Below are 45,338 nucleotides of genomic sequence, written 5' to 3' on the forward strand. Positions count from 1 at the left end.
TCTTGTGCTTCATCCGCCAGGCGGTCTTGTAGTTGACGCCCAGGTGACGCATCAGCTCCAGCGCAGCCATGTTGGTCGTGGTCGAGGTCAACAGGTGCAGCGCCAGCATCCAGGTGCGCAGTGGCAGCTGGGTGCCCTGGAACATCGTGCCTGCGATCCGGCTGGTCTGATGCCGGCACGTGCTGCACGGGTAGTAGATGACGCCACCGCGCTTGAAGCGCGAGCGCGCTCGTCCCGCGCAGCACGGACAGCGAAATCCCTGGGGCCACCGCCATCTGTACAGAGCGCGGTAGCACTTGGCCTCGGTGCCGTAGGACACAAAGAACTCAGGCATCGACACTCCAGCCTGGAACTGCAAAGTGTTGATGCTCATCTCGCCACCTCGTTGACGTCAGGTGACGGCACCATCACCCCCGCCTGGCGCATATCCTCCGACTGCTGGCTGAAGGTCGGGGCTAATCAGGTACCAGCTTGAACAAACTGCGCTGCGGAACGTCGGCCAATGCATGCAGCATCGGGCGGAAGTTGCTGCGATAAACGCGTACCGCCCCGTTGTAACGCGCACGCGCCTGTTCTTCGGTCAGCCCGACATTGCCATTGCCAAGCGGCGGGTGCGAAAACACCACACTGGGCACGCCTTCGTAGTCCATCCGTGCATCCGTGCATCCGGCTCATTGCCGAACAAACGATCCATCAACTTGCGGCCCGCAGCGATTGCCACTGGCGTCAGCCCGACCTTGCCGCCTACATCGCCGATCGCATGGATATTCGGCACGTTGGTGGTCTGGCCGTCGTCCACGAGCACTTCGCCCTTGTCGCCGAGCGCAACACCCACCGTATCCAGGCCGAGCCCGGCGGTATTGGCGCGGCGGCCTGCCGCAAAGAACACCTTGTCGAAAACGTCGTTGCCCTGCTCGCGCGGATGCACGGAACGACCACGCACGCGCATCGCCCCCTGCGCATCGCGCTCCAACGCCGTGGTGGTGAAACCGAAATGCAGCCGCACGCCCAGATGACGCAGGTTGTCGGCCAACTGCAAAGTCAGTTCCGCATCGAAGCGCTCCAACAAGCGCTCGCCTTGCAAGAACAGATGCACACGACTCCCCAAGGCTTGCAGCAGACCTGCGATTTCTACGGCGATTAACCGCCGCCGATAATCGCAACCTGCTCAGGCGCATGACAGAGGTTGAAGGAATCGTCGGAGACTTCGCCATGCCCTGCGCCCTCCACGTCCGGACGCAGCGGATGTGCCCCGGTGGCGATCACGATGTGCTCGGCGGCACCGGCACGCCGTCGCTGCCCATGATGGTGTGGCGGTCCTGCAGCACGCCGCGCTGCGGGATCAACGCCACACCATCTTCATTGAGACGGCGTCGATAGCTGGCGTGGATGTAGGCGATATACCCCTGCCGATGCGTGACCAGCGCTTGCCACGCCAGCGTCGGGCGCAACACGGCAAATCCAAGCGCACCCGCCAGCTCGATCTTGCCAGCCAGATCGCCTTTTTCGGCACGCAGCCGAGATTGACGCAGGTGCCGCCCAATTCGTTGGGCTCCATGATCGCGACGCGCGCGCCATGTTTTGCTGCGCGAAATCCTGCAGCAAGGCCGCCGGAACCGCCGCCCAGAATCACCACGTCGTAGTCGTAACGCGCACTCATGCGAATCGCTCCGCCCGGTAAGGATGCGGGTCCAGCGCAGGTGCGCGGCCCGTGATCAGGTCGGCCATCAATTGTCCGCTTGCAGTGCTCATGCTGATGCCGAGCATGCCATGCCCGGCTGCGAGCCAGACGTGAGGATGGCCCGGCACTGCGCCCAACACCGGCACATCGTCCCAGGTCATCGGCCGCCATCCGTACCAGCGTTCGATCACTGCAGGACCGCAAGGCGCATGCAGGTACTCGGCCGCTGCACGTTCCAATGCAGCCAGACGCGTGGCATTGAGCTGCGTATCGCGCCCGGAAAATTCCATCGTGCTGCCGATGCGCAGGCGGTCGCGCCACGGCACCACGAACACCCAGCGATCCTTCAGCACCACTGGGCGATGCGGCATCACCTGTGGCGCGCTGTAGGTGATCGAATAGCCTTTGCCAGCCTGCACCGGCAAGCGCAGACCAAACTGCGCCGCCAGCACCGGCGACCATGGTCCGGTCGCAATGACCACCTCGCGCGCATAGCGCTTGCCGTGCTCGGTCTGCACGCAGGTTCCAGCTCCATCAGGTGTGAGTCCCTGCACACGGCAGTGCGCATCGATTTCCACGCCATGCGCGCGCAGCACTCTCACCAGCTCAGCGGTGTATTGCTCCGGGCGCAGATGCGCATCGCCAGGGAAATGGATCGCGCCGGCAATGCCATTGCGAAATGCCGGATCCTGGCGCACATAGTCCGCACCTTCGATCACCTCGGCCCGGATACCCCACTGCGCCAGCAGCGCGCACTCATCGCGGTATTGCGCAAAGCAGCGCGCATCGCCAAACACGTAATCCAGTCCGTCGTTACGAAATTCACAGTCCAGCGCATACCGCGCCACCCACTCGTCGAAGCGCTGCCGCGCATCGTGCAACAACGCCGCGCGCGCCTGCGCACTGGACTGCCAATCGCGCGCATTGCAACGCCGTGCGAAGCGCAGCAGCCAGCGCCATAAGCCGGGATCCAGACGTGGTGGGATATACAGCGGCGCATCCGGGGTGAACATCCATTTCACCGCCTGCGCAAGCATGCCGGGCGCCGCCAGCGGCGGTGCATGGCTCGGCGTGATGGTGCCGCAATTGCCGTAAGACGTCGCTGCACCCGGCGCACCGGCATCGAGCACATGCACTTGCCGGCCCGCTTGGACAAGTGCCAGCGCGGTGGCCAGGCCAATCGCGCCCGCACCAATCACCAGAACGTCGTCGCGAACGGCGCGCATGCAGGCGCTACCCGGCGCGCTTGGCGCCGCGCCACATCGGCGGCACATGCAGATAGGTCACGCTGCGCCACGGCCATTCCATCGGTCCGAAGCGGAACCAGTGCAGCCAGCACCGGCTCAGCAGCACCTGCAGCGCAAAGAGCCCCAGCGCGAACGGCAATTGCCACACACGCGGCAACTGCTCGAAATAACCCAGCCCATAGCCGTAGAAGATGCCGGTGCACACCAACGATTGCAGCAGGTAGTTGCTCAATGCCATCCGCCCCGCTGGCGCAACCCACGCCAGACGCGGTGCCAGGCGCACCACCCATGCGGCATAGCCCAGGCACATCAGCGGCCCGGCGATCAGCGACAGCGCGAAGGCGCCGGACAGACGCATGTCCAGCCGCGCCGGATCGATCCACGGTTCCAATGCATAACTTGCCAGCATCACGCACAGCCCGAGCGGCAACACGGCATAGCGCATCGTTGCAAACAAGCGCGGGAAGCGCTCGGGCGTGGCGATCGCGCCGCTACGTACGAACCAAGTACCTAGCAGGAACATGCCGAACATGGACGGGCCATTGATGCCGAGGCCGGTCATCGCCGCCTGAAAGTCATGCCACCGCTGCACCGTCGCCTGCAGATAGGTGCCGCTGCCGAATGCGGCGCGCTGCGCCTGCACATTCGCCAGTGCCTGCTGCGCGGCATCGGCCATATCCGCTTTCCACTGCATCGCGGCGGCAGGATCGGCCTGCGCCAATTCGCCGGCCACGCCATACAGCAGGGCCAACCCAGGTGCGCACAGGTACACCAACGCGGCGAACCATGGCAGCGTGACCGTTGGCACGTTGCGCGCGCTCAGCAGCAATAACGCCAGCAGTGCATAGATCACCAGAATGTCGCCGGACCACACCAGCAAGGCATGGCCAAGGCCGATTGCCAACAGCCCCAGGGTGCGACGTAGATACAGGCCGAAGAACGCGCGCCCAGCCTGCGCGGCGCGCTGCGCCATCACCGCAAAGCCCATCCCGAACAACAACGAAAACAGCGTGTAGAACTTCCCTTGCACGAACACGTAGACCAGCGCATCGGCGATACGATCGGCACCATGCCAATGCGGATCGACCCCGGTCGTGGCCAGATCGAGCGGCCCGACGAAGGCTTCCATGTTCATCAGCAGGATGCCCAGCAGCGCCACCCCGCGCAGGACGTCCAGCACGACGATGCGCTCGGTCGCAGCAATGGGGAACAGCATGTCGCGGGATGTCATCACGGCTCAGGCAACTAGATGCGGCGGCGCGCGCCGCAGAATGCAAACGGCCCACCGAGGGGGCGGGCCGTCAGGAACAGCAATCGCACACGCTCTGCCCCATACGCGGCGAGCAGACTGGCGCGTGGGGCGTTGGCAACATCGCAGCGCCCCAAGACCGGCATGCGACAGCTGCGCACGCGCGCACCGCTGACCCGAACACCGCGCAACCGGATGCCCGCCCGATCTTAGTAGTGATGACTGCCATCGCCGTGCACATGGCCATGGTCACGCTCTTCGGCGGTGGCTTCACGCACCTCGACGATTTCCACGTCGAAATGCAGATCCTTGCCGGCCATCGGGTGATTGAGGTCCACATCGACCACGCTCATGCCGACCTTCTGCACGGTGACCGCACGCGGGCCGAAGTTGGTCTGCAGTACCACCTGGGTGCCGGGCACCAGCTTGGTGGCGCCGAAATGCTTCTTGGGCACGCGCTGGCCCAGGCCTTCGCGGTATTCGCCATAGGCGTCGGTGGCCTTAACGTCCACGCCGAAGCTCTCGCCGGCTTCCTTGTCCATCATGGCCGCTTCCAGGCCCGGGATGATGTTGCCGTGGCCGATCATGATCGCCAACGGGTCACGCTCCTTGGAGCTCTCGATCGGCTCCTGGCCGATCTCGGAAACGGTGTAGTGGAAGCGGACGACGCTGTCTTTTTCGATCTTCATGCGTAGCTCTGAATGAGGCTGCCCGGTGGCAGAGGGTGGTGGACGGCTTGTCGGCCGCCGGGTGCGCCGCCATCATGGCGACCTTCCGAACCGGCCATTATCCCGGCTCCATGCATATGACGCCAGTTTTCGCCGCTCGCCCCCGACGCGTCGCGGCCAGCCTGTTGCTGGTCCTGCTGCTCCTGGGCGGTTGTTCGTCGCAAGCGCCGGTCCGGCGTCCAGCCGCACAGCCCCCGGCAGCGCGCGTGTGGCCGCAGGTCCCACCGGCCGACCCGGCCGCCGCCAACAACATCCTGATGCGCGCGTTGGGGCTGGTGGGCACGCCGTACCGCTTCGGCGGCAATACGCCAGAGACCGGCTTCGACTGCAGCGGGCTGGTGACCTATGTGTACAAGGATGTGCTGGCACTGCCACGCACCTCGCGCGAACTGGCCGCGATCCAGGGCCCACGCATCCCGCCAGAGCGGCTTGCCACCGGCGATCTGGTGTTTTTCGGCTCCGGCGGCAGCGTGACCCACGTCGGCATTTATGTCGGTGAAGGTCGCTTCGTCCATGCCCCCACCACCGGCGGTACGGTCCGCTTGGATTTTCTTGATGGAGCTTACTGGCGCGACCACTATTCAGGTTCAAAGCGGGTTTTGCACTGAAATGTCACTTTCATCATAAGTCATAAAACGGAAATTTAACTTTTTTTGAACGTAACGATTCTTTCACCAGGGCATTATCGCGCATCGACAGCAGAACTGTGATTCCCGCGTGACGAACGACGAACAGACCACAACTGGCGCCGCACCGCTTCCGCCCCGGAAACCGCTCCGCCTGCTATGCGCCACCGCTCTCTTGATTTCAGCACTTCCCGCATTCGCGCAGACCGCCAGCAGTACGCCATCCGCTCCGCAGACGACCACGCCTGACAGCACCGTCGCCGCCGAGAAAGCCGCAACCCGCAGCCGCGCCGATGCCGCTGCCACTGCAACGCTGGCCGCCCTGCTTCCGCACCTGGCTGCAAACGACGCCATTCCGCTGATGGACCGCTCGGCAATGTTCGCCGGCGATCTCAGCCGCCTGCTTGCCAATTACGACGTGTCGCAGAGCGCAGCCAATGCTGCACAGAACGCCGTGGCCGACAGCCGCGTGCAGGTGATCCTGCAGCGCGCCATGGCCCTGCTCGGCACTCCGTATGTCTGGGGCGGCGAGTCCACCGAAGGGTTCGATTGCAGCGGCTTGGTCGGCTATGTGTTCAAGACTGCGCTCGGCATTGATCTGCCGCGCGTCTCGCGCGACATCGCCCGCGACGAATCGGCCGAACTGATCAAGGACCCAAGCGCGCTGAAGGCTGGCGACCTGGTGTTCTTCGGCAAGCGCGGTCGTATCGACCATGTCGGCCTGGTGGTCGGCGACGGCAAGTTCCTGCACGCGCCCAGCCGCGGCAAGGACGTGCGCGTGGATTCGCTGGCGAGCGGCTACTGGAGCGAGAAGTTCATCCAAGCGCGTCGGGTGCTGTAACGCCCGGTTGCTTCGCCTCCGTCATGAAAGGCCGCGATGATCTCGCGGCCTTTTTTGTTGCGCGGTGCGGGGTGGCTACTTCAATGTGCACGCTGCGCGGCATGTGCTCGCGCATACCGGCTTGAGGGACAAGCGAGCCGGGCGCTACTCTGCCTTCAGCACATCGCCTGCCATCGGGCAGATGACCTACCTGCGCCGTGGCGCCGGTTACCCCGAGGTATCTGCCCTGTAATGGGCCATGGTGTCCTCGATGCCCTTGCTCAACTCCATCACCTTGAGCGCGTAGTCGGCCAGGCGTTGATCTTCCGGGGTGTCGGGCCGCCAGGACGGCACTTCGACCGGAGTGACGCCGTCCGGGTCCATCGCCACGAACACGATGATGCAATGCGTGCACAGGCGCGAATCGCCGCCCATCGGACTGCGCGCGCGTACGTCGATGGCCAAATGCATGCTGCTGCGGCCGGTGTAGACCAGCTTGGCCGACACCGCCACCAGATCGCCGATGCGCACCGGCGCCACGAACCGGATGCCGCCCACCGCCACGGTGACGCAGTAATGCCCGCTCCAACCGCTGGCCGCCGCAAAACCAACCTGGTCGATCCACTTCATCACCACGCCGCCATGCACCTTGCCGCCGAAGTTGACGTCGCTGGGCTCGGCCAGAAAACGGAATGTCAGATCACGCTGTTGGCCAATCACCGCCCGCCCTCGTCAATGGATGAGCTGGAAGTGTGCCATGTGGGTGGAGACTCGGCGTACCTGCAGCGCCCTCACCGTATCGGTCGAGGCGAGCGCGCTACGAACATCGGCAAGCGTCACCTCATACCTGTCCATCAGCCAAGATGCTGGATGCGTTGAAATGCATCGCGCGAGCCTGAGAAGCGTCGTCATCAGATCGCCTGACTCACGCTGCCCCGCATTATCAGACAACGCCAACACGCGCACTCAACTGCCAATCGCCCTGACATTGTCCCGCTTGCGCAGACGCAGCCACGGGAAATGCGGCTGCGGCAATCTGAGCGTCTTGCGCACGCGGGCGCTCCAGCGGCGCGGGTCGAACAACCACTGCACGGCAAAGCGATCGAACGTCGCGTAGGTGTGCTGGTGGTAATGCGCGGCCAGTTGCGGAACGCCCAGCTCGGTGAAATAGCGCAGGCTGCGCGCGGCACTTTCCTGGCAGCGTTGCGGCGTGGCGTAAAGCGGGCTGTCGAGAATATGCAGCTCGCCATCCTCGCGCAGTTGGGCGAGCAAGCGCACGATCAATGCGGCAGGGTCGGCGAAATACTGCACGCAGGCCGGCAGCAGGATGACGTCGAATACATCGCGTGGCAGCGCCAGGGTCTGGATGTCGGCAGCAACGAAACTCAGGCGCAGCTCGTGGCCGAAGACGCGTGCGGCCTGGACAAGTTCGGTGCGATTGACATCGATGCCGCAGACCTCGCGTTGCAGCGACTGCGCCAGCAAGTGCGATAGCCAGACATTACCGCAACCGAGTTAGAGGATGGCGCCTTCGCCGGCATGCGTGCCCAGGTGCTGCACCAGCAAACTGCTCAACAGCGCGCGCACGCGCCATTCCAGCGTTGCCCCAGTTTTCCGCCCGGACGCGGCAGGCTGCGCACCTGCGCATCGGTGTACAGCCGGCCCTCCTTGCGCCGGATCTCCAGGTAGTGCTGCTCGAACGGGTCGTCGGCCAAACCGCGCTGCACGAACACGCCATCGACGCTCTCTAGCCCGGGCAGTTGCTGCAGCCGTTCGCGCAGCATGGGAAATCCAGCACGCATCAAGCCGCCTCAGCGCATTGGCCTGGCGCTGTCAGCCGGCGATTCTTCCAGTCCCACATTTGGTGGAGGCGGAGTCGTAGATGCGCTTGTCGAGCAGTCCGGTTTCCTTGGCCACCAGCACCGGCACCAGCATTTGTCCGGTGACGTTGGTCATGGTGCGCATCATGTCCAGGATGCGATCGATCGCATACAGGTAGCCGATCACTTCCAGCGGCAGATTGGCGGCACTCAGCACCACCGTGGCCATGATCACCGCAGTGCCCGGCACGCCGGCCGTGCCGAAGCTGCCGAGCACCGAAGCGATCAGCACCACGAAATACTGATTGGCGGTCAATGGCACGCCGGTGTATTGCGCAATGAACACCGCGCACAAGGCGGGAAAGATTGCGCCGCAGCCATCCATCTTGATGCTGGCGCCCAGCGGTACCGCAAATGCGGCATAGTCCTTGCTGACACCCAGGTTATGCGTGATCGAACGCATCGCCACGGGCATTGCCGCGAAACTCGATGAGCTCACAAACGCCACCTGCATGCCGGGCGCGGCACCGCGGAAGAACTTCCACGGGTTGAGCCCATGTGCGAGCAACAGACTGCTATAGACGACCAGGATCTGGATCGCGCAGGCCACATACAGCGCCAGCACGAAATTGCCGAACGGCAGCAGTTTCGCAAAACCGTAGCTACCGACCAGGCTGGCAATCAGGCCGAACGTCCCGAGCGGGGTCATCTCCAGCACGAAGCGCGTGACCTGGATCATGATGTCGCTCATCTGCCCGGTGAGCTTGCGCGCCTCGGCCACACGCTCGCCGAGCTTGACCATCGCAAACCCCAGCAACCCGGCGAAGAAGATCACCGGCAGGATCGACCCACGCCCCGCCGCCAGCACCGTTTCGCCGGCCGCGTTGGTCTTGGTGCCGATGCCGGTCAATGCGTAGAACGGGTTGGACGGCACCACGTCCAGGAGTACCTGGATCGGGTTGGGCACATCGCGCGGCTTCCAGGCCGAATCCACACTCAAACTGAAATGACCGGCGCCCGGCTGCATGATCGTGCCGACAGCCAGGCCCACGCCCACCGCCAATGCCGCGGTGATGACGAACCATAAAAACGTGCGTCCACCGAGGGCGGCGACCGACTTTTGCCCGTGCAACGACGAGATCGCATTGATCACCGCGAAGAACACCAGCGGGATCGCGATCATCTTGATCAGGGTGACGTACAGATCGCCGAGTGGACCGAACCACACATCGGCTGCCGGGCCCATGGCCGCACCGATGATCGCACCCAGCGCAAAGCCGGCCACCACGCGCTGCCAGAACGGAATGCGCAACCAGGCCGCAACCAGTTTCATGTCGTCGAATCTTCCGGGGGGAGAGTGCATGCACCATAGCCCAGGCCCGCGCCGCCCGCGAGACCACAGCTGGAACAGCGCTGTGTCATCGGTGTGACACCATCCAGCGCGGCATAATGGGCATTGATTGAGCCACGAGTTCGATGCCGATGCGTTACCGCCTGCCTGCCCTCGCCGCCCTGACCACGCTGTGCGTCGCCGCCTGCGCCTCCACCGCCGGGAGCAGCGCCTGCGCACCGGCGTCGGTCCGCGTAGAGGTGCCGCAGGTGACGCACCCGGCCGGCGAAACCCCGCAGTGGTGGTACCGCTCCGGCGCCGCCCACGCGGCCGGCAATGGCGCCATGGCCGGCAAGGCACGCAACGTGATCCTGTTCCTGGGCGATGGCATGAGCCTGACCACGGTCGCCGCCGCGCGCATCCTGGACGGCCAGCGCAAGGGCGGGCCGGGCGAAGAAAACCTGCTATCGTGGGAGCAATTCCCCGCCACTGCCTTCAGCAAGACCTACAACACCGACTCGCAGACGCCGGATTCGGCCGGCACCATGACCGCGATCACCACTGGCGTGAAGTCGCATATGGGGGCGATCGGGGTCAGCAGCGGTCACCGCAGCGATTGCGCCGACAGCTTGAACAAGGGCCTGTTGAGCTGGCTGCAGCTGGCCGACAGCGCCGGCATGGCCACCGGCATCGTCACCACCACGCGCCTGACCCATGCCACGCCAGCGGCAACCTATGCGCATTCGCCGGACCGCAACTGGGAAAACGACACCGACCTTCCCGAATCGGCGCGTGCTGCCGGTTGCCAGGACATCGCCCAGCAAGTGCTCTCCACCGCCCGCTACGGCCGTGGCCCGCAGGTGGTGTTGGGGGGAGGACGCAGCCAGTTCCAGAGCGTGCAGGAACGCGACCCGGAATACGACGACAAGATGGGCTTGCGCTTGGATGGCCGCGATCTGGTCGCCGAGTGGAAACAGGCGCACCCGCAGGGCGCCTATGTCTGGAACGAACAGCGGTTAAAGGCCGCGGCCGGCGCGCCGGCGTTGCTGGGCTTGTTCGAACCTGACCACATGCAGTTCGATCACGACCGCAACCGCACCCCGCAGGGCGAGCCCAGCATGACCGAGATGACCCGCACCGCGATCCAGTCGCTGTCGCGCGACGCCAATTGCTTCGTGCTGATGGTCGAAGGCGGTCGTATCGATCACGCCAACCACGCCGGCAACGCCTACAGCGCGCTCGATGAAACGGTGTCGCTGTCCGATGCCGTACGCGTTGCCGTGCAGACCGCGCCGCCGGACACGCTGATCATCGTCACCGCCGACCATTCGCATACGCTCAACTTCGTCGGCTACCCGTTGCGCGGGAATCAGATCCTGGGCAAGGTGCACGGTACCGACGGCGAAGAAGGCGACCGTAGCCAGCTGGCTACAGATCTGGCCGGCCAGCCCTACACCACGCTCAGCGACGCCAACGGCCCCGGTTACACCGGTGCCAGCAACGCGCAGCCGGCCGGCCCCAAGAAGTATCCGCATGAACCCAGCAGCAGCGAGCCGGCGTCCGGCCGCCCCGACCTGACCCACGTCGACACCGAAGCGCCCAGCTACATGCAGGAAGCGCTGGTGCCGACCAAATCCGAAAGCCACGGCGGCGAAGATGTCGGCATCTGGGCCACCGGCCCCGGCAGCGCCGCGTTCCGCGGCACCTTAGAGGAGAACGTGATCTACCACGTCATCGTCCAGGCGACCCCGCGCCTGCGCGCGCACCTGTGCAAGGCGGGCACCTGCGATGCCGCCGGCGTGCCGGTGGAGTTGCCCAAGCCGACCACCTTCGAGGCTGCGGTCAAGCGCTGATGCGCGCGCAGTATTGGCCGCAGGATCGCGCTTGTGCTGACCGACACCCCGCTACGGCTGCCTGCCATCCCGCCCGGCCCGGTGCTGCTGGCCTACAGCGGCGGGATGGATTCCAGCGCGCTGCTGCAGTTGCTGGCGGCAACGCCGCGCTACCGCCAAGCAGGATTGCGCGCGCTGCATGTGCATCACGGGTTGCATGCCGATGCCGACGCCTGGGCCGCGCATTGCCAGCGCAGCTGCGATGCGCTGCAGGTGCCGTTGCAGATCGTGCGGGTGCAGGTCGAGCGCGATAGCGGCCTCGGCCTGGAAGCTGCAGCACGCAACGCGCGCCATATTGCATTCGCGCACACCCTTGCCGCTGGCGAGTGGCTGACGCTGGCGCACCATCGCGACGATCAGGCTGAAACATTTCTGCTGCGTGCGCTGCGCGCCTCTGGCCAGGAAGGGCTGGCAGCGATGCGCCCGCAGCGTCCGTTCGCCGACGGCACGCTGTGGCGCCCGTTGCTGGCGCATTCCCGCGCCGATCTGCTCGCCTATGCGCTCGCGCAAGAGGTGCGCTGGATCGAAGATCCCAGCAATGCCGACCCACGCCACGACCGCAATTTCCTGCGCAGCCAGGTCTTGCCGTTGCTGCAGCAACGCTGGCCGCAAGCAGCCGATGCGTTGGCGCGCAGTGCGCAACTGAGCGCCGATGCCAGCGCATTACTGCTGCAGCAGGACATGGCGTTATTGCCAAGCGTGTGTACCGCAAGCGGCGCGCTGGATCTGCACGCGTTGCGTGCGCAGCCTATCGAGCGAAGGGCAAGGCTGCTGCGCGCGTGGGTGAGCGCTGCGCATGCACCGCCGCTGCCGGCGCAAGGCGTGGCCGCACTGGAACGCGAAATCGACAATCACGCCGCAGATCGGCAGGCGTGCTTCGCGTGGCAGCAGGTGGAAGTACGCCGTTGGCGCCAGCGCCTGTTTCTACATCGCCCCGCTGCAGCCTGGCCAACAGACTGGCAAGCCGCTTGGGATGGCGCAGCGCCGTTGCAATTGCCCGATGGTGCGCAGTTGCGGTTGCTGGGCGCAACCGGCCTGCGTTTTGCGCAACCGCTGCTGGCGCGCGCGCGCCGGGGCGGCGAGCGCATCGTGTTGCCGCAGCGCACGCATGCGCATCAACTCAAACATCTGCTGCAGGCGCTGGACCTGCCGCCATGGGAACGCGCGCGCCTACCGATCCTGTGGGAAGGCACGCAGGTGCTTGCCGCCGGCGATCGCATCATTTCCGGCAGTTTGGACGCATGGTTGCAAGCAAACGCCGCAGCGCTGCAATGGTGCGCAGCTGCCGATGCGAATTGACCCGCCTGCGCGCGCGCCGCACACTTTAGCGATGGCCAAGAAGTCCTTGAACGAAACGTCCCCGGTTGCCCGCTTCGAACAGTCGCTGGAAGAACTCGAGCAACTGGTGCAGAAGATGGAAGTCGGCGATCTGAGCCTGGAGCAATCGCTCACGGCCTATGAGCGCGGCATCGGGTTGTACCGCGATTGCCAGCAGGCGCTGGAACAGGCAGAACTGCGCGTGCGCCTGTTGACCGACCCTGCCCGCCCCGAGCTTGCCCAAGCCTTCGAACCGCCGTCGCTGGACGGCTGAGGTGAGTTCGGCGCTGTTCGACCACTGGATCGCCCGTACCGAACGCAACCTGGAAGCCGGCTTGCCGAGCGCCACGTGTGCGCCGCATCGCTTGCATGCAGCGATGCGCCACGCGGTGCTGGGCGGTGGCAAGCGCATGCGTCCGCTGCTGGTCTATGCAAGCGGCGCACTGTTCGGCGCGGCTGAAGATCAGCTCGACACGCCCGCGGTGGCGGTGGAACTGATCCACGCCTATTCGCTGGTGCACGACGACTTACCGGCGATGGACGACGACGCGCTGCGCCGCGGCCAGCCCACGGTGCATATCGCCTTCGACGAAGCCACCGCCATTCTCGCCGGCGATGCCTTGCAGACACGCGCCTTCGAATTACTGGCCGCTGCCTCTGCCAGCGCCGAACTGCGCGTGGGCTGGATGCAGAGTCTGGCAACGGCTGCGGGCGCGGCCGGCATGTGCGGCGGCCAGGCATTGGATATCGATGCGACCGGGCAACTGCAGCCCTTGCAGGACCTGCAACGCATGCATGCGCTCAAGACCGGCGCGTTGATCCGTGCATCGGTGCATATGGGCGCGCTCACCGGCGGCGCTGCAACGGCCGACCAGCAACGTCTGGACGAATTTGCCGACGCGCTTGGCTTGGCCTTCCAGGTGCGCGACGACATCCTGGACGTGGAATCGAGCTCGGCGCAGTTGGGCAAGACCGCTGGCAAGGACGCGGCGCAATCCAAATCCACCTACCCCGCCTTGCTCGGAATGGACGGCGCCAAGGCGAAGTTGGCCGAGCTGGCCACGCGCATGCATGACGTGCTGCAGCCCTACGGGCAACCCGGCGAGACATTGGCCAGCTTGGGCCGGTTTGCGGTGGACCGTGCGCACTAGGCGCAGTTGGCAATGCGGCTACACGCCGCAGTGAGCGGCTGCGGCCAAGACCCGAATCGATCTTCGGCGTCCAATTAGACTCCATGGCATTCCGTCTCCCGTATGGCCACATATCGGCCATGCGTGACATAACACCGGCCGCGCAGGGCACGATCTGCGCACTCCATGCGCCAGCGCACGGTCAACGCCTGCAGGGGGATTTTCCAGCCAGAGAACTTGATCACATATCGGAACTTTTCTTGCTTGCGTTTGTGTCGGCAACTGACACGCGCGAACCGCCGACAAGTGACGGACTGCATACTTTAATGCTGGATTATCGGAAAATCATACATTTCAGTACTGCTCAGAATCCAATCAAGGCCAAAAATATACCCAATGAAACGACTTGTCGCGTCTGCTTTGTTCTGCCTAGATTCGGATTGTCCGCATCCGCGGACATCCCCCGACCTGATTAGCCCTGACCCTCAGCTGGATTTTTGTTGCAGTCCTGCAAATAGCTTCGTTTTACCGATGTGTTCCATGATGTCTGATCTTGGCGCTGCTGATGCGAGGAGCCGGTGCGAAGTTCTTTCAGCCAGGACCCCATGGCGGCCTGGCATTGGGCCGGTTTAGCGATAAGCGCGGAGGTGCTGTTGCTGAAAGTCGGGGCTAATCAGGTCCCCCGATCAGTCGGAGAATCACTGGTGAAGAACGTTTTTCCCGCATCGTTTGCAGCAGGCACGCTGGCCGTTGTTGGCGTACTCGGATCGGCGCAGGCGCAGTCCGTGCGCGGCCCAGTTGCGTTGACCATCGAACTGTCGCCCGTGGCCGACCAGGCTGGCCGCCATCAAGGCAAGATCGCCGTCACCGTCACCAACAACAGCAGCCAGGTCGCACGCGTGCCGACCTATCAGCTGCCACTGAAGTCGCTGGACAACGGCATTCTGGAAGTGAGCCGCGACGGCAAGCCGGTGGACTACATCGGGCGCCTTGTCAAGCGCGGCCTGCCCAAGGCGGCCGACTTCACCATCCTGCAGCCGGGCCAAAGTGCGAAGGGCGAGGTCGATCTGGCCGGCGCCTACGATCTGTCTACCAGCGGCAACTACACCATCCAGGTGCGCTCGGTGCTGCAGTACGCCTCCTTTTCCGACGGTAGCCTGATGAAGGCCGCCAACGGCGAGCCGGCCGTGGCCACCAGCACCCCGATCACCGTGTGGCTGGACGGCGCACGCCGTGGCGTGCAGCGCCAGCTCAGCGTCGGCCCGACCGCCGTGGTCAACGGCATCAACTACCTCAACTGCAGCACCACCCGCACCAGCCAGGCAGGCACTGCGGTGACTGCCGCGCGCAACTACCTCAACGCCGGCAGCACCGGTGCGCGCTACACCACCTGGTTCGGCACCTATAACGCCTTACGCTATAGCCGGGTCAGCTCCAACTTCGTCAACATCGACAACGCGCTGGACCAGAACAACGGCCAGCTGAGGATCAACTGCAGCTGCGAAGCGAATCTGGCGGATGCGTATGCGACACCTATGTCAATCCGAACCAGCCGTACGAGATCCATGTCTGCGGCGCGTTCTGGAGTGCATCGACCACCGGCACCGACTCCAAGGCCGTCACCTTGGTGCACGAGACCAGCCACTTCACCGTGGTGGCCGGCACTCAGGACCGCGTCTACGGCCAGTCCGGCGCACGCAGCCTTGCCCAAAGCAATCCGGCCCAGGCGATCACCAATGCCGACAGCCACGAGTACTTTGCCGAAAACACCCAAGCGCAGAACTGAGCGCATCATCGTCTGAAACGACAAAGGCCCGGCAGCGATGCCGGGCCTTTGTGTTTCGCACCGCGCCGATTACTTGATCAGGCGCAGCGCGAACGGATAGCGGTAGTACTCGCCGTTGTTGGCCTTGACGGCGGCAACGATGCAGAACACCTGGCTGGCAATCCAAACCAGAGTGAGCAGGAAGGCCAGCGCACCAAGCGTCACCACAGCCAAAATGACAGCCGCGATCATGGCTAGCGTCACCGTGATCTGGAAATTCAATGCTTCCTTGGCTTGATCGGTGGCAAAGGGTTGGGACGGGCTGGCGTCTTTGCTGATCAGCCAGATCACTAACGCGCCGATGAAACAACTAACGATGCCAAGCAAATGGGCAGCCAGCGCCAGGGTGCGCTCCTCCGACGGTGTGCTGGTACCGACCGGCGGCGGTGGCGGTGCGGCGTGCGATTCGAATTCGCTCATCATGTGTGCCCATGCATGGTTGTGGTGCGGCGGACTATAGCAACGATTCAGCCAGCCACCAGTGCGGAAAGACAGGGCATCTAACCGGTGACATGGCTGCAAAGCCTGCGCCACCATGCGTCGCCGTCACGCGCACAGCAGTGGCGGTATCGCGGCACCGCCATAATGCAGTGGATAGCGATAGCGCTCACCGCACGCCGCCTTTATCGCGGCACGTAAAGACAACACCATTGCTACCAGCAACGCCGGTTTCAGGATCGCCCCTAACACTATTCCGGCGCCAAAGATCACCAACGTAGGCGCCAGCAACAGCATGTCGATGTGGAAAGCCCACCGCCCAGCAGCATGGCCTGCCGGGCGTGCTCCGCAGCGAACGGCAGCGTATCCCGCATGGCCATCCATATCGCTCCGGGCAGCAGCCAAAGCAACAGCCACCACCCTGGCGCGAAGCCCATGTTGACAGCGCCCGCGACGAACAGGCCGATCCACAGCGAAAGATGCGCAACCGCCGCAAGCGTGCGCTCCTCGATGGAGGCAGGGCTGTCGGTCGTGACGTGGCCTGTGCCCTCGTCGTGCGCGAATGGACCTTCAGGCGTTGGTTCGTTCACTCGTTGCCGGCCACGGTCATCTTGCCTACGAGCACCGAGCCAATCTTGACGTGTGAACGCGGGTCGACATCGCTGCCCACCGCTTCGATGCCGGCAAACATGTCACGCAGATTGCCGGCGATGGTCAGGCCATCGACCGGGTAGGTGATCACGCCGTTTTCGATCCAGAAACCGCCGGCGCCGCGCGAGTAATCGCCGGTGACGGGATTGACGCCATTGCCCATCAGTTCGGTGACCAGCAGGCCGCGCGACATGCCGGCAATCATCGATGCCAGATCGCCTGCGTTGGCAGTGACCTGCAGGTTATGCACGCCACCGGCATTGGCGGTGGTCTGCAGGCCCAGCTTGCGTGCCGAATAACTGCCCAGCACATAACGCTGCAGCACGCCGTCGGTGATCAATGCCGAACGCCGCGTCGCCACGCCTTCGCCATCGAATGCGGCAGAGCGCAGGCCACGGCGCAAATGCGGCAGCTCCTCGATGTTGAACCAGTCTGGAAACAGCTTGGTGCCCACGCTGTCGAGCAGGAAGCTGGCGCGGCGATACAGCGCGCCACCGGAGACCGCACCAAGCAGATGGCCGACCAGCGAGCGCGCCACGTCCGGTGCGAACAGCACCGGCAATTGGCCGGTGGGCAGCGAACGCGGCTGCAAACGCGCCAGAGTGCGCTCGGCGGCATGCCGGCCGATCGCATCCGGTGCTTCCAGATCTTCGCGCGCCAGTGCGCTGCTGTACCAGCCGTCGCGCTGCATGCCATCGCCCTGCCCGGCAATCAGCGCGCAACTGATCGAATGGTGGGTGCCGCGCTCGCGGCCGATGAACCCGTGCGAATTGGCGTACACCGACAGACTGAGCCCGGTGCTGGCCGAGGCGCCATCGGAATTGCTGATGCGCGCGTCGGCGTCGCGGCCGGCGGTTTCGCAGGCCAGCGCCAGATCCACGGCGGTGTCTGCGTCCAGCGCCCATGGGTGCCAGCTGTCCAGCTCGGGGAACTCGCGCGCCATCAGCTCCGGATCAGCCAGGCCGCTGGCGGCGTCGTCTTCGGTGAAACGGGCGATCGCGCAGGCCTGCGCCACGGTGGATTCCAGGCTGGAATCCTGCAAATCCGCAGTGCTGGCACTGCCCTTGCGCTTGCCGAAGTAGACCGTCACCGCAATGCCGCGGTCGCGGGTGGATTCGACCGTCTCCACATCGCCCAGCCGCACATTGACGTCCAGGCCGCGCTCTTCGCTACAGCTGACTTCGGCCTGGGTGGCGCCGGCCGCGCGTGCGCGCTCAAGCAGGCGCTGCGAGATGTCGGTGAGCGCGTCCAGGCGCTGCAGGCTGTCGTCGGTGACACGGATTTCAGAGGAGAGTGCGTTCAATGCTTTATCCTTGAGAACGCGGATCCGTCCGCGAAGCCCGGCCATCCTTGGCCGGAGTGTTTGAATTCGGTGCGGAGTGTTCCGCCGACACCCGGCCGTTCAAGGCCTGAGCTGTTTATCAACCAAGTTTCGGGATGTAGTGGCAATGCGCGGACGCGATGAAGACACCGGTGAATTTCGCGGCGCCAGCCGTAGCCAGCAGCGGCGCGAAGCGCTGGAGATTTTCGACCTGGGCGAGAAGCTGGTCGCGCTGACCCCGGCGCAGCTGGCCAAGTTGCCGGTGCCCGAGTCGCTGATCCCGCATATCGAAGAGAGCAAGCGCATCACCTCGCATATCGCGCACAAGCGGCAACTGGCGTTTCTGGCCAAGCACATGCGCCGCGAGGACGACGAGACCCTGGCAGCGATCCGCGATGCGCTGGACGCCAACAGCGACACCGCGCGCCGCGAAGTGGCGGCGATCCACCGGGTAGAGCGCTGGCGCGAACGCCTGCTCGCCGACGGCGACGCGGCGCTCGCCGAACTGCTGGAAGCCTACCCGGCCGCCGACCGCCAGCAACTGCGTCAGCTGGTGCGTAACGCGATCCACGAACGCGCCAAGAACAAGCCCCCGCGCGCCTACCGCGAACTGTTCCAGGTGCTGCGCGACCTGTCTCAAGAGCAGGGATTGGAGAGTGGGGATTCGGGATTGGAAGACGGCGAATCGGCGTTGGAAGACGACGAGTAAGGCGTCGCGGAAGCGGCGGCACAGCAGACCGGCAGTGATCGCCGACCGGCCCGACCTCCACCGCCAATTCCTACCGCGACGCGTCGAGGTCGATGTGCCGCAGGCGCCAGACACACGGCAACGAACTCCCGCTGCGACGACCTCCAAATCCCGATGCCGCAAGCGCATTGGGACCGCTGCATCGCAAAAGCCAGAAACCCCGCTCTGCGCTCCTGCCATTGCGAATCCCAAATCCCGATTCCCGAATCCCCGCATCTCAGGCCTGCGTTCCGCCAACGGTAATGCCGTCGATCAACAGCGACGGCTGGCCGACGCCAACCGGCACGCTCTGCCCGTCCTTGCCGCACACGCCCACGCCTTCGTCCAAGGCCAGGTCGTTGCCGATCATCCGCACCTTCTGCATGGTCTCCGGGCCGTTGCCGATCAACGTGGCGCCCTTGACCGGCGCGGTGACCTGGCCGTCTTCGATCAGGTAGGCCTCGGTGGCCGAGAACACGTACTTGCCGCTGGTGATATCGACCTGGCCGCCGCCGAAGTTCACCGCGTAGATGCCCTTCTTGACCGCGCGGATCATCTCTTCCGGGTGGTGCTGGCCGGCGCGCATGTAGGTATTGGTCATGCGCGGCATGGTCAGGTGCGCGAACGATTCGCGGCGACCGTTGCCGGTGGGCGCCACGCCCATCAGGCGCGCGTTGTGGGTGTCCTGCATGTAGCCCACCAGCACGCCGTCTTCGATCAGCGTGGTGCATTGGCTGGGTGTGCCTTCGTCGTCGATGTTGAGCGAGCCACGACGGCCGTCCAGGGTGCCGTCATCGACGATGGTCACGCCCGGCGATGCCACGCGCTCGCCCATGCGTCCGGCGTAGACGCTGGTGCCCTTGCGATTGAAGTCGCCTTCCAGACCATGGCCCACCGCCTCGTGCAACAGCACGCCGGGCCAGCCCGGGCCGAGCACCACCGGCATCACGCCGGCCGGCGCGGGGATCGCGTCCAGATTCACCAACGCCTGGCGCAGCGCTTCGCGCGCGAAACCTTCCGGGCGGCCGTCGGCAAACAGTTCGGCATAGCCATAGCGTCCACCGCCGCCGGAATAGCCGGATTCGCGGCGGCCGCCCTGTTCGACGATCACCTGCACGTTCAAGCGCACCAGCGGGCGCACGTCGGCTGCCAGCACGCCGTCGCTGCGGGCGATCAGTACCGTGTCCACGCCGCCGGACAGGCTCACCATCACCTGTTTGACCCGCGGGTCGGCAGCGCGCAGAAACTGGTCGATCCGGCGCAGCAGGTCCACCTTGGTGGCGCTGTCCATGTCGTCGACCGGGTCGGTGGCTGGATACAGCGCGCGGCCACTGCCGCGCACCAGCGAACGGGTGGATTGCGCCCCGCCCTCACGCGAGATCGCGCGCGCGGAGTGCGCCGCTTCGAGTAGCGCATCGCGGTGGATGTCGTCGGAATAGGCGAAGCCGGTTTTCTCGCCGGCGATCGCGCGCACGCCGACTCCTTGTTCGATGGAATGCGTCCCGTCCTTGACGATGCCGTCTTCCACGCTCCAGCTCTCGCGCCGCGAATGCTGGAAATACAGATCGCCGAAGTCGATGCCCGGCCCCAGCAGGGCGCCGAAGGTGCGGTCGAGATGGCCGGCATCCAGGCCGGAAGGAAGCAGCAGCCGGGTTTCGGCCAGAGTGAGAGCGTTATCGGTCATGTGGTCAGGATGGGGCCCGCGCGCCGGGGAGACAAGTCGTTCCGCTGAACATGCGCGCAGCTATCATCGCTGGCCCGTTCTTCACCGATCCCCCGCGCATGAAGCTCATCGCCCACGTTCTGGACGGCCACACGCTGGACATCCGCCCTGCCCCGCATGAGCGCGCGTGGATGGACGCCACCGACCAACGCTACGCGTATCGCTGCCTGCCGCTGGCGATCGCCAATGCGCATGGCTGGGAGCTGCTGTGCCAGTCCGGTTTCGAGGCCAGCTGGGACGGCAGCGACGTGCTGGCAGCGATCACCATCACTGCCGACGCAGACACGCATGCACCGGCGATCAGCCACTTCGGCCATGGCGTGCTGACCTTCCATGTGCCCTGCCTGTTCCGCACCGACACCGGCGTCGATCTATTCGTGACCGGGCCGTTGAACCAGCCCAAAGACGGCATCGGCGCACTAAGTGGCATGGTGGAAACCGACTGGAGCCCGCACAACTTCACCATGAACTGGCGTTTCACCCGCCCCGGGCGGGTCCGCTTCGAAGCCGGCGAGCCGTTCTGTCACCTGTTCCCGCTGCAACGGCAGTTGATCGAGCAGGTACAGCCGCAGTGGAAGCCGCTTTCCGAAGCGCCGCAGCTGGCACAGCAACACGCCGACTGGACCCACAGCCGCACGCGCTTTCTGGATGAATTGCCCGATGCGCAATCGGCGGCAGCGCGCGAGAAATGGCAGCGTGGCTACTTCCTTGGCGTGACCGCACCCGGGCAGCGGAGCATCGCTCGCGCCTGCGGCTGCCGATGTTTACCCGTGCCGGCAGCGACGACACGCCCGCCGACTGAGTGGGTCAGCGCAGCGTCGGATCTGCCTTGCCGGATGTACCCGATGGGGCGGCCGGTTTGCGAGGCGCCCGCTCGCGCGCCTCGCGCTCCACCACATCTACCTGCGGCTCTTTCCATGGCCCGGTGACGTGGTAGGTCTTGGCACCGATCGCACCCAGCGGTTTAGCGAGCACCGCGTTGGCCGCCGCGCCGACGGCCGCACCCACCGGGCCACCGGCAACTGCGCCGACCACGGTCAGCAGATTGCCGGCCCTGGGATTCACATCCACGGTCTGGTCGAAGGTCTGCGCGCGCAGGTCGGTCTGCCCGCGGATGGCGATGTCGGCAGCCGGGCCTTCGATGCGGATGGCATCGGTGTGCGCGAAGCCCTCGCCGAAGCGCACTTCGCCGGCCAACTTGTTGAAGGCCAGGCCCTTGGAGAAGAAATCGCGGAAGTCGAACATCAACCGACGCGGCAGCTGCGCCACGCTGAGCAGGCCGAGCACGCGGCCGGCGCCTGGGTCCACTTCCAGCAACTGGCCATTGCGCACATCGACCTTGAGGTTGCCGCCCAGCGAGCCAAGCGCAAAACCAGTGGGCGCGCCTTCCCAGCCGGCATTGAGTTCCAGCTCTCCCTCGCCGCCACGCAGCTGGCCGCCCAAGGTGAGGTTCTGCAGCAGATTGCCCAGGTTGCGGCTGTCCACCCGCGCCGACAGGCGCGTCGTGGCTGCGTCGCCCTTGCCACGCCAGGCACCGGTGAGGCCGATGTTCTGGTCGTCCGAGCGCAGCTGCAACTGATCCACCTGCATGCCATCGACGAGCCGGCTGCTGCGCAGGGTGGCCGCACCAAAGGTCATTTTGCCGATCTGCAGATCGTCGATATCCAATGCCAGCGGCGGAATCGAGACCGGGTCGAATTCGGCCACGGCGCGACGTGCAGGTTCCGGCAAGGCGCCGGCCAGCGGGTCGCCGGGTTCAGGCGCGGCCGGCTCAGCAGGCGCCGCCACCGGCTGCCAGTGCACGGTCTTCAACGTGCCCTGCACGGTTGCACCATCGGCGGTGGGCACGGTGAGCTGGCCGGCCAGCGAGGGGCCGGCCAGCGTGACCGCCACCGCATCGCGGGTGGGACGCAGACGCAGGCGCGTTTGCGGGAACACGCCGCCGATCATCAGCAAGCGGTCCGCCTGCACGTCCACCTGCTGCAACGGCACCGCATCTTTCTTGGGAATGGCAGGCTGGCCGGGCAGCGGCGGCATGTCTGCATCGCTGCTGGTGGTGCGCGCCAGGCTGATCCAGTCGATCGCATCCAGCGAGGCGGCGCGCCCCGTGACCACCAGCCCGTTGGCCGGTGGCCGTTCGGTGACGGTGTCGCTACCCATCACCACCCGCACGCCGGTCTGCTCGCCATGGCTGCTGGCCTTGAGCGCCACCAGCTTGCCGAACGCCACATCGATATCGCCATCGCCCACCGGCAGCGCCACCTTGACCTGGGTATCCAGCGGCTGTCTGGCGGCCTTGTCCAGCGGCGCAGGCAGGTCCAGCGTGGTACCCACCAAGTTAGACCGGAGCGTCAGCATCGCAGTGGCATCGGTCTGCCCCGACGACAGCAGCGGCACATCCACGCCCACCTGCCAGGGTGCGCTGCCGTGCACGTACGGGCGCAGCCACTCCATCTGCGGTGCGCGGTCGAACAATTCCTTTGCATCCAGGGTGGCGCCAAGACGCGCTTCGAAGGCCTGCGTAGGGTTTTGCACCAATCCGCCGGCGCGCAACGACAACTCGCCGCTGCGCCCCTCGTGCTGCACGCTCAGATGCTCGGCGGCGAAGCCGGTGTCGCGGTACTCGGCCTGCCCGCTGACCTGGTCGAAGGCCAGATCCCAGCGCGCATCGGCCAGCTTGGCGCCCTGCAACGCCACCGTGCCCTGCAAATGGCCGCCAACGCCATAGGTGCGCAAGGGACGCAGCAGATCGAAGGTCACGGTGGCCGGGCCGGACACGGTGAGATTACGCAAGGTGTCGCCATAGCGGCGCTCCAGCGGGCTCTTGCGCAGCATGCCGAGTAGTTGCGCCGCATCGGCCTGGGTGGAGGCGCGGACGTAAAGTTCGGACGTAGCGAAACTGGGAATCCCCGCTTCCACCTGTGCGATCGGGGTACCCGCAAGGTCGCCCTGCCCCCGCAGCGAGAAACCGTTGCCGATAAAGCTCAGGTGCGCCTGGACCTGTTCCATCGCCGGCCAGTCCGGCTGGAAGCGGATCACGCCGTCGCGAATCTGCCCGAACGCTTCGAAGCGCCCGTCGTTATTGTCGAACGGCCAGTCGTCCAGATCGCCGCTGACCAGGCCGGTTCCGCCGGTGACGGTGCCGCCAGCCACAGCCATGTCGAGCCAGTCGATGAGGGCCTGGCTCATCTTGGAGCGGATCCAGAATTTGCGCGCCACCGGCAACGCCACATCATCCAGCTGTGCCGCCAGCTGTATGCGCGGGCGGCTGCCATCGCCCTGGAACCACAGCCCGCCGCGCACGTTGGCGCCGTAATCCTTGCCCTGCACACGCAGCGCCGAGGTGGCGACCTGCCAGCCAGCGCCTTCGCGCCAGCCGACAAGCTTGCCGGCCAACTGAATCTCATGCACCACGCCAAAACCGGTTGGCCAATCGAAGCGCAGCGTCGCGTCGGGCGCGGGGTCCAGCTCTACGCCCTGCGCGTCGCCATCGAAGGTGCCGCGCAGGCCGCTGATGCCCGGCGCATTGCCCACCGGCAGAAACCCCAGCTCTTCGATCTGGCCTTGCGCGCGCATCGCACCGCCCTGCTCGCCGTCGACCTGCAGGTCGGCCACGCGCAGCTGCGGTTTGGACCGGCTGAGCCAGCGCCGCAAGGCGGGCGACAACTGCTCGCTCAGCGCCGCGGCGGCGATCAGGCCCGAGACATCGACCTGCTTGCCCACCACCGCATAGCGGCGCCCGCCGGCAATGCTCAGCCCGTCCAGGTGCTGCAGTTGCGCTGCCTGACCCAGGCGCAGCAGCGGCGCGTCCACCCGCCAGCCGCCGTCGATGGTCTGCCAGCGTGCGCGCGCCTGCAGACGCTCCCAGGTCAGTGTGCGCCGCGCGCGCTCGCCCGGCAGCGCGTCCCCGGACAGGCGCAGCTGCTGCAGGTCGGCATCCACGCTCACCGCAGCGATCTTGCGTGCACGCAGTTGCGCCCAGGCTTGCAGACGCCCGCCACCGCCATCCACGCGCATGCCGCCGAAGTGCAGCAGCGACGTCCACGCGGACAGGTCGGCCGGGTCGGCTTGTGCGTAGGCGCTGCCATCGCCACTGTCGCGGTCGAATGCCAGCACCACCGTCAGCGGCGCGCGCTTGAGATCGATCCAGCTGCGGCTGCCCACCTTGACGGTGGACCCGCTGACACGCAGGCGTAGGTCGATGCGCGGCAACGTGGTGTCCAGGCCGATCGATGGCGCAGCCACATGCAGGCGCGCTTCGGCCAGCTGGATCTCGCCGAGCCGGCGCAGCGCATCCAGCGGATCGGAGTTTCCGCCGCCGGGCATGCCCTGGACCGACCACACACCGTCGTCGCTGCGTTGCAAGGTCAGCGCCAGGCCACGCAGGCGTATTTCGGTCAACGAATGGCCCGGCAACAGCCCCGCATACATCGCCAGCAGCACCTCCACCTGGCCAACGCGCACCTCGCCCTGCGGACCGATGCGCAATCCGTCCAGCCGCAACAGCGGACCGCGGCGGGTCCATTCGGTCTGCAGCCGATCAAAGACAATCGGCTGACCGGCTCGCTGGCTCAGCCACTGCGCAATCTGCTGCGGGTGTTGCTCGGCCAACGGCAGCGCCTGGCTGGCCGCGCCCACCAACAACGCGACCGCCACCAGCGCAAGCGCGCTGGCAGTGATCGCATAGCGGCGAAACAGGCGGAGACGGCGGCGCAGCGGGGTGGGCATCAGGAGCGGGGATTGGGGATTAGGGATTGGCTACAGCGTGTCCGGGCACGGTAACGTCAACGCGCCTGCTGGCCGCACATCATGACGGGGCCGGCTTTTACAAATCCCGAATCCCGATTCTCCAATCCCGACCTCACAGCAGCACCACATCGAACTGCTCCTGCAGATACTGGTCGTCGGACTGGAAGAGGATGCTCTTGCCGAGAAACTCTTCCAGCTCGGCCACGGCTGCCGATTCTTCGTCGGTGATGCGCGCGACCACTTTCGACGACGCGATCACCAGCAGGCGCGCGGCATCGAACTGGCGCACCGCGCGGGTGATCTCGCGAAAGATCTCGTAGGTCACCGTTTCGGCGGTCTTGATGGTGCCGCGCCCACCGCATTGGCCGCAGGTTTCCGAGAGCTGGCGCTCGAGGCTTTCGACGGTGCGCTTGCGGGTCATCTCCACCAAGCCCAACGGCGAGAACTCGTACACGGTGGTCTTGGCGTGATCGCGTGCCAGCGCCTTCTCCAGCGTGCGCAGCACCTGACGACGATGCTCGGAGTCGTCCATGTCGATGAAGTCGATGATGATGATGCCGCCCAGGTTGCGCAGGCGCAGTTGCCGCGCCACCGCCTGTGCGGCTTCCAGATTGGTGCGGAACACGGTTTCTTCGAGGTTGCGCTGACCGACGAACGAGCCGGTGTTGACGTCGATGGTGGTCATCGCTTCGGTCTGGTCGATCACCAGGTAGCCCCCGGACTTGAGCGGCACCTGCTTGTTCAACGCACGGCCGATCTCGTCTTCCACGCCGTACAGGTCGAAGATCGGCCGGTCGCCGGTGTACAGCTCCAGCCGCTCGGCCAGCACCGGCATGTACTTGGCCACGAAGGCCTGCAATTGCACGAAGGTCTCGTTGGAATCGACTTTGACCTTTTCCACGTCGCGGCGGATCAGGTCGCGCACCGCACGCAGCGGCAGGCTCAGGTCTTCGTAGATGATGCTGCACGGCGGCGCCTCGCGGCCGCGGCGCTCGACCACGTTCCAGACCCGCGAGAGATACGCGATGTCCTCGGCCAGCGCCTCGGCCGGCTGGCCTTCGGCATTGGTGCGGATGATGTAGCCGAAGCCGCCATGCTGGGCCGAGACCTCGCTGACGATGGTCTTCAGGCGCAGCCGCTCGGCTTCGTCTTCGATGCGCGCCGACACCCCAACGACCTTGGACTGCGGCAGCAGCACCAGATAGCGCGACGGAATGCTGATCTGGGTGGTCAACCGCGCCCCCTTGGTGCCGATCGGGTCCTTGACCACCTGCACCACGATGTCCTGGCCATCGCGCAGCAGCTCCACGATCGGCACCGAGGCCGGCGGTGGCGGCGGGATCGGCGTTTCTTCGGTATCGACCACGCTGGCCGGCGCCGGCGCCAGACGGATCACATCGTTGGCGTGCAGGAAGGCGGCACGCTCCAGCCCTACTTCGACAAAGGCAGCCTGCATGCCGGGCATCACCCGCTGCACTTTGCCTTTGTAGATATTGCCCACCACGCCTCGGCGCCAACCGCGCTCGATATGCAGCTCCTGCAGCATGCCGTTCTCGATCACCGCCACACGGGTCTCGCGTGGAGTGACGTTGACCAAGATCTCTTCCGACATCAATGCGCTCCGAAGGCTGTGAGCAACTGCGAGGTGTGATAAAGCGGCAATCCCATCACGCCGGAATAGCTTCCGGACAGATGGCGAATGAAGCGCTCGGCACGGCCCTGGATCGCGTACGCGCCGGCCTTGCCCATCGGCTCGCCACAGGCGGCGTAGGCGGCGATCTGCGCGTCATCGAGCCTGTCGAAGGTGACCTCCGACACCACCAGTGCCTGCGCCGGCGCGCGCTGTGCGCAGACCAGAACCACTGCCGTGAGCACCTGGTGGGTGCGCCCGGACAACGCGCGCAGCATCGCGATGGCATCGTCCACATCGACCGGCTTGCCGAACACCCGCTCGCCCAGCACCACTTCGGTATCGGAGCCCAGCACGATGGCATCGGGGTCGGCGGCCTGTACCAGCGCCAGGCCGGCGTGCGCCTTGTCCAACGCGACGCGCTGCACGTAGTGGTCGGGCGATTCATCGGCTGCGCGCAGCTCGGGCACATCCAGTTGCACCGTCTGGAATGGCACATCCAGGCGTTGCAGGAGTTCTTGTCGGCGCGGCGAACGGGAAGCGAGATAGAGCATCCGTCCAGCATACCTGTTGCCCGCACTCGCCCGCTTGCTTGATGAACGCATGCGCCGTTGCCGATCGCCTTGTTGCGTTCGACTCACAACATATTCATCGACCTGCCAACACGCTCGCCGCACAGACAAGGAGATCCCATGCTTACTCACCTCAAGCCGTTGTTGCTGGCGCTGTCCCTCGCTGCCGGAACCGCCATGACCGCCCACGCCCAACCTGCGTCGAGCTACACCGTTCCCAGCGACGGCACCCTGCTCAATGTGTCGGCCGAGGCCGAGGCCAAGCGCGTGCCGGACGTCGCCACGCTGTCTGCCGGCGTGGTCACCCAGTCCGCCGACGGCAACGCCGCCATGCGCCAGAACGCCGAACAGATGAGCAAGGTCATGGCCGCAATGAAGACCGCCGGCATCGCCGACAAGGATGTGCAGACCAGCGGCATCAGTCTGAGCCCGCAGTACACCTACAAAGTGAACGAGGCACCCAAGATCAACGGCTACCAGGCCAGCAACACGGTCAGCCTCAAGGTCCGCGACATCGCCCGGCTGGGCAAGGTGCTCGACGCCCTGGTCGCGCAGGGCGCCAACGACATCAACGGCCCGAGCTTCTCGATCGACCAACCTGAACCGGTCTACGACGAAGCACGCGTGGCCGCACTGAAAAAAGCCCAGGCGCGTGCCGAAACCTATGCCAAGTCGCTGGGCCTGAAGGTGCGCCGCATTGTCAGCATCTCCGAAGGCCGCAGCGGCGGTGCGGTGCGCCCGATGATGATGGCCGCCTCGTTGCGCTCGGCCAAGGCCGAGATGGACACCCCGGTGGCCCCGGGCGAAAGCACGCTGTCGATCAACCTGGATGTCACGTTCGAGCTTGGGCGTTGAGAAGCTAGAACTGCGTCAAGACCTACGATGTGTTGCATTTGCACTGCTTTCTTCGGAGGGCAGTATCGTTTACGCGGTCAGTCGACTCCGCGCACCGCTCTCCCGGCGATTGAAAGTCACGAGCTTCCCTCAGCCTGAAAACTGGTTACTTAAAAGCACCTAGAGTCACGCTATTGCAGTCTTAGAGCGGCTAATCAAGACTACTGCGCAGCCGCCAAGCGGGCGCGGCCGGTGCTCGGAATCGGCATGTACCACGCTTAACATTCCGGTTCCGAGTGCGCCGGCCGCGCCCACCTGACAGCTGCTCGCGACGTGTTGTTAGCCGCTCTTGATAGGCGTTTTCTGTTGTTTGTGCTTAAAAAAACATGAGATTTAGAGAAATCGTTCTTTAAGCGGATGCAGCCGCTCTCTAGCATCAGATGTCAGCGCACCGTCATATTCGTGACGGCGCCCATCTGGAGAGCGATAGAGATGACCATCCATTCCGCACGGCACCGCCGCCCGTTCTTCTGCTCCACGTCGCCTGTGCGCTATGGCCGCATCAGCATGCTTGCGCTTGCACTGAGCGGAGCCGTCGGCATGCTCGCCACGGGCACTGCGGCCGCGCAAAGCACCACGGCCGGTATCTATGGAAGCGCACCGGCCAGTGGGGGGGCAACGGTCACCGCGCAGAGCGATAACGGCTTTACGCGCACTGCGCCGGTCGATGCCAGCGGCCGCTATGCCATCGGCAATCTGCCAGTGGGCACTTACACCGTCACTCTGCAACGCGAAGGCCAGGCCGCCGAAACGCGCAAGAACATTGCATTGCGCGTCGGCGCCGGCACCGATGTGTCCTTCGGCAGCAGCCATGCGTCTAGCGGCACTGCCACGCTGGGCACCATCACGGTCACCGGCAATAACATCTCGCCGGTGGATGTTTCTGCGACCGCCTCACGCACGGTGATCACTGCCGAGCAGTTGCAGCGCTTGCCGCTGGCACGCTCTGGCGAAGCGATCGCGCTGTTGTCGCCTGGCGCGGTGCAGGGCAGTGGTTATTTCGGCAACGCCATTTCCTTCGGCGGCGCCGGCGTCACTGAAAATGCCTACTATCTCAACGGCTATCTCAGCTCCAATCCGCTGACCAACATCGGCGGCGTCACCCTGCCCTACGGCGCTATCGACCAGCAGGAGACCTACACCGGCGGCTACAGCGCCCGCTACGGCCGCTCGGCAGGCGGCGTGCTCAGCCAGGTTGGCAAGCGTGGCACCAACGAGTGGCACTTCGGCGGCCAGATGCTGTGGCGGCCGAAGAGCTTGTCCAGCGACTACAAGGATGTGTTCTATCCAGACACGCCACTGCCCTCTTCCGACTATTCCTATTCCAAACCAAAGTTGCCCGGCACGCTGTACCGTAGCCGCAAGGGCGACAAGGCCTGGAATACGGTCTTTAGCGCCTATGTCGGTGGACCGCTCATTGAGGACAAACTGTTCGTTTTCCTTGCCGCCGAGCAGGAGCGGAAAGACGGCGTGTCGACCGCAAGCCGCGGCGCTTCGGTCATCGGCCGAGACACCTATCGTGTGGACAAGCCGAAGGTCTACGCCAAAGTCGACTGGAACATCAATGACAGCAACATTCTTGAATTCACCGGCGTCAAGAACAACGACCGTGAAAGCGGCGCGTACAGCGATTTCAGCTACCCTGGAGTGATCGCCCGAAGCGCAAGCGGTGCGTTCGCCGATACGGTCAAGGTCGACGACCGGTACTACATCGGCAAATACACCAGCTACATCACCGACGCACTGACCTTCAGCGCGACCTACGGCAAGAGCCAGCAGAGCGACTATCGCAACAATCCCAGCCTGGCTCCATATCTGTACAACGCCAATCGGGAGGATCCGGCCATCACCGGTGGCGGCGAGATTCACAACAACCAGACCTCGACCCAGTCACGCGATGGCGAGAATCGTACCCATGGCCTGCGCCTGGACCTTGAGTACGTGCTCGGCAGTCATACGCTTGCCAGCGGCGTGGACAACATGTACTTCAACGCCAACAACGAAGGTGCACTCACCACTGGACCAGGCTACACCTGGTCCTACGACAACCTCGATCCCAACGTACCTATCTCCGACACGTTGGGTGTCGGTCCGGCAGGCGGCAATGGCTACTACGTCTACCGCGGCGTCTTCAAGACAGCCACCAGCATGTCGGTCAGGCAAAAAGCCTATTTTCTCGAGGACAAGTGGCAGATCAATGATCGTCTGTTGCTGATCCTGGGCGTGCGCAACGACAAGTTCACCAATTTCAATGATGCTGGCAAGGTCTATGTGGAAAGCGGCGACCAATGGGCGCCTCGGCTCGGCATCAGCTGGGATGCGTTTGGCGACTCGTCGTTGAAGGTCTACGGCAATGTCGGTCGCTATTATCTGGCGCTTCCCAATAGCGTGGCCATTCGTGGTGCGTCGCCCTCGACGAAGACGAGCGAATATTTCACCTATACCGGTATCGACGCCCAAGGCAACCCGACCGGCCTGACGCCGATCCCGGTGGATCCGAGCGTCGGCGTCTCGTGCTCGGGAAATGTCGTCTCTTCCGATCGCGAGTGTGGGCAGCAACCCGATGTCGCGTCAGTTGCGGCCCACAACCTGAAATCGATGTACCAGGATGAGTTCATGGTCGGCTTCGACAAGACGCTGGGCAGCGACTGGGTCACCGGCGCCAAGTTCACCTACCGCAACCTGGGCACCACCATCGACGATGTCTGCGATTCGGACAAGATGCGCACCAAGCTGACCGCGATTGGCGTGGACCCCAGCACGGTCGATGTTCCCGGGTGCGTCATCTTCAATCCGGGCGAAACCAATTCCTTCAGTCTGGCTAACCTGGATGGGTCCGGCCGCACCGCGCTTTCAATGTCGTCGGCCGATTGGGGCTTCGACAAGAAGGCCAAGCGCAAGTACCTGGCACTGGATCTGTTCCTGCAGCATCCGTTCGACGGCACGTGGGAAGGCCGCATCGACTACACCGTGTCGCGCAACTTCGGGAATACCGAGGGCCAGGTGAAGTCGGACATCGGCCAGGCCGACGTGTCCAAGACCCAGGACTGGGATGCAGCTGCGCTGATGTGGTACTCCGGCGGCTACCTGGCCAACGATCGTCGCCACCAGATCAAGCTTTACGGCTCTTACCAGATCGCACCGGAATGGCTGATTGCAGGCAATATCCGCGTGCTGTCCGGCACGCCGAAGTCCTGCCTGGGGTATGTCAGTATCAACGGCATCAGCGAAAATTCCGCCGCAGGCGATCCGGTGGGCTATGGCTCCTCGTACCACACCTGCAACGGCCAGCCGTCGCGTCCGGGCGATGCCGGCCGCTTGCCATGGACCAAGATCGTCGACCTGGGCCTGACCTACCGCCCGGAATTTGCCGACAAAAAGCTGGCCTTCACCCTGCAGGGCTTCAATATCTTCAACGAGCGCAAGCCGTTGCAGGTGGATTCCATCTGGGAAGACAACCACTACAAGCTGTCCAACACCTACGGCATGGGGGTCAATTTCACCCAGCCGCGCTACACCGTGCTGTCCGTGTCATACGACTACTGACGTCTCTCCCGTCAGCGTCGTTTCCCCAGCTCTGTAAAGGGCTGGGATTTTCTTGCATCCACGCCCAGCTTCGGCTGGGCGTTTTGTTTGCGCGGAGGATTGCCACTGACCCACGCGTCTGGACACGCGCGACCGCGCTGCATCGCCCAGCACCGTGAGGACAATGGGTGCCGCCTCAAGGGCACGGTGCAACCACGCAATCGCGCGTGGCGCTTGTGCGGCCACCAACGCTGCGGTAAACCTGGGCTACCGGATGGTGATGTGCGTCCGGGTCGCGCAGGTCCTTTCCGCAGTTCCGTTCTGGAGGTGGATGATGGTTCGCACGCAATCGCAGGTTTCTTCCCGTCCCCTTGGTATCGACACCTCGCGCGTTCTGGCAATGAGCACGGCCGTGGCATTGCACCTACTGGCGGGCGGATTGTTGTTGATTCCGCTCTCTCACCGCGCGATTCCCCAGCAGACCGCACCCAAAGAGCGCTGGCTCCTGCCGGTCAGCATCCCCACGCCGCCGCCACCGATTGTTTTTCCAGTCAACGTAACATTCACGCCGAAAACGCATCCACCGACCAAAACGCTGCCGGTGCCGGTGCAAGCCGCAGTGATCACGCAGGAGCCAGTGGTCGATAGCGCGGTGTTTGCCGTTCCCGCGACGATCTCCGACGTCGCAGCAGAAAGTGCGCCCACGACCACCACACCCAGCGGCCCGATCGAAGCGGGTCAATTGCAGTATCTGAGTTCGCCAGCGCCAACCTATCCGGCGGCCGCACTGCGCGCAGGTCAGCAAGGCACGGTGATGCTGCGCGTATTGGTCGGCACCGATGGGCGTCCGGCCGAAGTGAGTGTGCAGACCAGCAGTGGTCATCGCGCGCTCGACCTGGCCGCACGTAGCCAAGTGCTGCGCAGCTGGCGCTTCCAGCCGGCGATGCAGAACGGCCAGGCCGCAGGCCTATGGTCTGGTGCCGGTAAGCTTCTCGTTGCATTGAGTGGCAACCCGATGCGGCGGCTTGCAATTGCAGCCGCCGCATCGATACGACGCAGCCCAGACGAACGACAACTGCCCACCCAGCCACTACGAACGCGTGCGCTCGGGTCGGCAACAAAGTGCAACATCGCCGCAGCATCTGTTTGAATGACGCACACGCATCGATAGCCGGGACGGCCCATCGCGTTATCACGCGCCTGACACTGCGCATCGCGCGTGCAACTTGGAGCGACGAATAAGACGACCACGCAGCCGTCAAACAGACACGGCCAGCGTTCGGAATCGGCATGTGGCACGCGATCACTGCAGCTCTTCAGCGCAATCCATACCGACCTGGCGACTGCTCGCGACGTGTTGTTAGCCGCTCGGTTTCGTCATTGGTGGCGTGACGCGACGCCCTAAGCTTGCTGCTGGATGTGGACCACTGCACGCGCTGCTATGCGCGGTGATAAGGATGATTGGCCAGCATCGCTGCGGCCCGATACAACTGCTCGGCGACGATCAGGCGCACCAGCATGTGCGGCAGGGTGAGCGGGCCGATCGACCAGCTTTCACTGGCGCTTTTCAGCACCTCTGCCGAGTGGCCTTCGGGCCCGCCGATCAACAACGCCAGGTCGCGGCCCTGCCCGCGCCAATGCTCCATGCGCTGGGCGAGCTGTTCGGAACTGAGTGGGCGCCCCGGCACATCGAGCGCCACCACGTAGGCATTTTTCGGAAGTGCGGCGAGCACGCGGCGCCCTTCGTCGTCGGTCGCGCGCTGTGCATCGCGACCTTTGCCGCGCAGGCCGGGCTCGATCTCGACGAGCTCCAGCGGCATCCAGTGCGAGAGACGCTTCTGGTATTCGGCAAACCCTTGCGCTACCCACGACGGCGCACGTTCGCCAGTGGCGATCAATCGGCATTTCATCCGCACATGATATCCGCGTCACAGCCCGGGCAGTCCGCGGCGATGTGTCATCGCGCGTCATGGTGTGGTTACAGCTGGCAATTCGTGGCGCTCGATCACCCAGCCACGCAGGAGTCGCTCAATGCCGATTTTCGATCCCGCCCGCCGCCAGGTTCTCAAGTGCGGTGCCGCCGTCATGGCTGCCGGCGCCCTTGGCAGCTTGAGCGCGTTGCAGTCGCGCCAGGCCCAGGCCGCCACTTCGTCCTCCACAGGGTTGGCGCCTGCTCCCAGCCGTTACGGCCCACTCGCACCGGTCGCCGATCAGAGCACCGGCCTGCGGCCGCTGCAGCTGCCGCAGGGCTTCAGCTACCGCTCGTTCGGCTGGAGCGGCGAGCGCATGGACGATGGTCAGCCTTGCCCCGACCGGCATGACGGCATGGCCGTGGTCGGCCTGCGCCGGCCCGACTGGCGTCCCGGCAGCGATCCGCTGCGCGGCCTGGAATATGTGCTGATCCGCAACCACGAACGCGGCGCAGGCAGTCCGTTCCGCGCGCCGGCGATGTACGACACCGGCATTGTCAACGGCATCCAGCAGGCCAGCGAGTGTGCAGCTGACCTCGCAGCAGATTGCCGACGCCGGCAAGACGATTGCCGAAGACGATTACCGCGATACGGAGTTCTGCGGTGCGTGTTGGGACCCGTTGGCGCGCACCTTGTTCGTCAACATCCAGACGCCGGGCATCACGCGATCACCGGGCCGTGGGAACGCGGACCGTTGTAAGCACGGCGCTGAATCGGGCGATGGTATGGCCTGTTCACTCCTGGCCGGCTGCGGTTGGACGGCCGCTGCGCAATGGCCTTGCTGCGCTTGTCGGAGCGGCCAACCGGTGTCGATGGAGCAATTCCTGACCGACCCCGTGTCCGTCCGGCAAAGGCAGACAACTTGCAGTGCTCACCCACTCCCAGAAATCGATGGGAGTGTCCGGTGGGCGAGAGCCTTGCGAATGCGGGTGATCGCAGCGCCACCCGCGGACGAGATCGAGATGTGAGTGATACACGGCACTGTCGGCCTCAAAGCGCACATCGCCTAACGCCAGTAGCGCGCCTCAGAACCACGGAGCGTCTGGCATGTCCGACATGACGCGTTGCATCTTCAGCCAACGCTTGAACGATTTTGGGTCGGAGAGTTCACTCAGGCTTTGGCGGGCTTCGATCAGATCGTCTTCAACATCACGCTTGAGTTGGCCCATCAACCTGCTCAACCGCTCAGGCTTGGGGCGCGACGGCAGATCCAGTCCATACTGGGCGCAGAAGTCATATGCCTGCTGCAGCACCTGCTGTTGCAGATCCTTGCACTGCCGCTCCAGTTCGCGGTTGTAGTCCTTCAGTCGCGCCGGGCTCATCGCATCCACGCCTTGTGCGTCCAGCAAGCCGATTTCTGCCTGCAATTCGAGCAGGCCCAGCAGATCGCCGGCCTTGTAGGCGGCGTTGAGCCGCTGCATCAGCAGGGTACGCGATGCGTGGTCGTCGCTGTCCGTGGCGCGGTCGGGGTGCAGATTGCCGGCCAGCTTGCGATAGAGCTCGCGCAACGGGGGCGGTTCGGCACTGCCGGCAACCGTTTTCTTTTCGGCGCGCTTGCGCCGTTGCGTCTGGCGTTGCTGTTGCTGCACGTGCTCCTGCTGCAAGCGCTCGCTGACGCGTTCGTAGAGTTCCTCAGGCGACTCGATGCCATCCAGTTCGTCGGCATCCAGCCCACAGGCTTCGCCAAGAATCTGCTTCATCAAGGCGTCGGATTCGGACACTTCCTGTTCGTAGCTCACCGCGCTATGGCGATCGTAAATCGGCCGTAGCGCTTCGTGCCCTGCTTCGATCAACGGGCCGGCGATATCGCACACCAGATCGGACAAAAATTGCCGGTCGGCCTTGCCCAGTTTGACCGCGACAGACGCGCGATCGAGTTCTTCGACCAAGGCGATGTCGGCCGCACAGCGAAGGTCGAACAAGGGCTGCAATTCGGCGAAGTAGCGCTCGCGCCACTGGGCGAGCGCATGCTGCCAGGCCTCCAATTCGGAGCGGTGGCGCTGCAGATCGTGCAGCAGCCGGTCGAAGCGTTTGCGCGCCGGCGATAGCGGCGGGCCGTTTTCCTGCGCTGGCTGGCCACGCAGTTGCTGCAATACCCGTGAATCGGGTGCAACTGGCAATTCGCGAGTTTTTTTCGGCATGCCAAGCGCTCTCAGTCTTCGTCCGCGCCGGACTCGTCCGTATCGGACGGACGCTGGTCGCCCACGGTCCACAGGCGCTCCAGCGCATAGAACTCGCGCACGCGCGGCAGCATCACATGCACGACCACATCGCCCAGGTCGACCAGCACCCATTCGGCTTCGCGCTCGCCTTCCACGCCCAGCGGCATCACCTCCAGACGCTTGGCGAACTTGACCACTTCGTCGGCGATCGATTTGACATGGCGGGTCGAGGTACCCGAGACCACCACCATGTAGTCGCAGACACTGGACTTGCCGCGCACATCGATCTCGACCACGTCCTTGGCTTTCAGTTCTTCGACAGCCTCGCGCACGGTGGCCAACAGGGCCGGCACGGACGGTGGCGGGTTCGGAAGGGAGGTCTTGATGACTTGGGCTTGGCTGGTCAAAGCGGCAACTCGATGGAATTGGCGTGAATTATAGGCCGGTCCGGCCGGACGCGTGTTCAGCTAGCCGGGCAGGCGCTGCGGTACAGGCCTTCGCGCTGAATCATTGCGGCCACTGGCGGCGACACCAGGGCTTGCCATTCGGCGCCGGTGGCGATGCGCGAACGCACTGCGCTGGCCGATTCGCCGCGCAAGGGCTGATGCAGCAAATAGAGGCGGCCGGCCGGCGCGCTGACCAGGTCGCCTGCGCTGGCGACCCAGCGGCCCTGCACCGCCGCGGCCAGCTGCGGTGCGTCGGCCAGCTCCAATGTGGTACCCGGTCGTGCGGCCACCACGAAGTGCGCCAGCCCGAACAACGCCTGCCACGCATGCCAATGGTCCAGCCCGACAAAAGCATCGGCGCCCAGTAGCCAGGCGATTGGGGCGGCGGAGCCGAATTCGGCACGCAGCGCGCGCAAGGTATCGACGGTGTAGGACGGCGCATCGCTATGCGCGGCGCGCTGCAGTTCGCGGGTATCCAGTTGCAGCCCGGGATAGTCGGACAGCGCCAGCTGCAGCATCTGCGCACGCTGCGCGGCGGTGGCGCCGGGCGCAGGGCGATGCGGCGGGTCGGCGGCCGGCACCAGGTGCACGCGTGCTCCCAGTTCGTCGCGCGCCGCGCAGGCAATGGCCAGATGGCCTACATGGATCGGGTCGAAGGTGCCGCCGTAGTAGAGATGCAGCCTGGCATCGGGAATCGGGAATCGGGAATCGGTGTGGGGCCGGGAGTCGGGAGTCGGGATTTGGGAGTCGGAAAGGCGCGGGTCTGAGGCGGCGGGGGCGTTGATAGTCGCTGACGTCGGAGTGGCGCTCGCGAGGAATGCCGGCTGTGTGCTTGGGTCTGCGGTTGCGCTAGTCGGCAACTCCCGCTCTCCTGAGCCTGCGCCCTGCTCCGCGGTTCCGGCCTCCCTCGCGGTCACGCCAACAATCTCACCGCGCGGGCTTCGGCCACGGCCACCAGCAGGCGTTCCAGACCCACCCAGGCGTCGCCGTCGGCGCGACCTTTGGCCATGCGATCGACCAGCCCGGCTTCGGCGACGAAGCGCTCCCAGCGACGCGGTTCGGGGTGACGTTGCAGCGCGCGCTTGAATGGCGCCTGGCGCGATTCCCACAGCCCCTGCGCCTTCATTTCGGCAGCGAGGTTGCCGCCGTTGGCCTGCACCTTCGCCAGCGACGCAGTGCGAAGTAATTCCTTGATGAGGATCGGCATCAGCGCGGCGACCGCCTCGCCTTCGGCGCGCAGGCCGGCAAGCATGCGGATCACCGCGGCCGGCTGCCCCGAAAACGTGGTTTCGGCCAGCCGAAAGACGTCGTAGCGTGCGGCATCGGCCACCAACGACTCCATCGCCTGCAGATCCAGTGTCTTGCCATCGGCCAGCAGAGCGAGCTTGTCGATTTCCTGCGCAGCGGCAAGCAGGTTGCCTTCCACCCGCTCGCTCAGGCGCTGCACCGCGGCGGCGTCGGCACGCAGGCCGTGCGCACGCAGGCGACGCTCGATCCAGTCGGAGAGTTCATGCGGCTTGATCGCCCAGGCAACGGCAATCGTGCCGATGCGGCCGACGGCCTCGGCCCACTTGCCCTGATGCGCCTTGCTCCAGTCGTTGGCGGTGATCAGCAGCACCACGTCCGGCGGCGGGTTGGCGCAGAAGCGGGTGATGACCTCGGCGCCATCCTTGCCGGGCTTGCCGCTGGGCAGGCGCACCTCGACCAGGCGGCGCGGACTGAACAGGCTGGGCGCGTTGAAGCTGGCGTCGAGCTGATTCCAGTCGAAATCGCGGCCATCGGCATCGAAGACTTCGCGTTCACCGATGCCTTCAGCGCGCGCGCGCGCGCGCACAGCGTCGGCGGCCTCAAGCACACGCAAGGTCTCCGGGCCGGCGATCAGATAGACTGGCTGCAACGGCTGGTTGGACTGGCCGGCCAGTTGCTCGGGGCGAAGTTCCATAGCGGAAAAGAGCGGGCGCGGCTTAGTTGCCCGAGGTCGGCGCGGGCGGCAGCGCAGCCGGCACGCTGGATTCGGGCGGTGTTGTGGGCTGCACCGGGGCCGGCGGCAAGGGCGCAGTCGGGGTGCTTTCCAGGCTTTCGCCATGCTTCAAACGTGCACGTACCACGCTGTCGATACGGCGCAGGATCGAGGCCGACATGTCTTTGCGCAGTTCGTCGGCAAGGATCTCGCGCTCGGTCGCGGTACCGGTGGCGTCCACCGGCGGCGACACGTAGTCGCGCGACAGCTCGATCACCTGCTGCGGCACCAGCACCGCGCCATTGGCGGTGGTGACAGTGAAAATGGCTGCGTAGCGCAGGCTGTATTCCTGGGCACGGCCCTGGCTGTCGATGGCGATCGGCAGATCGCCCCAGCGCTCGGACAACACCTGCACCTGTGCGAAGCCGGTCTTGGCGTCTTCATCGGCCAGCGTGGCGCCGGAAGCCTTGAGGCCCCGCCGCAACAGCTTGGCCAGCTCGCTGTACTGCACGGCGGACTGCACCTTCACCGCCGGCGTGTCGGGCGGCAACGCCAGCGAATTACGCAGATGGAAACCGCAGGCGGTGAGGCTCGAGACGAGCACGAGTGAGGCAGCGAAGGCAGTAGGAAATCGAATCATGGGCACAGTCTGGATGAGCGCCCCGGCGGCGGCAACAGGCGGCTAGCCTGCCCGACACCGCGTGAACGGGGCTTGAGAGGCGCCGCAGTACACCGCGGCGCCCCAGAAATGACAAACGCGTCGCCACGCGCCAGTGATAAAGACGTACCGATAACCATCGCGGAAACTCATCGACGCGTCGCCACGCCCTGATGCAGCGAGCACCAGGAACCAGCATGGAAATCACACCAGCGCGCCGGCACGCAGCGGTGAAATGAAACACCAAGCCCCCCGCCTACCTGTCGCTGCGCGCCAATGCAGTGCATCGCCAGGACCATCGCAGCAACCCACCCACGCATCGACCCGCGGGCGCGGTGTGTCGCAAGCAACGACAGCGGCAACGTCCCTGATGCTTCGCCACGCGCCCCCACCACCAATTGCAAAGAAGCGCGGTAGCCACTCCATCACCGTGCGACCGCGCCGATCCGACGAACTGTCCGAACCGGCGATGGCAAACCGCCGCATCGGCACCCCTTATCCCGCGACGATATTCACGATCTTGCCCGGCACGATGATGATCTTGCGCACGCTCAGGCCATCGAGGAACTTGGCGGCATTCGGCTCGGCCTGCGCCAGTGCCTCGATCTGTTCGCGGGCCGCATCGGCGGCGACGTCGATGGTGCCGCGCAACTTGCCGTTGATCTGCACCGCCAGCGTCAGTGCATCGCGCACCAGCGCGCTGACATCGGCCTGCGGAAACGCGACGTTTTCCAGCAGCGTTTCGCCACGACCGAGCACTTGCCACAACGCATGACTGGCGTGCGGGGTGATCGGGTTGAGCAACAGCACCATCGCTTCCAGCGCTTCCTGGCGCACCGCACGGCCCTGGTCGCTGGCGTCGTCGAACTTGGCCAGCGCGTTGGACAGTTCCATCACTGCGGCAATGGCGGTGTTGAAGCTGTGGCGGCGGCCGTAGTCGTCGCTGACCTTGCCGATGGTTTCATGGGTCTTGCGGCGGATCGCTTTCTGCTCGGCGCTCAACGCGGCAACGTCCAGCGCGACGGCAGCGCCCTCGCCCACATGCTTGTGCACCTGCGCCCACAGCCGGCGCATGAAGCGCGCCATGCCGTCCACGCCGGCTTCGTTCCATTCCAGCGATTGCTCCGGCGGTGCGGCGAACATCGAGAACAGCCGCACCGTATCGGCGCCGTACTTGGCCACCATCGACTGCGGGTCCACGCCGTTGTTCTTGGACTTGGACATCTTCTCGGTGCCGCCGATGTGCACCGGCTGGCCGTCGGCGATCAGCACCGCACCGGTGACGCGGCCGCGCTCGTCGCGCTGGATTTCCACGTCGGCCGGGTTGATCCAGTCCTTGCCGCCGTTGTCGGCATCGCGATAGAACGTGTCGGCGATGACCATGCCCTGGGTGAGCAGGTTGGTCACCGGCTCGTCACTGTCCACCAGCCGCGCATCGCGCATGAGCTTGTGATAGAAGCGGAAGTACATCAGGTGCAGGATCGCGTGCTCGATGCCGCCCACGTACAGGTCGGCCGGCATCCAGTAATTGGCGCGGCGATCGACCATCTCGCGTGCGTTCGGGCTGGTGTAGCGCGCCACGTACCAGCTCGATTCCATGAAGGTGTCGAAGGTGTCGGTCTCGCGCTCGGCCGGGCCGCCGCAGTCCGGGCAGGTGGTCTGGCGCCAGGTCGGATCGGTCTTGATCGGCGAACCGGTACAGGCAAATTCCACGTTTTCCGGCAGCACCACCGGCAACTGGTCTTCCGGCACCGGCACCGCGCCGCACTTGGGGCAGTAGATCACCGGAATGGGGCAGCCCCAGTAGCGCTGGCGGCTCACGCCCCAGTCGCGCAGGCGGTAATTGACCCGGCGCTGGCCCTGGCCCTTGCGCTCGAAGCGCTCAGCCAAGGCTTCGAAGGCACCACCGAAATCCAGGCCATCGAACTCGGCCGAATTGATCAGCTCCAGCTCGCGGCTCTTGTCGGTGTACCAATCGCGCCACTCGGTGGCGTCCCAGCGCTGCTCGTCGTCGTTGCGCGGCTCGCGTAGCTTGACCACCTGCACGATCGGCAGGCCGTACTTGTTGGCGAATTCGAAATCGCGCTGGTCGTGGCCGGGCACCGCCATCACCGCGCCGGTGCCGTAGCCCATCAGCACGAAGTTGGCCACCCACACCGGCACCTGCTCGCCGCTGATGGGATGCACTGCGGTCAGGCCAGTGGCCATGCCGCGCTTTTCCTGGGTTTCCAGCTCGGCCTCGGAGACGCCGCCGTGCTTGAGCGTTTCCAGCAGCGCGGCCAGTTCCGGGTTGGATTTGGCCGCATGCAACGCCAGCGGATGCTCGGCGGCGATCGACACGAAGGTCACGCCCATCAGCGTGTCCGGGCGGGTGGTGAACACGCGCAGCGGATCCAGTGCGGCACCGTTGGTGTCGCGCACGTCGAACTGGATTTCCAGGCCTTCGGAGCGGCCGATCCAGTTGCGCTGCATGGTCTTGACCGAGTCCGGCCAGCCGTCCAGCTGGTCCAGACCGTCGAGCAATTCCTGCGCGTAATCGGTGATGCGCAGGAACCATTGCGGAATCTCGCGCTTTTCCACCACCGCGCCGGAGCGCCAGCCGCGGCCGTCGATGACCTGCTCGTTGGCCAGCACGGTCTGATCGATCGGATCCCAGTTCACCACCGCATTGCGGCGATAGGCCAAACCCTTGCGCATCAGCCGGGTGAACATGCGCTGCTCGTGCACGTAATAGTCCGGCGTGCAGGTGGCGAACTCGCGCGACCAGTCGATGGCGTAGCCCAGCGACTTCAGCTGCGCGCGCATGTGCGCGATGTTGGCGTAGGTCCACTTGGCCGGCGCGGTCTTGTTCTTGATGGCGGCGTTTTCCGCCGGCAATCCGAACGCATCCCAGCCCATCGGCTGCAGCACGTTGTGGCCGGTCATGCGCTTGTAGCGGCTGACCACGTCGGAGATGGTGTAGTTGCGCACATGGCCCATGTGCAGCGCACCGGACGGGTAGGGCAGCATCGACAGGCAATAGAACTTGGGTTTTTCCGAGCTCTCGTCGACCTGGAAGGCGCGGGTGGCATCCCAAAACTGCTGGGCGGAGGTTTCGACCTGGTGCGGGTCGTAGACGTTCGGTTCGACGGTGGACATTGGGAGCGGATGCTCGGGCGGTGCAAAGCGGTACAGGGTACCGCAGTGCAGCAGGTGCACCAAACCGTTGTCTTAGACCGTGGACTTTGCCGGCCACGCCCAGGCCGCCACCGCCAGCCAGCCGACCCAGGCCAGGAACGCCAGCCGCTGGGCAATGGCCTGGCGCAGCAGGCCTGGCGGGCCGAACGCCAGCACCGCCACCAGCAGCCCCGCCGCCAGGCTCAGCCAGGCCAGCATGCGGCTGTTTGCACCGTTGAGCAGCGCAGCGGCAATCAACAGCATGCCGGGCACGAACGCCACCGCCCACAACAACCAGGCGGTGGCATGGGCCTGGCTGGCGCGGCCATCCAGATCGGTGGGGTCCAGCGGCAGCATCCCCATGCCGAGGAAGGCCAGGCCGGCCAGCACGATCAACTGCCCACCCACGCGCAGACTCCAGCTGGCCTTGGCCGGCATGCGCGCCAGCAGGCTGACCCCGGTGGCCATGCCCAGCGCGCCCACCAGCACGAAGGCGACCAGATTGAAGCCCAACGCATGCGGCACGCCTTGCGCCCCCAACAGCGCCACCGGGTGGCTGGCCTGCAGATAGCCCGGCAGCGTGGCGCCGAAACCGGCGAGCGCCAGCACGAAGAGCGTCGCGGCGATCAGGCCCAGGTAGCGCTGTGCGCTGTCGGTGGTTGGCATTGTGTTGCTCCAGCACGGGGCGCGATGCGCCGCCAGAACGCGGCATTGTCGTGCCGGGCGGGCGCGACGTGAACCCCCGACATGGCCACGACCGTGCCGGAGACGGCAGCGCCCCCGCCGAGACGCCGCATTGGGGCTAGGCTTGTGTCAGCGGCGTTTGCCACCATTACCTCCCACTGTTGCCGCACTCACTTCTGGAAGCCCATGTCCGACAAGCCGCATGTATTCGATGCCACCACCGACACCTTCGAGACCGAGGTCCTGCACAAATCGTTGACGACACCGGTACTGGTGGACTTCTGGGCCGTCTGGTGCGGCCCCTGCAAGTCGCTGACGCCGATCCTGGAAAAGCTGGCCGGCGAGTACAACGGCGCCTTCGAGCTGGGCAAGGTCGATGTGGACAAGGAACAGCAGATCGCCGCCGCGTTCCAGATCCGCTCGGTGCCGACGGTGTTTCTGGTCAAGGGCGGCGAGATCGTCGACGGCTTCCCGGGCGCGATGCCGGAAGGCCAGGTGCGCGAGTTCCTGACACAGCACGGTGTGCTGCCGGCCGAGCCGCAGGTGGCCGAAGAAGTGCCGCTGGCGCCGCTCGACCCGCAGGCGCAGGCCGCGGCGCTGCGTGAGGCGATCGCAGCCCAGCCGGACAAGGACGAGCTCAAGCTGGACCTGGCGCTGGCCCTGCTCAAGACCGGCGACACCGCCGAGGCCGAACAGTTGATCGATGCCCTGCCCGCCAACCTGGCCACCGACGACCGCGCGGTGCGCGCCAAGGCGCGGCTGAGCTTTGCCAACGTGCTCAAGGATGCCCCGGATGCCGGCACGCTGCAGGCCACCGTCGATGCCAACGGCGCCGACCTGCGCGCGCGTCACCTGCTCGGCGTGCGTCACCTGCTCGATGGCAACGACGAAGCCGCGCTGGAGCAGTTCCTGGAAATGCTGCGGCAAGACCGTACGTTCGACGACAATCGGCCGCGTCGCAGCCTGATCGATGCGTTCCGCGTGATCGAGGACGAGGATCTGGTCGGCCGCTATCGTCGCAAGATGTCGGCACTGGTGTTTTAAGCACCGGGGTTGACGCCTGACATCAGGCTGCGTGTGGACGGTCGTGCGATCGTCCTGCTCACCGCCGGATGCGCGCCGGGCCTGTGCCCGGCGTTTGCGTTCTGGGCCTGCAAGGCTTCGGCACCCGGGAGATCGATAACGGTGACACCGATGCGCAGTGAGCAGCAACAGACCGACCAGCATGCCGACACACTCCATCCATACGCATGCGAATGTCATGCTGCACACCTTCCCTCGTCACGGAAAAAGGCCCGCATGCGTGCATCACTGTTCAAGTTCGGCCTCAATCTCTGGCGGCCGTTTTTGTTCGCCGGCATCCACGTCACCGTGCTGTCGGAAGACTACCGCTTTGCGCGGGTGGAACTGCGCCATCGCCCGTGGAATCGCAATTACGTCGGCACCCACTTCGGCGGCAGCCTGTTCGCAATGACCGACCCGTTCTGGATGCTGCTGACCATTCACAACCTGGGCCGCGACTATTACGTGTGGGACAAGGCCGGCAACATCGAATTCGTCAAGCCCGGTCGCGGCACGTTGACGGCGGATTTCGTCATCGACGACAGCGTGCTGGCGCAATTGCGCCAGGCCACTGCAAGCGGCGAGAAGCATCTGCGCTGGTTCGAAAACGAGGTGCATCACCGCGACGGCGAGGTGGTCGCACGCGTGCGCAAGCAGCTTTACGTCAAACGCAAGCCGGCACGTTGAGGATTACGGCGGTGATCGCTGCCAAGCCAGCTGACACGGCGATGCATGCATTCGCTGAAACCGCAGCTCGCGCAGAGATTATCGATGTCAGTGCAAGCAGACACCGATCCGCCTTCATGAACCAGGTTCGATTGCAGCAGCAGGAACCGAACAGGACCGCCTGTTGCTACGGGCGCAGCGATAGCAGATCCGCACCCCAGCCGAAAGCGCGCTAGCCCATTGCTGCAGCCGTCGCGAGATCGATGGCGTCGCATTCGCCCAATCCAGGCACAGCTGGGTCAACACAATCTTTCACCTGATTAGCACGCACTTTCAGCGGTGAACATGGTGACATCACGCAGGGCCCGCTCGGACCACGGCTTGCTGGCGGCTGCGGCGGCCAGCAAGCTGGGCACCAGCCGGGTCAGATCGAAACGGCGGTTGAACCGCCACATCGTCTCTGCCAGGTAGCGCTGGGCGTATTTGGCGAATTTGAAGGCGTGATAGGCACCGTCCAGCGAACGCTTTAGGTTGGACAACACCACGTTGACCCAGCGTGCGTTCTCTGCCTCGCAGCGACTTCGACCGCTGCCTTCGATCACCGTGTGCGCGTGCTCGGCTTCCAGTGCTCGAAACGCACCGAGTCCATCACTGTAGACATCTGCTCCAGGATGCAGGC

At 65.1% G+C, this 45,338-nt stretch carries 32 protein-coding genes, 2 other RNA genes and 7 pseudogenes; 17 read left to right on the plus strand and 24 right to left on the minus strand.

Annotation, left to right across the window (positions count from 1 at the left end; all coding sequences use genetic code 11):
* From WJW29_RS01720 to WJW29_RS01740, 5 genes and pseudogenes are all read right to left on the minus strand, one after another.
* The coding region (locus WJW29_RS01720; protein WP_146770905.1) for a transposase at nucleotides 1-373 on the minus strand (373 nt) is incomplete at its 3' end.
* Nucleotides 374-464: 91 nt separating this feature from the next.
* Nucleotides 465-1,660: pseudogene (locus WJW29_RS01725) on the minus strand (FAD-dependent oxidoreductase); the annotation flags it as partial.
* Nucleotides 1,657-2,907 carry an FAD-dependent oxidoreductase gene (locus WJW29_RS01730; protein WP_011409084.1) on the minus strand — a complete coding sequence of 417 codons (1,251 nt, stop codon included), beginning with the start codon at nucleotides 2,905-2,907 and terminating at the stop codon, nucleotides 1,657-1,659. The gene WJW29_RS01730 and the pseudogene WJW29_RS01725, both read right to left, overlap by 4 nt.
* 7 nt (nucleotides 2,908-2,914) lie before the next feature.
* Nucleotides 2,915-4,159 carry a DUF418 domain-containing protein gene (locus tag WJW29_RS01735; protein WP_011409085.1) on the minus strand — a complete coding sequence of 415 codons (1,245 nt, stop codon included), beginning with the start codon at nucleotides 4,157-4,159 and terminating at the stop codon, nucleotides 2,915-2,917.
* Nucleotides 4,160-4,386: 227 nt separating this feature from the next.
* Nucleotides 4,387-4,866 carry a peptidylprolyl isomerase gene (locus tag WJW29_RS01740; RefSeq protein WP_011259794.1) on the minus strand — a complete coding sequence of 160 codons (480 nt, stop codon included), beginning with the start codon at nucleotides 4,864-4,866 and terminating at the stop codon, nucleotides 4,387-4,389.
* A 110-nt stretch (nucleotides 4,867-4,976) separates the two neighbouring features.
* Between WJW29_RS01740 and WJW29_RS01745 the strand changes: the two genes are divergently transcribed.
* Nucleotides 4,977-5,513, plus strand: coding sequence for a C40 family peptidase (locus WJW29_RS01745; RefSeq protein WP_027704197.1), 537 nt, complete (start codon nucleotides 4,977-4,979; stop codon nucleotides 5,511-5,513).
* Between the two features lie 109 nt (nucleotides 5,514-5,622).
* Nucleotides 5,623-6,372, plus strand: coding sequence for a C40 family peptidase (locus tag WJW29_RS01750; RefSeq protein ID WP_011259796.1), 750 nt, complete (start codon nucleotides 5,623-5,625; stop codon nucleotides 6,370-6,372).
* 207 nt (nucleotides 6,373-6,579) lie between these two features.
* Here the strand turns inward: WJW29_RS01750 and WJW29_RS01755 are convergent, their stop codons facing one another.
* From WJW29_RS01755 to WJW29_RS01765, 3 genes and pseudogenes are all read right to left on the minus strand, one after another.
* The gene (locus WJW29_RS01755) at nucleotides 6,580-7,071 is read right to left on the minus strand and encodes an acyl-CoA thioesterase (RefSeq protein WP_011259797.1); all 492 of its coding nucleotides are present in this window, start codon (nucleotides 7,069-7,071) and stop codon (nucleotides 6,580-6,582) included.
* A 246-nt stretch (nucleotides 7,072-7,317) separates the two neighbouring features.
* Nucleotides 7,318-8,153 (minus strand): annotated as a pseudogene (locus WJW29_RS01760) (class I SAM-dependent methyltransferase).
* A 9-nt stretch (nucleotides 8,154-8,162) separates the two neighbouring features.
* Nucleotides 8,163-9,504: pseudogene (locus WJW29_RS01765) on the minus strand (dicarboxylate/amino acid:cation symporter).
* A 143-nt stretch (nucleotides 9,505-9,647) separates the two neighbouring features.
* Between WJW29_RS01765 and WJW29_RS01770 the strand changes: the two are divergent.
* From WJW29_RS01770 to WJW29_RS01790, 5 genes and pseudogenes are all read left to right on the plus strand, one after another.
* Entirely contained in the window at nucleotides 9,648-11,354 is a 1,707-nt protein-coding gene (locus WJW29_RS01770; protein ID WP_069963877.1) for an alkaline phosphatase, read from the plus strand.
* A 33-nt stretch (nucleotides 11,355-11,387) separates the two neighbouring features.
* Complete coding sequence (tilS, locus tag WJW29_RS01775; protein WP_011409090.1) at nucleotides 11,388-12,692, plus strand: tRNA lysidine(34) synthetase TilS; 1,305 nt, start codon at nucleotides 11,388-11,390, stop codon at nucleotides 12,690-12,692.
* A 31-nt stretch (nucleotides 12,693-12,723) separates the two neighbouring features.
* The gene (locus tag WJW29_RS01780; protein ID WP_011259802.1) at nucleotides 12,724-12,984 is read left to right on the plus strand and encodes an exodeoxyribonuclease VII small subunit; all 261 of its coding nucleotides are present in this window, start codon (nucleotides 12,724-12,726) and stop codon (nucleotides 12,982-12,984) included.
* Nucleotide 12,985: 1 nt separating this feature from the next.
* Nucleotides 12,986-13,861: a polyprenyl synthetase family protein gene (locus WJW29_RS01785; RefSeq protein ID WP_011409091.1), complete on the plus strand. Its 876-nt coding sequence runs from the start codon at nucleotides 12,986-12,988 to the stop codon at nucleotides 13,859-13,861.
* 683 nt (nucleotides 13,862-14,544) lie between these two features.
* Nucleotides 14,545-15,626: pseudogene (locus WJW29_RS01790) on the plus strand (M35 family metallo-endopeptidase).
* 69 nt (nucleotides 15,627-15,695) lie between these two features.
* On the opposite strand, the gene WJW29_RS01795 reads toward WJW29_RS01790, so the two are convergent.
* The 3 genes from WJW29_RS01795 to pmbA form a co-directional block, all read right to left on the minus strand.
* Nucleotides 15,696-16,160, minus strand: a complete 465-nt coding sequence (locus WJW29_RS01795) for a DUF4870 domain-containing protein (RefSeq protein WP_027704198.1) — start codon at nucleotides 16,158-16,160, stop codon at nucleotides 15,696-15,698.
* Between the two features lie 212 nt (nucleotides 16,161-16,372).
* A complete protein-coding gene (locus WJW29_RS01800) occupies nucleotides 16,373-16,693 on the minus strand; it encodes a hypothetical protein (protein WP_069963878.1) in 321 nt (106 codons plus the stop codon).
* Entirely contained in the window at nucleotides 16,690-18,057 is a 1,368-nt protein-coding gene (pmbA, locus tag WJW29_RS01805; protein ID WP_042465665.1) for a metalloprotease PmbA, read from the minus strand. Before pmbA ends, WJW29_RS01800 begins: the two co-directional genes overlap by 4 nt.
* A 145-nt stretch (nucleotides 18,058-18,202) precedes the next feature.
* Here pmbA and yjgA point away from each other — a divergent pair, with 145 nt between their 5' ends.
* Nucleotides 18,203-18,784 carry a ribosome biogenesis factor YjgA gene (yjgA, locus tag WJW29_RS01810; RefSeq protein ID WP_011409095.1) on the plus strand — a complete coding sequence of 194 codons (582 nt, stop codon included), beginning with the start codon at nucleotides 18,203-18,205 and terminating at the stop codon, nucleotides 18,782-18,784.
* 256 nt (nucleotides 18,785-19,040) lie between these two features.
* Here the strand turns inward: yjgA and tldD are convergent, their stop codons facing one another.
* Nucleotides 19,041-20,486, minus strand: coding sequence for a metalloprotease TldD (tldD, locus tag WJW29_RS01815; protein ID WP_011259808.1), 1,446 nt, complete (start codon nucleotides 20,484-20,486; stop codon nucleotides 19,041-19,043).
* Between the two features lie 98 nt (nucleotides 20,487-20,584).
* Here tldD and WJW29_RS01820 point away from each other — a divergent pair.
* Nucleotides 20,585-21,327, plus strand: a pseudogene (locus WJW29_RS01820) (DUF6065 family protein).
* 5 nt (nucleotides 21,328-21,332) lie between these two features.
* On the opposite strand, the gene WJW29_RS01825 reads toward WJW29_RS01820, so the two are convergent.
* From WJW29_RS01825 to WJW29_RS01835, 3 genes are all read right to left on the minus strand, one after another.
* Complete coding sequence (locus tag WJW29_RS01825) at nucleotides 21,333-25,253, minus strand: YhdP family protein (protein WP_011409097.1); 3,921 nt, start codon at nucleotides 25,251-25,253, stop codon at nucleotides 21,333-21,335.
* Nucleotides 25,254-25,386: 133 nt separating this feature from the next.
* Nucleotides 25,387-26,886, minus strand: coding sequence for a ribonuclease G (rng, locus tag WJW29_RS01830; RefSeq protein ID WP_011259814.1), 1,500 nt, complete (start codon nucleotides 26,884-26,886; stop codon nucleotides 25,387-25,389).
* Nucleotides 26,886-27,458 carry a Maf-like protein gene (locus WJW29_RS01835; RefSeq protein ID WP_011409098.1) on the minus strand — a complete coding sequence of 191 codons (573 nt, stop codon included), beginning with the start codon at nucleotides 27,456-27,458 and terminating at the stop codon, nucleotides 26,886-26,888. Before WJW29_RS01835 ends, rng begins: the two co-directional genes overlap by 1 nt.
* 138 nt (nucleotides 27,459-27,596) lie before the next feature.
* Between WJW29_RS01835 and WJW29_RS01840 the strand changes: the two genes are divergently transcribed.
* The 5 genes and pseudogenes from WJW29_RS01840 (at nucleotide 27,597) to WJW29_RS01860 (ending at nucleotide 33,261) form a co-directional block, all read left to right on the plus strand.
* Nucleotides 27,597-28,331 carry an SIMPL domain-containing protein gene (locus tag WJW29_RS01840; protein ID WP_011409099.1) on the plus strand — a complete coding sequence of 245 codons (735 nt, stop codon included), beginning with the start codon at nucleotides 27,597-27,599 and terminating at the stop codon, nucleotides 28,329-28,331.
* A 246-nt stretch (nucleotides 28,332-28,577) separates the two neighbouring features.
* A non-coding RNA gene (locus WJW29_RS01845) (sX9 sRNA) lies at nucleotides 28,578-28,655 on the plus strand.
* Between the two features lie 147 nt (nucleotides 28,656-28,802).
* The gene (locus WJW29_RS01850; RefSeq protein ID WP_011409100.1) at nucleotides 28,803-31,916 is read left to right on the plus strand and encodes a TonB-dependent receptor; all 3,114 of its coding nucleotides are present in this window, start codon (nucleotides 28,803-28,805) and stop codon (nucleotides 31,914-31,916) included.
* Nucleotides 31,917-32,295: 379 nt separating this feature from the next.
* A pseudogene (locus tag WJW29_RS01855) lies at nucleotides 32,296-32,899 on the plus strand (TonB family protein).
* 286 nt (nucleotides 32,900-33,185) lie between these two features.
* Nucleotides 33,186-33,261, plus strand: a non-coding RNA gene (locus tag WJW29_RS01860) — sX9 sRNA.
* A 73-nt stretch (nucleotides 33,262-33,334) separates the two neighbouring features.
* Here WJW29_RS01860 and rlmH read toward each other — a convergent pair.
* Entirely contained in the window at nucleotides 33,335-33,805 is a 471-nt protein-coding gene (gene rlmH / locus WJW29_RS01865) for a 23S rRNA (pseudouridine(1915)-N(3))-methyltransferase RlmH (protein WP_011409102.1), read from the minus strand.
* A 121-nt stretch (nucleotides 33,806-33,926) separates the two neighbouring features.
* Here rlmH and WJW29_RS01870 point away from each other — a divergent pair.
* Nucleotides 33,927-34,382: pseudogene (locus WJW29_RS01870) on the plus strand (alkaline phosphatase PhoX); the annotation flags it as partial.
* Between the two features lie 508 nt (nucleotides 34,383-34,890).
* Here the strand turns inward: WJW29_RS01870 and WJW29_RS01875 are convergent.
* From WJW29_RS01875 to WJW29_RS01905, 7 genes are all read right to left on the minus strand, one after another.
* Nucleotides 34,891-36,006 carry a J domain-containing protein gene (locus tag WJW29_RS01875; RefSeq protein WP_011259821.1) on the minus strand — a complete coding sequence of 372 codons (1,116 nt, stop codon included), beginning with the start codon at nucleotides 36,004-36,006 and terminating at the stop codon, nucleotides 34,891-34,893.
* A gap of 11 nt (nucleotides 36,007-36,017) precedes the next feature.
* Nucleotides 36,018-36,434 carry a ribosome silencing factor gene (gene rsfS, locus WJW29_RS01880; RefSeq protein WP_011259822.1) on the minus strand — a complete coding sequence of 139 codons (417 nt, stop codon included), beginning with the start codon at nucleotides 36,432-36,434 and terminating at the stop codon, nucleotides 36,018-36,020.
* 56 nt (nucleotides 36,435-36,490) lie between these two features.
* A complete protein-coding gene (gene nadD, locus WJW29_RS01885; RefSeq protein WP_011409104.1) occupies nucleotides 36,491-37,390 on the minus strand; it encodes a nicotinate-nucleotide adenylyltransferase in 900 nt (299 codons plus the stop codon).
* Entirely contained in the window at nucleotides 37,387-38,415 is a 1,029-nt protein-coding gene (holA, locus tag WJW29_RS01890) for a DNA polymerase III subunit delta (RefSeq protein ID WP_011259823.1), read from the minus strand. Before holA ends, nadD begins: the two co-directional genes overlap by 4 nt.
* A 22-nt stretch (nucleotides 38,416-38,437) precedes the next feature.
* Complete coding sequence (gene lptE, locus WJW29_RS01895; protein ID WP_011409105.1) at nucleotides 38,438-39,073, minus strand: LPS assembly lipoprotein LptE; 636 nt, start codon at nucleotides 39,071-39,073, stop codon at nucleotides 38,438-38,440.
* 513 nt (nucleotides 39,074-39,586) lie between these two features.
* Nucleotides 39,587-42,229, minus strand: a complete 2,643-nt coding sequence (gene leuS, locus WJW29_RS01900) for a leucine--tRNA ligase (RefSeq protein ID WP_011409106.1) — start codon at nucleotides 42,227-42,229, stop codon at nucleotides 39,587-39,589.
* A 72-nt stretch (nucleotides 42,230-42,301) separates the two neighbouring features.
* The gene (locus WJW29_RS01905; protein ID WP_011259826.1) at nucleotides 42,302-42,913 is read right to left on the minus strand and encodes a DUF998 domain-containing protein; all 612 of its coding nucleotides are present in this window, start codon (nucleotides 42,911-42,913) and stop codon (nucleotides 42,302-42,304) included.
* A 204-nt stretch (nucleotides 42,914-43,117) separates the two neighbouring features.
* Between WJW29_RS01905 and trxA the strand changes: the two genes are divergently transcribed.
* Nucleotides 43,118-43,975: a thioredoxin gene (gene trxA / locus WJW29_RS01910; protein WP_011409107.1), complete on the plus strand. Its 858-nt coding sequence runs from the start codon at nucleotides 43,118-43,120 to the stop codon at nucleotides 43,973-43,975.
* Between the two features lie 255 nt (nucleotides 43,976-44,230).
* The gene (locus tag WJW29_RS01915) at nucleotides 44,231-44,680 is read left to right on the plus strand and encodes a DUF4442 domain-containing protein (RefSeq protein WP_011409108.1); all 450 of its coding nucleotides are present in this window, start codon (nucleotides 44,231-44,233) and stop codon (nucleotides 44,678-44,680) included.
* Nucleotides 44,681-44,979: 299 nt separating this feature from the next.
* On the opposite strand, the gene WJW29_RS01920 is transcribed toward WJW29_RS01915, so the two are convergent.
* Nucleotides 44,980-45,338: transposase (locus tag WJW29_RS01920; protein ID WP_146761664.1), on the minus strand; the 359-nt coding region annotated here is incomplete at its 5' end.

This window comes from Xanthomonas sp. JL1, assembly GCF_038405005.1.

Coding starts and splice junctions, on each gene's coding strand:
- rng (WP_011259814.1), bottom strand. CDS start 26,886: ATGTCGGAAGAGATCTTGGTCAACGTCACTCCACGCGAGACCCGTGTG.
- lptE (WP_011409105.1), bottom strand. CDS start 39,073: ATGATTCGATTTCCTACTGCCTTCGCTGCCTCACTCGTGCTCGTCTCG.
- rlmH (WP_011409102.1), bottom strand. CDS start 33,805: ATGAAATGCCGATTGATCGCCACTGGCGAACGTGCGCCGTCGTGGGTA.
- tldD (WP_011259808.1), bottom strand. CDS start 20,486: ATGACCGATAACGCTCTCACTCTGGCCGAAACCCGGCTGCTGCTTCCT.
- WJW29_RS01730 (WP_011409084.1), bottom strand. CDS start 2,907: ATGCGCGCCGTTCGCGACGACGTTCTGGTGATTGGTGCGGGCGCGATT.
- WJW29_RS01840 (WP_011409099.1), top strand. CDS start 27,597: ATGCTTACTCACCTCAAGCCGTTGTTGCTGGCGCTGTCCCTCGCTGCC.
- WJW29_RS01915 (WP_011409108.1), top strand. CDS start 44,231: ATGCGTGCATCACTGTTCAAGTTCGGCCTCAATCTCTGGCGGCCGTTT.
- WJW29_RS01825 (WP_011409097.1), bottom strand. CDS start 25,253: ATGCCCACCCCGCTGCGCCGCCGTCTCCGCCTGTTTCGCCGCTATGCG.
- WJW29_RS01835 (WP_011409098.1), bottom strand. CDS start 27,458: ATGCTCTATCTCGCTTCCCGTTCGCCGCGCCGACAAGAACTCCTGCAA.
- WJW29_RS01875 (WP_011259821.1), bottom strand. CDS start 36,006: ATGCCGAAAAAAACTCGCGAATTGCCAGTTGCACCCGATTCACGGGTA.
- leuS (WP_011409106.1), bottom strand. CDS start 42,229: ATGTCCACCGTCGAACCGAACGTCTACGACCCGCACCAGGTCGAAACC.
- WJW29_RS01740 (WP_011259794.1), bottom strand. CDS start 4,866: ATGAAGATCGAAAAAGACAGCGTCGTCCGCTTCCACTACACCGTTTCC.
- WJW29_RS01770 (WP_069963877.1), top strand. CDS start 9,648: ATGCCGATGCGTTACCGCCTGCCTGCCCTCGCCGCCCTGACCACGCTG.
- trxA (WP_011409107.1), top strand. CDS start 43,118: ATGTCCGACAAGCCGCATGTATTCGATGCCACCACCGACACCTTCGAG.
- WJW29_RS01905 (WP_011259826.1), bottom strand. CDS start 42,913: ATGCCAACCACCGACAGCGCACAGCGCTACCTGGGCCTGATCGCCGCG.
- yjgA (WP_011409095.1), top strand. CDS start 18,203: ATGCGCGGACGCGATGAAGACACCGGTGAATTTCGCGGCGCCAGCCGT.
- WJW29_RS01745 (WP_027704197.1), top strand. CDS start 4,977: ATGCATATGACGCCAGTTTTCGCCGCTCGCCCCCGACGCGTCGCGGCC.
- holA (WP_011259823.1), bottom strand. CDS start 38,415: ATGGAACTTCGCCCCGAGCAACTGGCCGGCCAGTCCAACCAGCCGTTG.
- WJW29_RS01850 (WP_011409100.1), top strand. CDS start 28,803: ATGACCATCCATTCCGCACGGCACCGCCGCCCGTTCTTCTGCTCCACG.
- WJW29_RS01735 (WP_011409085.1), bottom strand. CDS start 4,159: ATGACATCCCGCGACATGCTGTTCCCCATTGCTGCGACCGAGCGCATC.
- WJW29_RS01780 (WP_011259802.1), top strand. CDS start 12,724: ATGGCCAAGAAGTCCTTGAACGAAACGTCCCCGGTTGCCCGCTTCGAA.